We start from the raw sequence: 42,489 nt of genomic DNA, 5'->3' as shown, positions 1-42,489 counted from the left end.
TGCATCAAGACGATACCTCTTTCATTAATTGTGTAGGAACTTTAATGATAACAGGTCGTATCGACTTGGTGTTTTTTATTTTGTCTGAGTGCTAACGATAGTGGCTAACTTGATTGTAAAACGCGGGACTTTCTTGAGCCCTTTGACATCGATCCATTTGACCGTACCATTAGGCAAGGTGACCTTGGCATAGGTGCCTTGTGAGGTCACCGCAGTCGCTTTGACCTGCACACCGCGTCCGGCATATGCCAACGCATTCGTATTTGGAAAAATGCTATCTGCGTCACTATTATAAGGATGATCATATAAGCCATCACTGCGCCCAGTTTGCACGATCTGAGCCGTATAGTCGACGGTCTTTTGATCCTTGACGGTTTCAAGTTGCTTCAACTTAATCCCGCGAGCATCGATCCACAGTTCACGGCCATTCTTCAACTTAATTTCGTAAAAATGATTGCCGCTGGTCGCACTGCGATCAGTTGTGGCTTCTTTAATGACTTGGACGGTTTGGCCCGCGTAACTCTTCGCATTATGATTTTCCGTGATCGTCAGCACATCGGTATTCCAAGGCGCTGAATACAAGCCATCTTGGCGACCTGATTGATCGATCGTGCCAGCCAAATCTAGTGTTTTTGTGCTGGTGATTGTGTTGAGGGCAACGCGGCTAACGCCTCGGGCATCGATCCAACTCGTGGTTCCATCATTAAAGCGAATTTCATAAAAAAGATTGCCTAAGGATGCTGCCCGTTGCGTCGTGGCCTGCTCAATCACCGTAACGGCTTGCCCATTGTGTTGCTTGGCGTTTGAGTTTTGAACGGATGAAGCAAAGCTAGTATTGTATGGCGCTGAATACAAGCCGTCTGAGCGCCCAGCTTGATTGATCCTTGCGACAAACGATAAACTCTTGGTTTCGGTAATGTGATCATAAATATCATCGTTGAGCCCTTTTTTATCGATCCATTCATAGGCCCCATTACTCAACTTAATTTGACAATATGTCCCTGTCGGCGTCGTCACCTCAGCGCTGACTGGTACAATTTGCTTATTATAGTTACGGGCATTGGAATTTTGAAAAATATTAGTGATCGAGGTTTTGTAAGGTCCATCTGGATACAGGCCATCATTGCGATTGGTTTGATCGATTCGGGCCTTATAGTTAACTGAGTGTTTGTTGCTTTGTGAGTAAAAGCTCCCCAGTTTTACCGCGCGTTGATCCGTCCAGTAGGTTTTACCATTCACAAATCGAATCTTATAAAAGGTATTGCCAGCACTGGCACTACGAGACGTTGTCGCCTGTTCTAACACTTGAACGGTTTGGCCGTTGAAGGCCTTGCCATTGGAATTAGACTTGGCTGTCGCTGCGTTTGTGTTATACGGGGCGGAATAAAAACCATCAGCACGATTGGTCTGGTTGATCGTGCCAGGTAAGTTGATGTTCTTCGTACTGGTGATGGTATCGTAAGTGGTTTTGACACTACCGCTTAACAAGCCATCGTAATCATGTGAGGCATCGATCGCGTTACCTTGATAACCAGAAAGATAGGCTGTCGATGAAAATTGCCAGGCGCCGTAACCAGTGTTCCACAAATCATTCTTAGATGGTGTGTAAGGATACTGGGCGTACCAGGTTTTTGAAGCACCAACCGTACCTGATGTATTTGCCGCATAAGTACTTCCAAATAAGCCCCCCGTATAAACACCATGATTGGTATAGCCACCAGCATTCATGGCTGTCCAATAGGCATTTAAATTCGTTGATACAGTGCTGGTATTGGTAGAGTTGTCTTCCATATCAGCAAATACCAAAGTTGATGTGGGTAGACCTAATGTTTTCAAGGTACTGATTGTTTGCTTAGCTTCAGCTGCAGCAGAGCTAGTATCGCTAAACGTGGCAAAATGATAAATGGCGACGTTTAATCCAGCAGCTTTGGCATATTTGATTTGCGTCGCCGCATATGGATTGGAATAATCAGTTCCTTGCGAAATTTTAACGATCACGGTTTTAACGCCAGCGACTTTTAGCTGATTGTAATTTGCCTGCGTCATCCAGCTTTGATAGGAAGCCACATCGACGGCGTCTACACTTGGAACCGAGGTATCTTGGCCAATTGCAAACGATTTGACCGTTGGTGCCGTGTCAGAAACCATGATGATCTGCTGACTGCGCCCGGTTTTAGCTTGATCTGCTGCGGCAAGTTGTTTGGCAATCGTCAGCCATTTTGCTGAAGTTGCTTCATCTAAACCTGCTGGCGCCCGTAAAATATGTTTGGTACTGGTCGAGCCAGTTTCATTGGTTAATGCCGCTAACGCCTGGGTATTGATAATCGCGCCCATTGAACGATTTCCCGCTGACTCAGCACTGGAATTGTCGTGTTGATTGGTTAACTGAAAAGCGGCTTCTGCAATCGTCCCTGCAGCTTGTGCCTGCGTCGTCACATTAGTCGTCGGTGTGCTCGACTTCAACGTGACGCTTGATTGCGTATTGCTCGATGCTTGGGCATCTGCTTGCGTGGACGCACTGCTTTGATTGGTATCGGCATGCACTTGCTCGGTTAATGCGTGATTCGCTAAAATTAAAACCGAAAATAGTCCCACGATGCCCAGCACTGGCCGCTGTGCTGAAATTTTTGTCATCTGATTCACCCCATTGAATGTTGACTGGTCAATGTCATTTTTCAAAAATAACGTAAAATTTATTTAAGATAGTGTTAAGTATAGGATAAATCTTGCCAGGACTAAAGAATTTTGGCCAACTGTTGTTGAACGGTAACATTTCATACTTGTCAAAGTCATTTATCGTAAATTGCCTGTCACTCAAAATTAAGCCACAAAAATACGCCCACCATCCCTAGCAGGCGCATCTCTTGATTATTTGGCATACTCCACCGTCCGCTTTTCGCGAATGACGGTGACTTTGATATGCCCTGGATATTCCAGTTCTTTTTCGATTTGGTTGCGAATGTCGCGCGCCAATACCACGGATTGCTCGTCTGACAATTTGTCAGGTTGCACGATCACGCGGACTTCGCGGCCGGCTTGGATCGCAAAGGAGTGATCGACACCTGGATAGGAGTTGGCGATCGCTTCCAGCTTTTCAAGGCGGTGTAAGTAGTTCTCCAGCGATTCGCTACGCGCGCCTGGACGCGCCGCAGAAATCGCGTCAGCTGCAGCCACTAACACGGAGATCACACTAGTTGCCGGGACGTCCCCGTGGTGTGAGGCGATCGCGTTGATGACCGTCGCTGGTTCTTTGTACTTCGTCGCCAGCTCCACGCCAATTTCAACGTGCGAGCCGTCGACTTCATGATCTAGTGCTTTGCCGATATCATGCAATAATCCGGCGCGTTTCGCCATGGTGACATCAACACCGAGCTCGGCTGCCATTACCCCGGCAAGTTTTGCCACTTGAATGGAGTGATCGAGCACATTTTGGCCATAAGAAGTCCTGAAGTGTAAGCGGCCCAAGACTTTGATCAAGTCTGGGTGCATGTTGTGGATCCCGATATCAAAAATGGCTTGCTCACCAAATTCACGGATACGATCATCCATTTCTTTGCGAGCTTTATCCACCATTTCTTCAATGCGAGCCGGATGGATCCGGCCATCTTGGATCAACTTTTCCAAAGCCATGCGCGCAATTTCACGGCGGATCGGATCAAAACCAGACAACACCACAGCTTCTGGTGTGTCGTCGATGATCAAATCGATCCCTGTGAGCGTTTCCAACGTGCGAATGTTACGGCCTTCACGCCCGATGATGCGACCTTTCATGTCATCGTTTGGTAAGTTCACCACGGTGACAGTGGATTCGGCCACCACATCAGAAGCCGAACGCTGGATCGCTTGGGCGATCAGCATTTTGGCTTGTTTGTCGGCTGTGTCTTTGGCTTCGGTTTCACTTTCTTTGATCAGCTTCGCTCGCTCATGGGCAAGTTCAGCTTTGGTATCAGTCAGGATACGGTCGCGGGCTTGGCTTTTGGTCAATTCCGCGACTTGTTCTAAGGTCTTTTGTTGTTCGGCAATGATGGCAGCAATACTAGCTTCACGTTCATCTAGTTGTTGCTGCTTGGCATTTAGATTGGCATCTCGATCAGACAGGCTTTGTTCTTTACGATCCAGCGTGTCGTCGCGATGATCCAGCGTCGCTTCCCGGGAAACGTTACGGTTCTCCGCTTTTTGCACTTCATTGCGGCGATCTTGTAACTCTTGCTCCACTTGGCTGCGATACGTGTGGGCTTGATCTTTGGCTTCGATCAAGGTCTCTTTTTTAAGCGTGGATGCTTCTTTTTTAGCGGCCTCAATTATCCCTTGTGCGCTGTCATGCGCCAGATCTAAGCTTTGTTGATGCTTGCGATTCTGGATAATGGTCCCAATCCAAACCCCGATCGCTAAGGCGATGATCGCGACGAGGATAATTGCGGCCCAAATTCCTGAGCTCATCTGTTCACCTCCGCATCATCATAGCGATGGTTCTAATAGAACGTTCACTGATGCTATTTTATAGAATTAGTTAATACTATTCGATTGTAGCGAACCCACGCCTGCAAGTCAATCACGGCTTCAAGCGCGACAAGCGGCAACGCTTGCATCAAAACGCTTAACCGCCGCATTTTCTCCGCCAAAAAGCTTGATTTGTCGCTGTTCTCCAGCAAAAAAAGCCCGCATTTGCTGCGCGCTTTTGACGCAATGGTTCAAATTACTTGCTTAAGGCTTGATAGATCGCAAATAAGCCGGCTTTCACTGCGCGGCCGCGTACATCGGCGCGTGCGCCAGGAAAATGATACAGCGTGGCGGTCGTCTTCTTGCCAGCTTGCGCTAAGCCGATCCACACCGTGCCAGCTTCTTGGCCTGCATCTGGGCCTGGGCCAGCCACGCCAGTAAAGGCGATCGCCAAGTCAGCTTCAGCCTTGGCGCGCGCGCCATCGGCCATCGCGATCGCCGTGGCTTCACTCACCGCGCCGTCAGCGTTGATCTTGGCTTCATCCAAACCTAAAAACTGGGCTTTGGTGTGATTGCTGTAAGTGACGAATCCGCCTTTGAACCACTCAGAAACGCCAGGCACGTCACCTAACGCGGATTGAAAAGCCCCAGCAGTCAAGCTTTCTGCAGCAGTCACCGTCAAATGATGCGCCGCTAACGCCTGCACGGCTACTTTTGCCAAGGAGTTGTCATCGCCGAAACCATAGAAATACTGCCCGACACGATCCAGCACGGCTTGTTGCATCGGCGCGATCAGCGCTTGGGCAGCTTCAGTGGTTTTGGCTTTGGCAGTGATCCGCAACGTCACTTCCCAATCTTTGATGTAAGGGGCAATGGTGGGATTGGTTTGATTGGCGATCAGATCTTGGAGTTCTGTGACCAGTGCTGACTCCCCGATCCCAAAAAAGCGCAAGACTTTGCTTTGAAGCACTGAGTCGCCGCCTAGCACCTTGAGCAAATATGGCACCAGTTGATCTAATACCATCGGCTTGAATTCTTTTGGCGGGCCAGGGAGCAAAATGTAGCGATGCGTTGGTGCTTCATACACTGCCCCAACCGCTAACCCCACGTGATTGGCTAACACATGCGCGCCAGCAGGATACTGGGCTTGTACCCAGTTGTTAGCCGTCATGGTGTGACGTTGTTGCTCAGCGTAATGGGCTAGCTTGTCATGCGCTGGTTGGTCGGTAGCCAGTTCAACGCCTAAGTGCTTGGCCAACACTTGTTTGGACAAATCGTCTTTCGTCGGGCCCAAGCCCCCTAGTAACACCACAACGTCTGCGCGCGAATCCGCCAGTTGCAATGCCGCTTCCATGCGCTGCGGGTTGTCGCCAACGACTTGTTGATTCAAGCTATCGATGCCCAGATCGGCGAATTGCTTGGCCAAAAAACTCGCATTGGAATTGACGATTTGGCCTAATAGAATTTCGGTACCAACTGCAATGATCTCTGCTTGCATGTGCTTACCACCTTTTTAAATTTGAAAATGTGTTGGGCAAATTTCTTTAAGTGGCACAAACGCCTTGAAACCGCGATTCAAAAAACGAATCGTGACCCCAAGGCGTCAGTGCTGTCAGCTGTTACCACGAATGGCTCAGCTTAGCGTTGATTTTAGAATGAATCGGCAAAGACGCCGCGATTTTTGTAGAAGTATTCTGTGCCAGAGTAAATGGTGAAGAATACCGCCAAGTAAAACAAGATCAAGTCGATGCGCAAACCTAAGCCGAAGTTATTGAACATCAAGAAAATGATCGCAAACATTTGGGCGTTGGTTTTGATCTTGCCAGGCCAAGCCGCAGCTAAGACTTCACCGCTGCCGGCGAGCAATAAGCGCAAGCCAGTGACTGCTAGTTCGCGCCATAAGATGATCGCCACACCCCAAGCTGGCACTGAACCGCGCACAGCCAAGAAAATAAAGGCGGTCATGACCAACAACTTGTCAGCCAAAGGATCGGCGAACTTACCGAAGTTGGTCACCAAGTGGTTGCGCCGCGCGATCTGTCCATCAGCAAAGTCCGTCAAGCATGCCACGATGAAAATGATCACGCCGACAAACCAGCTGGTGGCCACAGGTTCGCCAAAAACGGAAACCGACCCTGCCGGCCAATTCAGCACTAACAACAACGTGAAGATCGGGATCAAAATCATCCGCATCAAGGTCAACTTATTTGGTAAATTCACGCCTACTTACCTGCGCTTTCTGTGGTGAAATTAATGGTCCGCACAAAACTAGTCCCACTGGAGATATCCACATTGGTTTTATTCAACTTGATCGTGGTGACTGTGGCATTGCCTGACTTCACGGCAAAGCTAGTGGTACCTGCTGGCAAAGCAACGGTGTGGTTACTCCCAGCCGCTAATGTGCCTTGCCAAGAAGCGGCACCGTTGATCAACACTTCGACCCATGCGGCACTTTTACTTGCGCCAACGGTGATGTTGTTGGTCGTGGCTGGCCAGTTTTTAACGGTGACAGCTTGCGCAGCGTTGGCTTCAGGAGCCACAGCGACGCTTAACTTGTCAGTCGCCTTTTTGCTGGAACTAGACGACTTGGCTTTCTTTGAGCTAGACGACTTGTCAACACTTGAAGACTTGCTGGAAGCTTTAGAGGAACTTTTGGCTTTCGAGGAGCTTTTCTTTTTGCTGGATACAGTCACGGAGCTGGCCGTGTCCGGAATCGCTTGCTTGTTGGCTTGCGATGAGCGATACGTCACCACATAAGCGACCGCAATGATCACCACGGCGATCACGGCGATCACGATCTGAGGCAAATAGCGCCGGAATTTATTCTTCGGGCTAGCGGCCACAGCGCGCGTTTTGCGTGATTGGCTTTCAACGGATTGTTCCACATATTCTTGCGGTTGAGTGTCCGGAATGTCTTGTTGAAATTGCGTCAACAAGGCATCAGAGTCGATGCCCACCGTGTCGGCATATTGTTTGATAAACGCACGCACATAAAAGTCACCTGGCAGCGCATCGAAATTACCTTCTTCAATGGCGATCAAGTAACGTTTTTGAATCTTGGTGATCTGTTGCAAGTCATCAAGTGTGTAGCCCTTTTCAATTCGGGCGGTGCGCAGTTTTTGCCCAATTTCATCCATTTGTTTTCTTCACCCGCTAAGTTTTTAATGTCTGTTTTCATTATACCATGAAACAACATAGGCATGAATTAAGAAATTGTTGAGAAGTCGTTAGCGCAACCAGCCGCCGGTGACATATAACGTTTGCCCGGTCAAATAAGCGGCTTCTGGCTTTAACAACGTCGCCACATAAAAGCTGATATCTTGCGGCTGGGCTAAGCGGGCAGCTGGGATCTCCGAGACGACGTCATGTAACACTTCTGGGTCAAACATGTGGTTCATTTTGGTCGCCACTGCCCCAGGTGCCACCACATTGACGGTGATGCCTAAGCTGGCCACTTCTTGCGCATAAGCTTTCACAAAAGCGGACTGGCCGCCTTTCACCGTGGAATAAGCCACTTCCATCGCCGACCCGGCGCCGCCATATACTGACCCGATGAAAACGACCCGCCCGTGGCCGCTTTGCGCAAGCTTTTTTTCAAGCTTGGTCAATAAAGCCATTGGCGTCAGCAGATGTACCCGCATCAAGGCGGTCAACTCCGCGACAGTCGTGTCTTTAAACAAGTGATAATACGTTTGTCCGGCGGCAAAAACTACCGCATCCAAAGAAAACAGCTGGCTGACGACTGCATCCAAGTGGTCTGGATCGGTCAGATCATACGCCAACGGGATAAAATCTTGCTTCGGGTATTTAGCCGCCAACCGCGCGACCAAAGCGTCGACCGGATGGGTGTGATAATGCAAATACAGCGAATACCCTTGAGCCGCCAGCTTTTCGGCAATGGCAGTGCCAATATCGCCAGAAGCGCCAATAATCAAAGCTGCACGCATATTACGCCTCCTGATCGCTTGGGTAGATCACCAAGCTGGCCACTGCGGCTGGATCAAATAATTGTTTGGCCGCGAGTTTGACGTCGTTGAAGGTCACCGCTTGCAGCACGCGTTGGTAATCAAACAAGTTCACGTCACCAAAGCTTTGGCTGCTGACGCCATTGGCAATACTGGACATGGAATTCAGCGACATCGCATATTTACCCAATGCTGCTGATTTCAACCGCTCAAAGCGCTCAAGGGTCAATTCCGGCTGATCAGCGCCTTGCGCAATGCGCGTCTGTAGCGCTTGAATCAACGCTGTCGGGTCGTCAACATCCCCGCCGATGGTGGCAAAATTAAACGTCCGTTGGGCTTCAAAGCCGTAATCAAACGAATCATCCACCAAGCCGGCGTCATACCATTGCTGATAAAGTGGCGATGAATCGCCAAATAACGCCTCAAGCAATAAGCGCGTGGCGATCTGCACTTTCAAGCCCGCTTCGTCATCCAAGACTTTGGTTTGGCCTTTGATCCCCAGCATCACTTTCGGCCGTACCACTGGCAACGCCAATTCGCGATGGGCGATCACGGTGTGTTTATCCAGATCCCAATTGACGCCGCGCACGATCGGTTGCGCGGCTGGAAAAGTTTTAGCGGCTTGATTGGCGGCGACTAAATCGATCACATGTTGCGGATCCACTGGCCCCACCACTGTCAACGTCATGTTTGTGGGGTGATAAAAGCGCGCATGGGCTTGATACAACATTTCTGGGGTGATGGTGGCGATCGACTCGATCGTGCCGGTCACGTCAACGCTTGCTGGGTGGTTAGGGTAAAGCGAGCCCAGCATCCCCAAATATAAGCGCCAGCCAGGGTCATCTTGATACATTTGGATCTCTTGGCCAATGATGCCTTTTTCTTTGTTGACGGTTTTGTCGGTGAAATACGGATCTTGGACAAAATCCAACAGCGTGTTGAGATTTTCATCAACGGCGCGGCTGGCTGAAAACAAATAAGCCGTGCGCGTGGTGGAGGTGTAAGCATTGGCGTTGGCGCCAGTTTTGCCAAACAAGTCAAACGCGTCATGGTCGGCTTTTTCAAACATTTTGTGTTCCAAAAAATGCGCGATCCCCGCCGGCTGTTGAACCATTTTGCTTTGGCCAAGCGGCACGAAGCTGGTGTCGATGGCGCCATAGTTAGTGGCAAACAACGCATAAGTTTCATGAAACTCAGGCTTAGCCACGACTAACACGCGCAAGCCATTGGGCAATGTCTGCGTATACAGCGTTTCGCCTAACACTTGATACTCTTGTTTTTCCATCAGCCCACCTCTTTTTGTAAACAATACACGGCTTGTAGCGCAAAGCCTTTAGCCGCTTGCATCACTTGTTTTCGGGTGACGGCTTGCACCCCATCGAGATACGCTTGCAAGGTATGCGGTTGGCTTGGCCATAAACTTTCCAGCAACCCGATGCGCGCTAGAAATCTCGGCGCATCATAAGCCGTTTCGCGATTGGCGATCAAGCCGTCTTTCATGGTTTGCAGTTGTTCGTCAGTGAAATCACCTTGTTGCACTTGTTTGAGCTGGTCGCCGATCAATGCCAACACCACGTCGCGTTGTTCGGCGTCGATGCCAGTTTGTACTGTGACCATATGCCGCGCTTGATCAAAGGAGCTAGACGCATAATACGCCAAGCTGGCTTTTTCGCGCACATTGGTAAACAACTTAGACAGCGCTGAACCGCCAAAAAGTTCATTGGCCACGATCGCTGCATAGGCTTTTGGACCAAAATAATCCGTGTCCACATGATAACCCAGGTTCAACTTTGCCTGGATCACTGGCGCTGTGACGGTTTGCGTCGCCAAGTCATGTAGCGGCAAGTCACTATCAAGCGCATCATCGTCAATCGCACGCGGTGCAAAATCAAACGCTTCGGCTAACGTTTGGACTTGCGAAGCTTCGACATTGCCTAACACCACGATCTCAATGCGATCACTGGCCAACATTTGGTGATAGACACTGACCAAATGTTTGGCCGAAACTTGCGCTAAGCCTGCCGGCGTGCCAAAAGATGGCGTCGCTTGGCTGGGGTCACTTTGAAAATATAACGCTTGAAGTCCCAGGCTGGCTTGAGTTTGGCGGTCTTCTTCCAAACTTTCCAAGTACTGAGTCAAGTTGTGCTTTTCGCGCGCGAAGATCGGCTCATCAAAGCGCCCTTTGACCATCAATGGTCGCAGTAACACTTGCTTCAAAAACGCCATGCCTTGCGCCAACAAATCACTTTGCGCAAGTTGATCACTCAACAAGTTCATCGTCGCCGACACCCGGTGCAAGCGTCCTTCTTTGCCGACGCCGATGCCAAAACTGGCGCCAAACAAGCCTTCTAGATATGCAGATAACTGCGATTGGGTCGGATGATCTTGGCTGGCGGTTTCTAAAACACTGGTCAACAGCGTCCGTGCTGCCACATCCGCATGGTTCAATGGCGCCAAAAAGTGGATCGCGATCCTAGTGGTTTTAAATTGCGTCGTGGGGATCACGGTCAACCCCACGCCTTTAGCTAATTTTGCTCGCATTATTTCTCCTGTTGTTCTGTTGGTGTGATCAACACTTTACGTGGCTTGGACCCATCTGGTGGCGTGATGATGCCTTGTTGCTGCAAGTCATCGATCAAGCGGGCCGCGCGGTTATACCCAATGCGAAACCGCCGCTGCAACAAACTGGTCGACGCGTTTTGTTGCTGGATCACAAAGGCTTTGGCATCATCATACAATTCATCATCTGAAGCGCCTTGGTCACTGGCTTCTGGCCCATCAGTAGGTGCCATATCATCAAGATATTCGGGTTGCACTTGATCAGTGATTGCCGAAACCACCGCTTCCACATCCGCTGAAGGAATGAACGCGCCTTGGATCCGCATCGGGCTAGAAGCATCGATGGGTTTATACAGCATATCGCCGCGACCAAGCAGTTTTTCAGCGCCATTGGCATCTAAAATGGTCCGAGAATCCACCCCACTGGAAACAGCAAACGCGATCCGCGATGGAATGTTGGCTTTGATCAAGCCGGTAATGACATCCACTGATGGCCGCTGGGTGGCAATAATGATATGGATCCCAGCTGCCCGCGCCATTTGCGCCAAGCGCACAATGGCAGTTTCAACTTCATTGCCGGCAACCATCATCAAGTCAGACAATTCATCGACGATCACCACAATGTAAGGCATTTTGGTCATCGCCGGGTCGTTTGATTCCGCAACTTTTTGATTGTATTCGCCCATATTGCGCACACCAGCTGCAGCGAAGCGCTCATAGCGGTGTTCCATTTCTTTAAGGACTTTATTCAACGCACTTGGCGCCAGCTTCGCTTCAGTGACTACTGGCGTTAACAAATGCGGCACGCCGTTATACACGGACAATTCGACTTTTTTCGGATCGATCAACATCATCCGCACTTGATCAGGTTTAGCGCTCATTAAAATGCTGGTGATGATCACGTTGATCATGACGGATTTCCCAGAACCGGTAGCCCCGGCAATCAACAAATGCGGCATTTTGGACAAGTCCATGGTTTGCACATGGCCGTTGACGTCTTTGCCTAACGGGATCACCAGCGGCTTGCCAGGATGCGTTGGCGTTTGTTCCAACACATCGCGGTAGCCGACGGTGGCGATTTGCTTGTTAGGGACTTCAATGCCGATCAGCGATTTGCCAGGGATCGGCGCTTCGATACGAATATCCTTAGCCGCTAACGCTAACGCCAAGTCATCAGCTAAGTTGACGATCTTAGACACTTTGACGCCAGTGGCTGGTTGGATCTCATATTGGGTGATCGACGGGCCTAAGGTCGCCGATTTCACCGACACATCCACGCCAAACGAATCCATAGTGTCTTTGAGTTTGACGCGGTTTTGTTTGATCAAATTAACTTCTTTGGATTGATCCACTGCCGGCACCGGCGTCAACAAACTGATCGGCGGCATGATGTAATCTGCCCCAGCATTGCCAGTATCTAACTCGCCTTCGTCATCTGGCTGTGCAGCTGGCTTTGGCTCAGGTTTAGGTTGAGGTTGAGGCGCCGGTTGCGGCGTTGGTTGTGGCGTTGGTTGTGGCGCATTTATGGTGAAATCATCTGCTTGCGCCCGAGGTTTAGGCAAGTCTTTATCTTCAGGCGCTGGATCAGCTTTTTGAACTTTGGGTTTTGCTTGGCGCTTGGGCTTTGACTCAACATGGTCTTGCATGTTCATGATGCCGGTTTTAAGCCCGGAGACCATGCGCCCACAGCCGCGGCCGATGGCATGAAACACGTTGAAAACTTGTTCTGGCGTCACCCCAGCGATGATCAAGATCCCCACTAGCGTTAATACCCCAAACAAGATCTCAGTGCCGATCATGGAGATCAACGGCGCAAATAAGCCAAAGATCAAGCCGCCTAACAATCCGCCGCCAGCGTCACTGGTGGTGGTCACTAAGGCAAAATCATTTTGCAACGTGCGCCAAATGGCCAATTCGAAGTGACTGTGGATGTTCAATTGCGTCATTGACAAGCCGGTGACCAGCACCAAAATACTGACATACGCCAATAAGCCGCCCCACAACCAGCGCGGTTTAATGTGCGGCAAGCTGGCAGTAGCTGTCAACCAAGCGCCAAACGTGGTAAACAACACCGTCAAAAAGATGAACGTGTTGCCGCCAAGCAAGCGGAAGCAATTGGCGAATACAGCACCGATCAGCCCCAAACGAAACATCGCCAATAAGCCGACCACCACAAACACGACCCCGACCCAATTTAAGGTGTGGTCTTTGGTTGCGGTGCGGCGGGCTGGTTTGCGTTTACGTGTGGTCGGTTTGCGTCTGGTTGCCATGGTTGCCTCCTCAAAACTCTTAACTCACCTATTATACACGACGCCACGCCGTAATGAAAAAAGCCTTCCGACCGATATTTGCCAATGAAAACATCTTTTGACTTTCATTCGCCTCGCAGTCGAAAATCTGCAGGTTCCGACAAAAAGCACTCCGGCGAGCTGGTCATGGAACGCTATGGCGCTCGTCGGAGCTAACTTTGCATTCGCTACGCTCATGAACGCAAAGTGGATCTCCTTCTCGCTGGGGTCTAAGCGGTAAACCGCTAAGACCCCCACGGCTGATGACCAGCCCGCCTCCGCACTTTTTGTCTCCGCCTGCAGATTTTCTCAGTTAGCGCTAGGAAGCAATTGATCAATAACTGTGCTTACACTTAGTTGATCCGTTGATCGTAAGGATGTCACTTTAATCCGGTGTAACAAACTTTTCGTCGTAAGTCGCAACCACAAATTTTCGTGCCACGAGGCAAACCCACATAAAAAGCCCGACCACAACGGCCAGGCTTACAAGTTAATCTTGATTCTTCATGGCCGCTTTTAGCGCCAAAGCCAGCGGACTTTCTGCTTCGGGCTCAGCGTCTTTGCTGTATTGCTTCATCAAACGTTGGGTCTCGCGCTTATTCACGCGGCCACGCTTGCCTTTAGCAGCAGACATTTGCTCAGTGTTGCCGCAATTTTGGCACTTGAAGTAGTCACCATTGTTGCCGGTCAAGATCACCATTTTCTTGTGGCAATTTGAGCAGCGGTGGTTAGACAACTTCGGATCACGGAAGCGGCTGTAGTGGCATTCCGGATTGGAACACACCAGCTTCACGCCCATTTTAGTCGACTTTTCACGCAAGCGTGAGCCGCATTCTGGGCACTTTTTCATGGTCAAATTCGGGTCGTCATATTGGACGGTGCTTTGCTTGACTTCTAATACCAAGCGCTTGGTGGCGGCTTTGATGTCCGTCATAAAGGCTTTGCGGGTGACTTGGCCTTTTTCAATGGCTTGCAGTTGCGCTTCCCAGCGCGCCGTTAAATCCGGCGACACCAGATCTGGATTGACCAGCTTCAATAACGCGTGGCCTTTGGTGGTGACGATCAATTCGCGGCCGCGCTTTTCCATGGAGCCGGCAGCTTGCAACTTGTCGATGATATCCGCGCGCGTGGCCGGCGTGCCTAAGCCAAAATGATCCATTTTCCCCAGCAACGTCGCTTCATTCAACCGCGCAGGAGGCGTCGTTTGATGCGCCTTGACCAAGAATTTGCCGGCAAGCTTGGCGCCCACTGGCAAGGTTTCGGCAGTGGATTTTTCCACATCTTTAAAGCCTGGTTCAATGACGCTGGTGGTTTTGACGGTCAAGGTTTGATCGCCGGCTTTTAGCGTGTAAGTCAACACGTCCGCTTGATACGCCGGTTTGAACAAATCGATAAAACGCATGGCGATCAAGCGATAGATCTTCAGCTCGTCTGGTTCCAAACGGCTAGGCTCGACCATTTCTTCGGTGGGGATCAACCCATAGTGGTCGCCGACTTTGGCATCGTTGTACACATAATCTGGTGCTTGACCACGTTTAGCCAGCTGCGCGGCAGTTTTGGAAAAACGCCCCATCGCCGCCAACCGCGTGCCCATGGTGGCTTTAAGATCTGAAGTCAAATACCGCGAATCTGTCCGCGGATAAGTGACTAATTTCTCGCGTTCATACAAACGTTGCAAGGTATTGAGCGTTTGCTTAGGCGAAAAGCCGTATTGTTGGTTGGCGACTTGTTGCAATTCATTCAAGTCAAAAGGCAATGGCGGCTGCACGGTTTCGTGTTTGGTTTTCACGGCTGTCACTGTCAGTTGTTGGCGGCTCAACTTGTCTGCTTCGGCTTGCGCCTGGCTTTGATCGTTGAATTGTTGCGCCAAGCTCGCATTGCCAAGGGGCGTTTTGACGCTGAGTTGGTAATACGTTTGCGGTTTGAATTGGTTGATCTTGGCTTCTTGCGCCGCCACAAATGCCAGCGTTGGGGTTTGCACCCGCCCAGCAGATAAGGAATCGTGATACTTCACCGTCAAGGCGCGTGACACATTCAACCCCACCAACCAATCAGCTTCCGCGCGCGCCAAGGCGGCTTGATGCAAGTTTTCAAACTCGGAAGCTGGACGCAAATGGGCAAAACCGGCTTTGATCGCCGCGTCAGTTTGCGACGAGATCCATAAGCGCTTCAGCGGCTTTTTGAATTGGAGGTAATCAAAAATGTAGCGCGCCACCAACTCGCCTTCGCGCCCAGCATCAGTGGCGATGACGCCTTGCGTGATGTCTTGGCGCTTGGCTAAGCTTTTGACCACAGCGAGTTGTTTGCGAGTTTCTTTTAACGGCGTGATCTCCAGCTTGTCTGGGATCATTGGCAAGGTATTGAAGGTCCATTCGGCCCATTCTTTATGGTATTGCTCAGGCATTTTCAGCGTGAGCAAATGGCCTAATGACCAAGTAACGATATAGCCATTGCCTTCAAAATAGCCGGCGTGTTTGTGATCGGCGTTTAAAACGCGCGCAAGTTCAGCGCCAACGCTTGGTTTTTCTGCAAGAACCAGTTGCATGAGGATCCTTTCTACTTGAGCTTGTCGTGTTCGTAAGTGTGCGTGCGTTCAAGCCCAGCGAAGTTTTGTTGGCGCAAGGCTTCAAAAATCACCAACGCGGCACAGTTGGACAAGTTCAACGCGCGAACATTTTCCGTCATGGGGATACGGACAGCTTTTTCCGGGTTGGCCCGCATGAATGGTTCTGGCAAGCCAGTGGTTTCTTTGCCGAACATGTAGTAGTGATCCACGGAAGTATCTGAGTAATCCACATCCGAGTAGGTTTTGTCGGCAAACTTGGACACCAAATACAAATAACGCGTGTCTGGCACTGTGGCCATGAAGTCGTCTAAGGAATCATGATAAACGATCTTGACGCTGTTCCAATAATCCAAGCCGGCGCGCTTTAAATGCTTATCGTCGGTTTCAAAGCCCAGCGGTTTGATCAAATGTAAATACGAATCCGTCGCCGCGGCGGTGCGGGCGATGTTGCCAGTGTTTGCTGGGATCAGCGGTTCAAACAAAACGATGTGATTAGCCATAATGACCTCCAAAATTTGTGTGTCTTCATTTTAACACAAAAAAATACCGCCTCGGTGTCTAGCACGGCGAGACGGTACCTTAATCAAGTTTCCTATCGCTAACTTTAATCAATTTCCCAAAAGCAAGCCCTGATTAAAGCCAGAAATAAAAATGCTTAAGAGTAATTTAACACCCACAGATGCAATTTGCAACACTATGCATGAGATTTCATCACCTGTAACAATTTGACCGCGACTTGAATGCTTGCTGGCGGATCCGCTAACAAAGCCGCGCGCTTATCTGCTGGGGCTTGCCAACTTAATGGCGTCATCGCCACAATATCTTCAAACTGTCGTGCATCGACAGGAAAGTCATACGTCAGATCCTGCACTTGCGCGTCAGGATAAGTCGCCAAAAAACGGGCCAGCACCGGCGCATTGGAATATGTGCCTTTAGGCGTGCCGGCATACAAGCCTTGGCGCAACTCGCGCAAGTAATCCGCTTCTGGGATCACTTTGAACAAGCGCCCGCCTGGTTTCAACACCCGATCAAACTCCGCATAAGCACCTGGCGAAAACAGATCCACCAACACATCAAACGACTGATCGACAAAAGGCAACCGCGCCAGATCTGCCACACAATAAAAGGCATCAGTGGCTAACGCGCCAGCCAGCTGGATCGCAGGGGCTGAAATATCAAAACCGATCGCTTTGGCGCCAGTTTTGGCCAACTCCGCAGTCGGCGTCCCTTCCCCACAGCCAATATCCAGCAGTTGTTCGCTACCAGTCAATTGCGCGGCGATTTTGTCCACGAATGGCGAAAACAGCCCGGCTTGTAACACCCGCCGGCGCGCCGCCAACATCTCAGCAGTATATTCGGTTTTCAGCGGCGCGTTTAAGAAGTTCACTGTGCCTTTTTTAGCCAAGTCATAACGATGCGCATTTGGGCACACCAGCGAATGATTTTCGACAAACAACGGCTCGTGGCACACCGGGCAAGCAAACAGCGGCCCCAGCGTAGCCGCCCATTGTGCTTTTTGATCGATTTTTTTCAATTAATTTCCTCCCGGCGTGTCAGCCTGCCTATTTTCGCGTAGAATGTTAGCTATAGAAACCACGGAGGGTCCAACGATGCTGGCAATCTACAAGTTTGATGATACAAAAGCAAAGCTCACGACGCAAACCAAAATCACCCCAGGCGTTTGGATCAATGCGGTCGATCCTCACGAATCTGAGCGCCAACAGCTGCTTGAAAAAGCCCATGTACCAGAAGACTTTCTGTTATATGGCTTAGATCCTGATGAAGGTGCGCGGTATGAATACGAACCAGACGACGATGCGCATTTGTTGATTTTTGATATGCCGATCGCCGGCCTTGACAAGAAAAAACGCATCACCTATAAAACCGTGCCCCTGGCGATCATTTTAACTAAAACCGCGATCATCACCATCGACCAACAATCCCAACCACTTTTGGCCATGTTTGCCGAAAACCGCATTGCCGGCTTCAACCCGGCCAAACGCAACCAAGCGAGCTTGTTGATGTTGTATCAAGTGACTGTCGCTTACTTGGCTTATTTGCGCGACATCAACAAAGCCCGCGAAGCCTTAGAAAACAAACTACAAAATAATTTGAAAAACGAAGAACTGTATGCGTTAATGGGCATCCAACGCGGCTTGGTGTACTTCATGATGAGTATCAAAACCGACCGCAATGTCTTAGACCAACTCAAGCGCACCAATCCGCTGAATTTAGACGAAGACGACCAAGATCTATTGGATGACATCATCATTGAAAATCAACAAGGCTCGGAAATGGCGGCGATTTCCAATTCTATCTTAAACGAAACCAGCGATACCTACTCGTCGATCATTAACAACAACATGAACGGCGTCATGAAATTTCTCACGTCTTATTCGATCATTTTGACGATCCCGACTTTGGTGTTTTCGTTTTACGGCATGAACGTCGAATTGCCTTGGGCCAACATGCATGCCAGCTGGATCATCACCATCGCAATTTCTGTGGCAATCGGTGTTGGTGTCGGGTTTGAGTTCTGGCGCAAGAAGTACTTCTGATCTAGTTTCTACTCGCCTAATGGCACGAAAAGCTGTGGGCTCCGGCGAATCGGCATCACTCCAGAAACCTGGCCAAGTTGCCGTTCGGCCGGCTACAGAAATCGGCAAAGCCCGCCGATGTTCTTTCGCCTAGATCCTGAACCAGCAAAACCCGCTGTTTCAGGATCTGCCGGTGAAATCTGCGCATGCCGCCAAAACTCGGCGTCATGTTTGATTTCACTGTCACAGGCAATTGGCCAGTTTTCTTCCATGATACCAATTCACTTCCGCTCACAGCTTTTCTGGGTTCAGGTCACACTTACGACAGCTCGACCACTCACTACCAAATCACACTAATGCCATCATTTGCTTGCCGACCTTCTTGATCAGCGCAATGATGGTATTTTTGAACTCATTTTGACTAAGTCGCTCAAAATCAGCTTGTCATCAAGGTTGCAAAGTCACCAACACTTCACGGATGAAGCTGGTGATTCAGTAACAAGAACGCATACACAAAGGTCGGTTGAATTTGGGACGGAGGGCTGGTCGGGACCCGAAAATCTGCAGGCGGAGGCAAAAAGCGCGAAGGCCGGCTGATCATCAGCCGTGGGGGGCTTAGCGGTTTACCGCTTAGACCCCAGTGAGAAGGAGATCCACTTTGCGCTTATGAGCGGTAGCGAATGCAAAGTTAGCTCCGACGAGCGCCATTGCGTTCCATGACCAGCCCGCCGGAGTGCTTTTTGTCGGAGCCTGCAGATTTTCGGGTCGCGACGACCAGCCGGAGTGGCAAATTCAACCGACCGGCCATATTATCCCACAATATTCGCGTTTACGTATGCTGTGTCAAGATTTTTTGTCGATTAAAATTCGGCTTTATCGAAATTACTATTCGGATATTAGACATGTAGTCGGTAAAACACGAACGATAATTATAAATTTGTTTTTAAGTTTGACTTTTCTCCGAACTTCGCCTATATTAGCTCGTGGTGCGAAAAGTGCCACAGAATTATTGGAGATTGTTCGTGTTTTCGAAAGGACGACAAGTATGCAAATTTTTGACTATGAAGATATTCAACTGATTCCCAACAAGTGCATCGTGCGCTCGCGCAAAGAAGTCGATACGACTGTCGTATTTGGCGGCCGGACCTTCAAGCTGCCTGTTGTTCCAGCAAACATGCAAACGATCATTGATGAACCGCTGGCCCAGTGGCTGGCTGAAAACGACTATTTTTATGTGATGCATCGCTTCAATCCAGAACGCCGCGCCGATTTTGTGGCGGACATGCATGCCAAAGGATTGTTCGCGTCGATCTCTGTTGGCGTCAAGCCTGAAGAGTTCGCCTTTATCAAGGAACTCGCCGGCCACAAACTCACCCCAGAATACATCACCATCGATATCGCCCATGGTCACTCGCAGATCGTCATTGACATGATCCAACACATCAAGAAATACCTTCCTGACACGTTTGTCATCGCTGGTAACGTTGGCACCCCAGAAGGCGTGCGGGAATTGGAAAATGCCGGCGCTGACGCTACCAAAGTCGGCATCGGCCCAGGTAAAGTTTGCATCACCAAACTTAAAACCGGCTTTGGTACCGGCGGCTGGCAGTTAGCCGCATTGCGCTGGTGCGCCAAAGCCGCCAGCAAGCCGATCATTACCGATGGCGGGATCCGCAACAACGGCGACATTGCCAAATCATTGCGGTTTGGCGCAACAATGTGCATGATCGGATCGCTGTTTGCTGGGCATTATGAAACCCCTGGCAAGAAAGTTGAAAAAGACGGCAAAATGTATCAAGAATATTATGGCTCCGCTTCTGAATATCAAAAAGGCGCCCACCATAATGTCGAAGGCAAAAAGATCTTGTTACCATTAAAGGGCCACATTGCCGATACTTTGACGGAAATGCAAGAAGATCTCCAATCGGCGGTTTCTTATGCCGGTGGTCGTAACTTGGCCGCTTTGCGCAAAGTCGATTACGTCATCGTCAAGAACTCCATTTTTAACGGCGATCAATACTAAACCCAACGCGCGTCACCTTAATGGTGGTGCGCGTTTTGATTTGGTCAACAAACGTCAAATTCTACTTGTAATTTCAAAGTGAACGTGTTAATCTAATGATGCTGTTACTAATGAGAAGTAAGTTAATCAATTCAATTCAAAGTGAGGAATTTCATGGCTAAAAAATCAAAAATCGCCAAAGCAAAAAAAATCGCCGCTACTGTCGATAAGTATGCCAGTGTGCGCGCAGAATATAAAGCAACTGGTAACTATGCGGCATTGCAGACCCTGCCGCGCAATGCCAGTCCAGTGCGGATGCACAATCGCGACCAACTCGATGGTCGCCCGCATGCTTACATGCGCAAGTTTGGGATCTCGCGGTTGAATTTCCGCGACCTTGCCCATCAAGGTCAAATTCCTGGGGTCCGCAAAGCTTCTTGGTAAGCGGACAATCAAAAACACCTCGCCGCGGCGAGGTGTTTTTGATTACTGCGTGATATAAGTGATGGTGCTACCAACTTGTAACTGAGGCTTGACTTGTGGCTTTAAGTATAAGGCGTTTTCCATCGGTTGATCAGGGATCCGGTCAAAGATCAAACTGACATGGCCGATGGTTTGAAGGTTTTGATTGGCTAACTCGCCGACGCGCTCGACAGTATACGCCACATCCCCAATGGCCACTTGATCGCCAACCGCAATGGTTAATGTGGCTTGCGCATTGGGATCGGCGAATTGCTGGATCACCGCCACATCACGCAACGCCGCGGTAGCACTTTCGCCAAATAAGATCACCAGCGGATCGGCGGGGTCTAATGCATGAGTCCCGATCGCCGTTACCGTTGAAGTTGTTTTTGTCATGCCTACCTCCTGCAAACCTTTTCTTCTATCATAACATGTTTGTTGCTGGAAGGTATCCGGTTTCACGCGTGTGTTATAATAGAAACAATTATTTTCCTGGAGGTTTTCATCTATGAAACAAACAGTGATCCTCGGCGGTTACACCAAAAAAACCGGCGCCGGCGTTTATTCCGCCAGCTTCGATTCCGCCAATGGTAGCATGTCCACCCCTGAGCCTTTTGTCACCGGTTTGAAAAATCCCACTTACTTGGCCATTTCTAAAGCCAACTTTGCTTATGCTTGTGCGGCAGGTGACGGCGAAGGCGGCGTGGCGACTATCGATTTGAACCAAACCCCGGCTAAGATCATCGCAACCACCTTTTCCAAAGGCGGGTCCCCTGCGCATGTATCGATCGATGAAGCGCGGCAGCTAGTGTTTGCCAGCTTTTATCATGATGGTCGCGCGGTGGTTTACAAGATCCAGCCTGATCACACCTTAGTGGAAACCGATCGCGCCGTGCATGGCGGCTCTGGTCCGCGGCCTGAACAAGATGCCAGTCATGTGCATTATTCTGCTTTGGCGCCTGACGGCCGGTTGGTATTGGTCGATCTTGGCAATGATACCTTGTCGACTTATCCGCTGTCTGATGACGGCAAACTTGGCAAAGCGACGGTCTTGCATTTACCAGTAGGTTACGGGCCACGCCACATCGCCTTTTTGCCAGGTCATGACCATTTGGCTTACTTGGTGGGCGAATTATCCAGCCAGATCTCGGTGTTGCATTATGACCAAGGGGCCTTTACCATCGGTGACACCCGCGCCACCATCCCCGCCACTTGGACTGAACATAACGGCGCGGCGGCGATCCGCATTTCCGCTGACGGCAAGTTCGTCTATGTGTCCAACCGCGGTTATGATTCCATGGCGGTATTTGCACTCACTGACGGCGGACTGCATTTGGAATTGATCCAACAGATCCCCGTTCAAGGGTCATTCCCACGTGACTTCAACTTTGATCTCACCCAAAAATACCTGCTGGTGGTCAACCAAAACACCGACAACGCCACGCTTTATCGCCGCGATGAACAAACTGGCAAGTTGACTTGGCTACAAGCTGACATTCCTGCGCCAGAAGCGGTGAACGTCAACTTTTTGCCTGCTGAATAAACCCAAAGCACTTGATGAAAGACTTGATCTGCGGATCAGGTCTTTTTTATTTTTATCATTTGTGTAAATGTCGCCGGATGAGTGGCAATATTTTTCATGCACGGTATACTAAAAATGCTGGGTTTTCAAATGCATGCCGTCCCTAGCGGCTCATTCAATCAGGAGGGTTTTATGTTAGACATTTTCAAAGCCATTATCATCGGCATCGTCGAAGGGCTGACCGAGTTTCTGCCGGTCAGCTCTACCGGCCATATCGACTTGGTCAGCCAAGTCGTTAAGATCCAACAAAATGCCGATTTCATGGCCATGTTCGAATACGTGATCCAATTTGGCGCGATCTTAGCGGTGATCTTGCTGTACTTCAATAAGCTCAACCCTTTCGCCCCATCCAAATCCCATGCAGAAAAGTCTGCCACTTGGGTCTTGTGGGTCAAAGTGATCATCGCTTGCATTCCGTCGATCGTCATTGGTTTGCCGTTAAACGACTGGATGGATGCGCATTTGCACACCCCTCAAGTGGTGGCCACGACATTGATCTTGTATGGGATCTTATTTATCGTCATTGAAAACCTGTTTAAAAATCGCGCCCCAAAAGTCGCCACGTTAGCGGACTTGTCTTATCAAACAGCCTTATTCATTGGGTTATTCCAAGCGTTATCCATCGTGCCTGGGACGTCGCGTTCTGGCGCCACGATTTTAGGCGCGATCATCTTAGGCACTAGCCGTTATGTCGCTACGGAATTTTCCTTCTTCTTGGCGATCCCCACCATGGTTGGGGTGTCGCTGTTAAAAATCGGCAAATTCTTGGTCAACGGCAACGCCTTTACCGGCGAACAATGGGCGATCTTGTTAACTGGGACCGTCGTTTCGTTCATCGTTGCCTTTATTTCCATTAAGTGGTTGTTGAAATTCGTCCAAACTCACGACTTCAAGCCTTTCGGATGGTACCGCATCGCCTTGGGGATCGTGGTATTACTGGTCTTGTTTTTAGCCTAGGAGGATAGCCATGTTAAAAGAAGTGTGTGTTGAAAACTTCACATCTTTGCCCAAAGCCTTAGCCGCTGGTGCCCGGCGCATCGAACTTAACGACAACTTAGCCGTTGGCGGCACCACCGTTTCCAAAGGCGTGTTAGCCGAAGCGACGCGCTATATTCACGAACATGACGCGTCAGTGGTGGCAATGATCCGCCCGCGCGGTGGCAACTTTGTGTATAACGACTTGGAACTCAAGATCATGGAAGCGGACATTTTCGAAGCCCAAGCGCAAGGCGTGGACGCTGTGACCTTTGGGGCATTAACCGCAGATGGCTGGTTAGATGAAGACGCGATGGAAAACTTGATCGCCGCCAGCGCTGGGATGGATGTGGTGATGCACATGGCTTTTGACGCGATCCCTGAAGCGCGCCAAGCCGAAGCCATCGACTGGTTGGCCGAACATGAAGTGGATCGCATTTTGACCCATGGTGGTCCGCTAGATCAGCCGATCACAGCCACTTTGCCCCATTTGAAAACCTTGGTCCAAGCAGCTGATGGCAAGTTAACGATTTTGCCAGGTGGTGGGATCACCGCCGACAATGTCGATGAGATCGCCCGCCAATTAGGCGTCAGCGAAGCCCATGGCACCAAGATCTTGAAATTCTAAAAAAAATGCGAGCCGCTTAATTGCGACTCGCATTTTTCAATTGGAGATGCGCTGCTAACGTGGCCATATCTTCAGGTAACGGCGCCGTCAAGTGGATCATCGTTTGCGTCAACGGCTGCCAGAAATCAAGCTTGGCACAATGTAGCGCTTGGCGATCCAGTTCAGATACATGAGGGCCGCCGTACAAGTCATCACCATAAAGCGGATGTCCGATCGCCGAAAAATGCGCTCGGATCTGATGGGTGCGCCCAGTATGCAACCGCACTTGAACCAACTTAGCGTTTGGGGCGCTTTGTAGCACTTGGTATTCGGTGACGGAGATCTTGCCGTCAGCCACCACGCCTCGATGCATATAAAAGTCAGTCGTGCGCCCTAAGCGCAATACCAACCAGCCATGATCTGGCATCGCGGCTTTGCCGGATACCAGCGCCAAATAATGTTTTTGCATTTTGTCAGTGTGCAGTTGCGCATCGATCAAGCTATGCGCCAAGCTGTGTTTGGCAAATAAGATCAAGCCGCTGGTGTCGCGGTCTAGGCGCGTCACCACATGGATGGCAGAACTTTGGGCATGACTGGCGATCAAATAAGCTTTGACGCGGTTAGCCATGGTGTCTGGACTTTTGGCGACATCTGGGATCGAGGCGATGCCAGCAGGTTTGTTCACCACCAAATAGTCGCGGTCTTCATACACGATATCAAGTGGCGCCGGGTACGGGATCACTTGATCCGACACGGTATCTGGCGCTAACACCATCGCCACCATATCGCCTGGGTGTACCACAAAATTGGTGTGCACTGAGACGTCGTTGACAAAGAACTCGCCGCCGTGGAACTTGGCTTTTTTGATCTGCATGCGCGCCAAGCCCATTTGCCGCAAAAAGGTATACAACTTGATTGGCGCATCCCCATCATAGGTCCACGTTAATTTCACTGCTTGGCGCCAATAAAGGCATCTTCCACACGATCCCAAAAGTGCATGTGGCGATACCGGGCAAAATGGATCCGTTCGCTGGCGATTTTAAAGCGAATAGAAGTCACCAGCTGTGGCGTGATCGAAAACTGATCGATACTCATTAAGTAATCTTGAAACGGTTCTGGACGCAAAATCACCCATTCATCAGGCGCTAAGATCAACGGCGCAGCCAAAGTCCGAAACACGCGGTTGTTGATCGAAGCGATTTCTGTGACTTGCATTGCGTCTAAGCGCGGGTGGATCACTGCCCCGCCGTTAGACTTGGAATAAGCCGTCGAGCCAGTTGGCGTGGCCACGCATAACCCATCGCCACGAAAGCTTTCAAAAAAGTCTTCTTTGATGTAGACATCACAGCGCATGGTGCCAGATAAGCGCTTGAGCGTCGCTTCATTTAACGCCAAATAATGCGACGTGGTCCCATCTTCATAATCGGCCAACACGTCAAGCAATGGGTAAGACACACTTTGGCCGGAATCATTCAACAACGCTTGCACCAATTGGTCGATTTCAAAGTCGCGCCAATCGGTATAAAAGCCTAAATGGCCGGTATGTACGCCGATAAAGCGGACATGATCGAGTTGTTGGGCATAGCGGTGAAACGCGCCTAACAGCGTGCCATCCCCGCCGACAGTGATCACCACATCAGGGGTCACTTGATCCAGCTCAAAACCCGCGGCAGTGAGCTTTTCTTCCAGCTGCTTGGCCGCGGTTTTTGATTGACTGTTTGAATTTTTGATGATGGCGATACGCATACTAGTCATCCTTTTTGTCTGCTTTTGGCATCGGTACATTTTGCCCTTTGCCATAAGAAAACAGCTGCTGGGCTTCTTGAATCTCTTCTCGGATCTCAGACATTTCTTCGTCAAGCATGAAGCTGGCTTCAGCGGCGCGCTTCAAGCGAGCTTTGAGATCATCAGGAAATTCGCCTTGGTATTTATAATTTAGTGAGTGTTCGATCGTGGCCCAAAAGTTCATCGCCATGGTGCGGATCTGCACTTCAGCCAACAGCTTTTTTTCACCATGGATCAATTGGACGGGGTATTCGATCACCACATGATATGAACGATACCCGCTAGGCTTGACGTTGGTGACGTAATCACGTTCTTCAACGATTTTCATGTCAGTGCGTTTGTGTAAGAGATCCACGACTTGGTAAATATCTTCCACAAACTGGCACATGATCCTCAGCCCGGCGATATCTTGCATGTCTTGTTCCAACAGCTGATCGGAAATATAACGCCGCGACTGTTTTTCGATGATGGAGTCGACGGGTTTGACCCGGCCGGTCACAAATTCGATCGGGGTATGTTCGTTGGCTTGTTGGAATTGCTTGCGCATCCCCCGAAATTTAATTTTGAGTTCATCAACCGCTTGATAATACGGCATTAAAAAGCTATCCCAATCACGTTGCATCGCCATGCCTCCACATCCATAATGTTTCCTGTCCTAGTTTACCATATAATGAAGGCAATAATAGTTGACGACTGCACGGAAAGGACCACAAAAATGTCAAAAGAACTTGAACAAGAATTCAAAACCTTGCTTGATGCCGCTACCGCCCAAAAGTTGCGCCAACAGATCGCGTTTCAGCCGCCATTCACCCAAACCAACCGCTACTTTGATACTGCCGATCACCAACTACAAGCCCACCACTGGGGGTTGCGCACGCGGCAATTTGCCGATTACAGCGAACAAACGTTGAAAGTACCAGTCGGTCCTGACCGCAAGTTGATGGAATATACCGACGCGATCACCGGCAACGAGCTGGTGGCAGGCGGAACCGTCGCGACCCAACTTGATGCCATTGGGATCGACTTTAACGCGCTACATGCCTTCGCCCAAGCCACCACCACGCGTTACTTGGCCCCTCAAGCTGCTGGGTTATTGACGCTTGATCACACCACTTATCTCAATGGTACAAGCGATTGGGAATTGGAAATGGAATACACCGATGCCGCTATTGCCAAAGCCTTTTGGGCGCAGTTGGCGCGAGATTTTGACCTCACCTTATTGCCGCCAGAAAACAAGATCCAACGCGCCGTTGAGAATGTGAAAAAGTCACAAGCTTAATAATTGTGTTCTGGCGATTTTCTGGTAAAGTTAGGCTATCAAAATTATTTGGAGGTATTACGTGTTAGAAATCTTTCTGTTCGTGAATCCGCTAGGCACTGACTGTCGCCAAGCGGAAGCTGCGGTGCGCCGCTTGCAACACGAATCACTGGAAAAAGTCGACTTGCATGTGGCGATGTTGTTAAATTTCCAAGTGGTCACGGCAAGCTTAGTGGCCACTCATCGCGATCCCAAAGACTTAGCATTACGCAACCAACTCACCAAAGCCGCCTATGAAGTCGCCTTAGACTTTAAAGCGGCCCAACTGCAAGGCAACCACAAAGCCCGCCAATTACTGTTAGGCGAGCAAGAAATGTTTACCGACGGGGACTTCACTTATGATCCAGCTTTTGCCATGGCGTTAGTGTCAGGCTACGGGTTAAACCAAGCAGCGTTTATTGACGACCGCAAGCGCTTGGCCCAAACGCCTTGCATTGACGCTGATCAACAACTGGCATCACAAATGGGCGTCACCCAAGCGCCTGATGTGGTGGTATTTGACACCACCAACCAAAACCCTGGCGTCAGACTTGGCAACACCCGCAATTACCAGCGGCTCAAAGCAGTATGTGAGAAGCTGCAACTGACCCCACCGTCAATGCTCCATGTGCTTTGACCCAGCATAAAAGACCACGACTATTGCAGTCGTGGCCTTTTTTGTTAACGTAAAGCCGCTAATTTATGCGCACTATCCACAAACCAATCCAGTGGCTGCACCCACTGCCAACCATTCGCGCCTGCTTGCAAATACCCAGCGTCACTCAGCGTGTGTAGCCACACTGTCGCCACCGTATTCACCAAAGCGGCATGATCGACCAGTGGCGTCAGCATTGGTGCCACTTGCGCTTGCCAGAATTTCTGATTCATTTCCCAGGAAATATCACCATCTTCAAAGGTCAACAGCCATTTGGCGCGCATTTGCCACTCTGGCGTCTTTAAGCCTAACAGCTGAGTCAAGTGCTCATGCACCAGCCAAGGCAAGCCGGCTAAGTGTTTGCCTTTGGCATAAGCCATGGCTTGTAGCGCCATGATCTTCGGATCGCGAAAATGCAATTGATTGTCGATCAAGCGCACGATCTGCTGGCGTGAGCGCGCCACTTGCACTTGGCGCAGGTGTTGGCCACTGCGATCAAACCGCTGCACTTGAAAATACCCCATTTTTGCTTGCCACAATTCTAGAAAGTGGTTCCCATCGCTATACCACAAATGATACCCATGAATTTGATCAAAGCGTAAGAACTTCGCCTGCATGCCAGCAGGGCGTTGGCTATAATAGCGCGGTCCTAAGATCCAGATCACTTCTAACCCTAAGCTGGCATACCCTTTGGTGCGGGCTTTAAGGCGTTTAGGATCCAGCGGACTGCATTGAAACTCTAAAACCAACGTCCGCTGAGCTTTGACCCACACCACATCAGCGCGCTGGCGGATCTGCGGATAATACACTTCCAGGCTCACCGCATAGCCTAGCTGCTCCCCCAACTGCAACAACCACTGCTTGCCTTGCAAATGAATGGTGCTTTCGCCTTCGCTGTCCACATCACAAGCCGGCCCGATATGCGCAAAATGTGCCGGCATCACTTGACCGTTTTTGATGCGCACTGGCTTGCGGCAAGCCGGACAATAAAAGGTGCCGCCGCGCAAGTTTTCGGCTTGTTGATGATCGACTAATGTGATGCGTTTGGCATCAGGCGTTATGGCCACAAACATGTCAACACCCCCTTACTAATAGATTACGCAAAATCGAGGCGTTTCATCTTTGCAGGCATAAAAATAGTCCCAACCATCGGGATGGTTGAGACTGCTAAGCTCAGTTTTTGAAACTGTGGATCGGCGCGGGAATGTGGCCACCACGATTGATAAACACTGACGCATCGCCAGTGTTGACTGCCATGATCGGCGCGGATCCAAACAAGCCACCAAATTCGATGCTGTCGCCAACTTTTTTGCCTGGTACTGGGATCACGCGCACCGCAGTGGTTTTGTTGTTGATCATGCCGATCGCCGCTTCATCAGCAATCATCCCAGAAATCGTCGTGGCCGGCGTATCACCAGGCACCGCGATCATATCCAAACCGACAGAACAAACTGCCGTCATCGCTTCAAGTTTTTCCAAGGTAATGTGACCAGCTTGAGCGGCTTTGATCATGTTGGCATCTTCTGAAACTGGAATAAAGGCCCCAGATAACCCACCGACGCGTTCGGCAGCCATCACGCCACCTTTTTTCACAGCGTCATTCAACAATGCCAATGCGGCGGTGGTGCCAGGGGTGCCGACATGGCTCAAGCCCATGGTTTCCAGAATTTCCGCCACAGAATCGCCTTGGGCCGGTGTTGGCGCCAAAGACAAGTCCACAATGTTGAACGGCACACCTAACCGCTCGGCAGCGACTTTGCCAACGAATTGGCCCATGCGCGAAACTTTAAAGGCGGTTTTTTTGATGGTTTCGCAAATCACTTCAAAATCAGCGTCTGGTTGGTCGGCAATCGCTCGTTGCACCACGCCAGGACCCGAAACGCCAGTATTGATCGCCACATCGCCTTCTGATACACCCCAAAAAGCGCCAGCCATAAAGGGATTGTCTTCTACCGCGTTACAAAATACGACCAGCTTCATGGCCAGCTTCGGGTCGATGTCAGCGATGGCTTTGACACATTCGCCCATCAACTTCACCGCATCCATGTTCAACCCAGAACGCGAAGCGCCGATGTTGACGCTTGAACAAACCCGATCTGTTGCCGCTAGCGCCGCAGGGATCTGCGCGATCAGCGCTTCGTCAGCTGGGGTGCAGCCATTTTGCACCGTAGCGGAAAAGCCACCGATCAAATCGACTTTCACGGCTTTGGCGGCGTCATCCATGGCTTTGGCGATCGGCAAAAAATCCGGCTTAGGATCTGCGCCGGCTAACATCGCCACTGGGGTCACGGAAATGCGCTTGTTGACGATCGGGATTCCGAATTCGCTGGAGATCGCGTTGGCCACAGGCACCAAGTTCTTGGCTTTGGCGACGATTTTGGCGTAAACGCGTTGCGCGGTGGTTTTGGTATCGCCGGTGATACAATCCAACAGCGAGATGCCCATGGTGACGGTGCGAATGTCGAGGTTTTCTTCGGCGATCATTTGGATCGTTTCTTTGATCTGGTTGCTTTCCATGATGACCTCCTAGAGTTTGTGCATCGCGTCAAAAATTTCTTGACGGGCGATTTTAACTTCCACGCCAATTTCGGCGCCAAGGTCTTGCAATTCGGCCTTGATGGCGCCAAAATCGCCATCGTCAGGCAACTTGGCCAATAGCATCATGGTAAAGGCCCCTTGCATGATAGTTTGTGACACATCCAAAATGTTGACATTCAATTCGGCTAACTTCGTGGTCACTTGCGCGATGATCCCGACTTTATCCGTTCCGATCACAGTAACGATGACTTGCATAGTTTGATCCTGCCTTTTTGATTGATAAATTCAGTTTACCATAAGTCCCATTATTTTCCCGTATCAATCTGCTATTGTTCGGTTATTTTGCGATTTTGTTGGCAAAATCCATACAAAAAATAGCTGCTTATCGGAATTTACTGTGTTGAAGGTTTCACTGATCCGCAAGGTTATCCACAACATCTTGTGGATACTGTGGATTACTTTTGGGACATTTCTGCCATATATTGTGGTAGCTGGGCGATCACTTGGGTCGGCAATGCGACATAATTTGTTCGGGCAATCAAATCGGCCACCGCACTATGGGTATACACTGCGGCACAAATGCTGGCATCTGAGTACCCAAACTGCCCCACAAACGCCGCTAAGATCCCCGTCAACGTATCGCCAGAGCCGCCTGTCGCCATCGCCGGGGACCCGACCGGATTCAAATAACTGTCTTGCATCCCAAAGATCTCAGTGGCTTCAGATTTGACGATCACCACGCCAGGTAATTGCGCCGCAGCTTGCGCATTGGTCGTGGGATCTTGATCGGCCAATGGCACCTTTGATAACCGCTGCCACTCCATTTGATGTGGCGTCCAGATCACTTGGGCCTTGGGGATCGCTAAGCGCTCACAGGCGATCAAGGTGATCGCTGAACCGTCGATGATCAGCGTTTGATCAGGTTTGACCGTAGCAAACACGCGTTTTAATAGCGTCAAGGCTGGCGCATCATCCCCTAAACCTGGACCGATCACCAAGACATTTTGCGTATTTAATAAGGCTTCCAGTTTTTCCGCTGTCCAATCCAGCACCATCGCTTCAGGCAAGCGCGCATGCAGTGCCGAGCGATTCACGCTGTCTGTGGCGACACTGACCAACCCGGCACCGGCATATACCGCAGCGCTGGCTGACATGATCGCTGCGCCGCCATATTGGGCGTTGCCGCCAATGATGGTCACGCGACCAAAACGCCCCTTGTAACTTTTCTTGGGGCGCGGTTTGACCACTTGGCGCACGCATTGTTGTGAAAGAGTTTGCATTGCTATCACCTCAAGCATATTGTACCGCAAGTTTTTTGGCTTGGGGGTGGACAGGGTCAACAAAGCTTGATATACTAGTTTTCGTTGTTAAGTTTACAACCTATGCCGCAATGGCGGAATTGGCAGACGCGCAGTGTTCAGGTCGCTGTAGGGTTTTCCCTGTGCAGGTTCGACTCCTGTTTGCGGCACTACTTGATCTCAACTGAGAAGTTGAGGTCTTTTTTTGTGCGCCATCAAAAAAGCCGGATCGCCATGATCCGGCTTTTTAGGCTTGGCGCAACGTTTGCATTTCTGCGTCAGTCAACGCGCGATATTGCCCTGGTAATAGATCATCAGGTAACCGCAAGCCCCCCATAGACAAGCGCTTCAGGCTCACCACTTCCACGCCGACAGCATGAAACATGCGCTTCACTTGATGGAACTTGCCTTCATGGATCGTGATCTCAGCGGTACGTTCGCCGACTGAAACCACCTGCGCTGGCGCTGAAGTAAACGCTTTAAACACGATTCCAGCTTCTAGTTGCGCCACCATTTCGGTGGTTAGCGGTCCATCCAACGTCGCCAAGTAGGTTTTATCAACATGGTGCTTGGGGGCCAGTAATGAATGGCCTAACGCGCCGTCGGTAGTCAATAACAACAAACCAGTGGTGTCTTTATCCAAGCGCCCCACTGGGAAAAGTCCTGGCCGGCGATCTTTTGGCGCGATCAGATCTAACACCGTGCGCTCATGGTGATCTTCAGTGGCGGTGATCACGCCGGCTGGCTTGTTCATCAGATACGTCACTGCCAGATTGCCGGTCACCAGCTCGCCAGACACAGCGACTTGGGCAGATTCAGCCACGGTAAAACCAGGATCGCGGATCACGTCGCCATTAACTGTCACCAATTTTTGCTTGATCAGCTGTTTGACTTGGGCGCGACTGCCGACTTGTAAGTGCGCCAAATATTTATCTAATCGCATGATCTACCTCATATGCAAACGCCGACGGATCCCAGCCACACGCTGACCGACGATCATATCCGCCAGGCGCGTTTTCAACACGGCGTAGCCATATACCAAGATGCCTAATGGCACTGCCACCAAAATCGTCAACATCGCTGGCAAGGCGCGTTGCGTGCCTAACAACATCCCCATCAGCATGGCTGAACCGCGCACCACCACAAACATCAGCGCGGAAAAACCGCAAATACCCACTAAGCAATGCATCGTTTGGCGGGCTTTGTAGTGATAATCCACCCGCAGCGTATGTAACATCAACCAGCTGGTGACGATCATGCCGATCATCGAGCTAATGGTCGGTCCGTATACGTTAAACGCGTAGATCATCAGCCACTGCATCAACAACTTCACGGCAAAACCCACGGCCATTTCGGCAATGGCCAAGCGATTGCGAAACATCCCTTGAAGCAATGTCGCTAAGATCGTGAACAACCCGAGCAAAATCGCCAAGAAACTGGACAGTTCCAGCATATGGATTCCCAGTTCGTCGTAGCCGTAAAACAAGACATATAACGGCTTGGCGATGCCAACCATCCCTACGGCGGCAGGGATCATGACCAAATAAAACAATTGCAAGGTGTTGGTGATCTGCGCCGCCACTTCGCGCTTGTCGCCGCGCGTCGCCGCCGCGGCCAATAGCGGCAAAGCGGTCACCGCCATGGCTACGGCTAAAGACACCACGATCATGATCAACTTGTTGGCGTTACCAGCAAATAACGCATAGATCTCATCTAAGCGGTGTTCGGAAACCACATAGCGCAAATGCATCATCGGATTAAACGTGTATTGATCCACGATGTAATACAAGTTGATCGCCGAATCCAAAATAATAAACGGCACCGCTTGTTTGACGATATCCAACAAAATTTCTGGAATCGAGATCTGCAAGTTGTCATCGCTTGTTGCCGCCAAATCGACAAAGCGCTGGCGCTGAAACAAAAAGTACACCACCAGTAGTCCAAGACCAAACACGGCCCCGACAAACGCCGCAAAAGTCGATTGCGACACAGCGTCCACATAATTGTGACTGCCTAAGCGCATGATGATAAACGTCATCAACAACATGTAAATGATCCGCGCCACTTGCTCGATGAATTGGCTGATGGCACTTGGCGCCATTTCGTTATAGCCTTGGAAAAACCCGCGCATGATCGATAAAATCGGGATCAATAACAATGGCCAAGCCAATGAGCGAAAGATCTGCGTCAACGCCGGATCATGCATCGCCAACAGCGGCGCCAAAAACCACAGCGCGCCACATGACAGGACGCCCATCCCAGCCATCAGCAGCAACCCATTGAAAAACAGCCGCAAGCCGGTTTTATATTCATTCATGGCGTTATAATGCGCCACTTGTTTGGAGATCGCACTGGGAATGCCTGCCGTGCCGATGATCAAAAACACACTATAGATCTGGTAACCTTTAGTGAACAAGGCGTTAGCGGTTAAAAACGCCGCCCCCATCCAAATGCGCCAAGGCACGATATAAATGGCGCCTAAGATCCGCGAGAAAATACTGCCGGCGGTCATCCATGCCGAACCGCGTAGCATTTGTTCTTGGGCAGAACGCTTGGGACGTTTTGCCGATGTTTGTTTTTCCATTTGCTGCGCTGCTCCTATCAATGCACTATCCTTTACAGTTTAATTGAAATGCGCAGCCGATTCAACGGATGCCAAGGATTCGTCATGTGTTTTCGCGCAAAAAAAGTTGAGCCATCGCTGACTCAACGAGAATTTTATTCAACTGGTGTGGTTGACGTCTTATTGACGGCTGGTTGACCATTCACATTGCCACGCGGTGAGATCGTGCCTTGCACGTAATCACCTTGGGTGGCATCACTGGCTGGTGTCGTTGGCGCGACCCAGCCGATGTGCTTGAGCTTACCTGACACATTTTGCCAAGCGAGATCAAAGTAATAATAAGTTGGCGTCTTCGTGTTGACTTGCACTGTCGTGTCGGCCAAAACTGGTACGGCGCTAGTGGCACATAAGCCAATGAAACAAGCAATTGCAATTAAAGTTTTTTTCACAATGAAGCCTCCTCATTCCTATGGTAACGCAGAATCAAGATTTGTTAAGGGTACGGCAAACACTGGCATCGTTTTCATTGGCGAGCTGGCAAGAACTGCCGGCGATTGCGATTTTTCGCCGCAACAAAAAAGCCCAGGTCGAAACCTGGGCTTCTACAAAACCTTTATTTCACAACGATGTTAACGATCTTCTTAGGTACCACGATTTCTTTAACGATCGTTTTACCTTTGATAAATTTCGCCACGTTTTCGATTTCTTTGGCTTTCGCCTTGGCGGTTTCGTTGTCGATGTCAGCGTCAACGGTGATGTGCCCGCGCAACTTGCCATTGACTTGAACCATCAAGGTGTATTGCTTGGTGACTAACTTGGATTCATCTACCGTTGGCCATGCCGCGTAAGTCAAGCTGTGATCATGACCAAGCTTTTGCCAGATCTCTTCCATCAAGTGTGGCGCGATCGGCGCCAGCATTTTGACTAAGCCTTCGACATATTCATAAGGCAAGTCATCCACTTTTTGGGCTTCATTGATGAACACCATCATTTGAGAAATGGCGGTATTGAAGTGCAAGTCTTCGAAATCTTCAGTCACTTTCTTGACGGTTTCGTTGTAGACTTTGTCCAATTTGCCATCATTGATGGTGGTGATGTGATCACGCATTTTACCGTTATCATCAATAAATGTGCGGTAGACACGATCCAAGAACTTGCGCGCCCCAGCTAAACCTGTAGTGCTCCAAGCGATCCCAGCATCCAATGGGCCCATGAACATTTCATACAAGCGCAAAGTGTCGGCACCGTATTGTTCGACCACATCATCAGGGTTGACCACGTTGCCTTTGGACTTGGACATTTTTTCGTGGTTGTCGCCTAAAATCATGCCTTGGTTGTACAACTTCTGGAAAGGTTCTTTGTTCGGGATCGCCCCGATATCATATAAGAACAAGTTCCAAAAACGCGCATACAACAAGTGCAATACCGCGTGTTCCGCCCCGCCGATATACAAGTTGACTGGCAGCCATTCTTTGAGCTTGTCGTAATCAGCTAAAGCTTCTTTGTTATGCGGATCAACAAAGCGCAAGAAGTACCAAGAAGACCCTGCCCATTGCGGCATGGTGTTGGTTTCGCGCTTGCCTTTGCGGCCATTTTCGTCGACCACGTTGACCCAATCTTCCAAGTTGGCCAATGGGGATTCACCAGTACCAGAAGGCTTGATATCTGCTTCTTCAGGCAACATCAATGGCAATTGATCTTCTGGGACCAACGTGGTTTCGCCGTCTTCCCAATGGATCACTGGGATCGGTTCGCCCCAATAACGTTGACGCGAAAAGACCCAGTCGCGCAACTTGTAGTTGACGTGCTTTTCGCCGACACCTTTGTCTTCCAACCATGCGATGGCTTTGTCGATGGCGTCTGCTTTATTCAACCCATCCAAAAAGCCAGAGTTGATATGCACACCGTCTCCAGTATAAGCTGCGTCATCAATGTCGCCGCCTTCAATCACTGGCACGATCTTTAAGCCAAACTTTTTGGCAAACGCATAGTCACGATCATCATGCGCCGGAACGGCCATGATCGCCCCAGTGCCATAAGTGGCTAAAACATAATCAGAGATCCAGATCGGCAACTTTTCGCCATTGATCGGGTTGATCGCGTAAGCACCAGTGAAGACCCCGGTTTTGTCTTTGTTTAAGTCAGTACGTTCTAAGTCAGACTTATGTTCAATGGCCGCTTTATACGCATCAACGGCGGCTTTTTGCTCAGGAGTCGTGATCTGGTCAACCAGTTCATGTTCTGGCGCCATCACGCTGTAAGTGGCGCCAAACAAGGTATCTGGGCGGGTGGTGAACACGTCAAAGGACTTGTCGCTACCAGCGATCTTAAAGGTCACTTGGGCACCAACCGACCGGCCGATCCAGTTGCGCTGCATTTGTTTGATGTTTTCCGGCCAGTCCAGATCATCGAGGTCAGCCAACAACTTGTCAGCATAAGCAGTGATCTTCAGCATCCATTGGCGCATCGGTTTGCGGACGACTGGAAAGCCCCCACGTTCGGTTTTGCCGTCGATGACTTCTTCATTGGCCACCACTGTGCCCAGATCTGGGCTCCAGTTGACTGGGATCTCAGCTTCATAGGCCAAGCCGCGCTTATACAATTGTTCAAAGATCCATTGGGTCCACTTGTAGTAGTTAGGATCAGTGGTAGACAACTCGCGGTTCCAATCATAAGAAAAGCCTAGCGAGTTGATCTGGCGCTTGAAGTTTTCAATATTTTTCTTGGTGAATTCGCGAGGATTATGGCCGGTGTTCAAGGCGTATTGTTCAGCTGGCAAGCCAAACGCATCCCAACCCATAGGATGCAACACGTTGAAACCTTGCATCCGCTTCATGCGGGCGGTAATATCCGTGGCCGTATAGCCTTCTGGATGCCCCACATGCAAGCCTTGGCCTGACGGATATGGGAACATGTCCAACGCATAAAAATTCTTTTTATCGGGGTCAGTGGTGGTGTTGAACTCGTTATGTTCAGCCCAATACTTTTGCCACTTTTTCTCGATCGCCTTGTGATCGTATACCATCAATATTGCCTCCTAGAATTAACCAAACTGAGCAAAGAATACAAAAAGCCGCCCTAAAAAGTTAGGACGGCTTTCACCGCGGTACCACCTAAGTTCTGCTTACGCAGCGCTCAATGGGATAACGGGCCTGCCGGTCGTTGCTACAGGGTTCACAACGACAACGCAAAAGGTGAGTTCGTCTACTACTTCGCCAAGCTCACATTACCCGCTTGTTTCCTGTTGACCCGTAGTCGGATTACTAGTCCCTTGTTCGTTTGATATTGGGTCAATGATAGCAAAAACTCACTGTTTTGACAACCCTCGCGCACAATCTATGCTAGGATATTGATATGACGAATCAAATGACTAAGCTGTCGTTACGACAGCGTAAATTATTCATCCCCATCGCCTTGATCGCGTTGGCGTTGGCCTTGCCGCTGATCATTGGCGTGTACCAACATGTCAGCTGGCTTACCGTGATCGATGCGCCGATCGTGAAGCTGGTTTGTAGCACCCGACCACACTGGTTGACCACTGTTTTACTGGTGATCACTACCTTAGGTGATCCGCTAAGTGTGACGCTGATCGCTGCGGCAGTCGCTTTGCTATTGTGGTGGCAACGCCGCCGCGAGCAAGCTTTATTTGTGTTAAGCAACGTATTGGTGATGTCTGGCGTCAATCACTTGCTTAAACAATGGTTGCAGCGGCCGCGACCGTTTATCGCCGATCCAAGCATCCACCCACTGACTGCTGCTGGCGGCTTTTCATTTCCCAGTGGGCATTCTGCTGGGGCGATGTTGTTATATGGCAGCTTGATCTTATTGACCTACTTTTGGCCTTTGACCAAAAAGTGGGCGTGGGGCTTGCGCTTTGGGTTTGGCGCGATGATCTTTTTGACCGGTTATTCGCGTATTTATGTGCAAGTCCATTACCCCACTGATGTCGCCGCCGGCTGGCTGCTGGCATTATGTGGGATCTGCTTGTTGGCGTATTGGTGGTGGCCGATCCTAGTGCAAACCGCCCAGCAACCAGCACCAAAACCGTAAAAGCCCTTTGCCACGTCGATCGCATGAGGATCGCCAAGGCAAAGGGCTTTTTTTCGATTATGCTGCAGTCAATTGGCCATCATGATCAAAATAATTGGCGATCAGCGCCAACAATACCGTGACTACCGTGCACCAATACAACCCGTGAATGCCAGTATACAAAATGTGTCGCAAACTCGGCAACACGCTGGCCGATAATTCAGCGGCTTTATTCGGGTCGATCAAGGCATTGAACATATCGGCATTCAACTTGTGGTTACCAGCTACGCCTTGCGCCAAGCGCAAATTCAATACGACGCCATACACCGATACCATAATGGTTTGACCTAGCGTGCGGCTTAAAGTGTTGAAACTCGTGGCGACCCCGACCATGTCTTTGGGCACCACGGCTTGAGCGCGCACTGTGGTAGTGGTGATCACATTCCCGAACCCAAAGCCAGTCAAGCACGCGATCAACAAAAAGCCCCAATAAGGAAAACTTTGTGGCACCAATGCCAACAAGGCACTGCCAACTAACAACACCAACAGTGACATGGTCATGATCTTTTTAGGTGTGGAGATCACCAACAAACGTCCGGCAACAAATGAGCCGACGATCCACATCAACGAACTTGGCGTGATGGCAAACCCACCAAACGTTGCACTCATGCCTAAAATGCCTTGTACCCACATCGGCATGTAAGTTTCATACCCGATCACGAACCCTGAGATCAACGCGGCAATCAAGTTGGTGATCACAAAGGCACGTTGGTGAAACAGCGTTAAGTCGATGATCGGATCGACGGCACGGTGTTCGGCGCGAACAAAAAATCCCAAGCACACCAAAGCAGCGATCAAAAAGCCCACCAGCTTCATCACGCCGAAACTAGAAGCCAAGCTTTGAAAGCCTAGCAACAACAATACCAAGCTGGCCACCAACCAAACGGTCCCGACATAATCGATCGCGTCTTTGGTCGCTTGGCGGGATTCAAACAAGAACCCGGCAACTAATACCATGCACAACAAGCCGATCGGCACATTGATGAAGTAGATCCAATGCCACGACAACTTTTCGACGATAAACCCGCCTAACAGCGGTGCGACTAAAGCGGCGATCCCCCAAGCTGAGCCGTTGAAGCCTAAGACTTTGGCGCGTTTTTCAAAGGGATAAATGTCCGCAATAATGGTGAACGTCACTGGCATGATCGCCCCAGCGCCAACACCTTGGATCGCCCGCATGATGATCAACATCGGCATCGACGTGGATAATCCGGATAAAAACGAGCCGGTGATAAAGATCCCCAGTCCCACTAAAAATACCGGTTTGCGACCGATGCGATCAGCTAATTTGCCAAAAATCGGCGTGGCCATCGCGTTGGTCAATAAGTAAATGGAAATGATCCAATTCATCATCGCCACGCCATGTAGCTCCCCAACGATCGTCGGTAAAGCGGTCGCGACGATGGTTCCTTCCACTGCCGTCATAAAGGTTGCGATAAAAATCGCCGCTGTCACCACAACGACATTGGTTTGTTTCTTTTGCATACGACCTCCAAAATAATTTCACTGCATCTGGCTGTGTGCGGGTTGTCCACCAGCATTCAGCCCATAAAAAAACATCCACCACCGCTAGGGTGATGGACGCCTCTTTTACTCGTTTAATCTAAGTACTTGGCCAACGCCTCGACTTTATCAAGGTGTTCCCAAGGCAGATCAACATCTGTACGTCCGAAATGACCATACGCGGCCGTTTGTTTGTAGATCGGGCGGCGTAAGTTCAACATTTTAATGATACCTGCAGGGCGCAGGTCGAAGTTGTCGCGGATCGCTTGTTGGATCTTGTCTTCAGCGATCTTGTTGGTGCCAAAGCAGTTCACCGAAACCGAAACCGGTTGGGCGACGCCGATTGCGTAAGCCAATTGCACTTCCAACTTATCGGCTAACCCAGCAGCGACCGCATTTTTGGCAATGTAGCGCGCCGCATAAGAAGCCGAGCGGTCAACTTTGGTGGCATCTTTACCAGAGAAGCAGCCGCCGCCATGACGGGCAAACCCACCGTAAGTATCCACGATGATCTTGCGGCCAGTCAAGCCCGAATCCGCTTGTGGACCGCCTAAGACAAAACGGCCAGTAGGATTGACGTAGATCTTGGTTTGGTCATCCAGCAAGTTGGCTGGGATCACTGCGCGGATCACTTGTTCTTCAACGTCTTTGCGGATCTGAGCCAACGTGGCGTCTGGATCATGTTGGGTCGAAACGACGACTGTATCCACGCGTACCGGCTTTTCGTTATCGTCATATTCGACGGTGACTTGGGCTTTGGCATCAGGACGCAAGTAAGTGATCGTGCCTTCTTTGCGCAACTTGGCGATTTTTTGCATCAGTTGATGTGACAACAAGATCGGCAATGGCATGAATTCTTTGGTTTCATTGATCGCATAGCCAAACATCATGCCTTGATCACCGGCACCGATCTTGTCTAACGGATCGTTGTTACCTTCTTTGGCTTCATAGGAATCGTCGACCCCCATGGCAATATCTGGTGATTGCTCGTCTAAAGCCGTCAAAACGCCAACAGAATCTGGATCAAAGCCTGATTCTTTGGTATAGCCGATTTCGCGGATCGTGTCGCGCACGATTTTTTGAATGTCGACATAAGCGGTGGTCGAGATCTCCCCGACGACCAATACTAACCCTGTCGTCACAGTGGTTTCACACGCAACATGGGCTTGTGGATCTTGAGTCAAGATCGCATCTAAGATCGCATCACTGATTTGATCAGCAATTTTGTCGGGATGGCCTTCTGAAACAGACTCCGACGTAAATAAGTGACGTTCCTGCATTTATGTTTCCCCCTAAAATTTTTCGGTTACAAGGCATGTCCAGCTTGTGGACCCCATCGGGAAGTCGATTGCAACGATACCAGCATAACACTTCAAAGCCAACAAATCACCCGTGTAAGCGCGACAAGATGAAAATGCCGCCGATCACGACTGATGCCAGCGTTTGCACGGTGGTATTTAACTTCAACACCCGCGTGGAAGTGGCCGCAGTGATGATCACCAGTGCCCCAGCTGCGATCAACGGCACTTGTCCGCTGAGATACCCGCTTACCGCCAAGGCCGCCAACAGTACCAATCCCAGCCAAATCGGCAACCGATCCGCCCATACCGCAATGATCTGAGGCAATAGCAAAATGGCCAACAACACCAACAATTGCCACGTCATACTTTGCATCAGCTGATACAACAGCACCATTTGCCCAAAATACACATTGATCGTCCACAACGTGATCGCCAGCGGTGGCGTCAGTTTTTGGCTGTTGATCAACCCGCTATACGCCACTTGCGCCAAGATCACTGGCAACAGTAACCATTGGGAACTAGCAGCGATGATTCCAAACACGCCAGCTGCCACCAACCACCACCCCAGTTTTACTTGACTGCGCGCCCCTGCTAAGGTGAAAGCAAACAATAACGTGGCCACTAACGCCACTGACCACTGAATGCCGGCAGACCACAGATAAAGCAACGGCCACAAAATGATCTGCAGCCAGCTGAGTGCCACCAGGACTGGTTTCGAATTTCGCATCGCAAAAGTCCTCCTTGTTGATGTAAACAAAAAGCGCCCACCATCATAGTGAGCGCAGCCGGTACGGTTCCAACGAGACTCGAACTCGTGATCTCCTGCGTGACAGGCAGGCGTCCTAACCAACTAGACCATGGAACCGTAAGAATAAAAAAATGGAGGATACAGGGCTCGAACCTGTGACCCTCTGCTTGTAAGGCAGACGCTCTCCCAACTGAGCTAATCCTCCATATATAAGTGACCCGTACGAGATTTGAACTCATGTTACCGCCGTGAAAGGGCGGTGTCTTAACCACTTGACCAACGGGCCATTTGCAACAACGGAGAGTAAGGGATTCGAACCCTTGATAGAGGTAAAGCCCCTATACATGGTTTCCAACCATGCTCCTTCGGCCACTCGGACAACTCTCCATGCAACTCCGGATGTCAGGCTCGAACTGACGACACCCTGATTAACAGTCAGGTGCTCTACCACTGAGCTAATCCGGAATAAATATAACAGCGTGGCGGCTTCCTACCCTCGCAGGCAGTTACCCACCAACTACTCTCGGCGTAGAGAAGCTTAACTTCTGTGTTCGGCATGGGAACAGGTGTATCCTTCTCGCCATCGCCACCACACTGTTTTTTTGAAAGTTTGCACTTTCAAAACTGGACATCATTGTATTTAGTTGCCTTGAACCGTATTTGTGCTAACCACCTGCTGGCAATTACGACCAACAGGGTTTTTGGTTAAGTCCTCGACCGATTAGTACT

At 50.1% G+C, this 42,489-nt stretch carries 36 protein-coding genes, 6 tRNA genes, 1 rRNA gene and 1 riboswitch; of the genes, 10 read left to right on the top strand and 33 right to left on the bottom strand.

Features of this window, described 5'->3' with window-relative positions; all coding sequences use genetic code 11:
- Nucleotides 1–75: 75 nt before the first annotated feature.
- The 12 genes from ACKTSG_RS07155 to ACKTSG_RS07100 form a co-directional block, all read right to left on the bottom strand.
- Nucleotides 76–2,634, bottom strand: a complete 2,559-nt coding sequence (locus ACKTSG_RS07155) for a GW dipeptide domain-containing protein (protein ID WP_407893342.1) — start codon at nucleotides 2,632–2,634, stop codon at nucleotides 76–78.
- A gap of 234 nt (nucleotides 2,635–2,868) precedes the next feature.
- The gene (rny, locus tag ACKTSG_RS07150) at nucleotides 2,869–4,440 is read right to left on the bottom strand and encodes a ribonuclease Y (protein ID WP_407893340.1); all 1,572 of its coding nucleotides are present in this window, start codon (nucleotides 4,438–4,440) and stop codon (nucleotides 2,869–2,871) included.
- 256 nt (nucleotides 4,441–4,696) lie between these two features.
- Nucleotides 4,697–5,938: a competence/damage-inducible protein A gene (locus ACKTSG_RS07145; RefSeq protein WP_407893338.1), complete on the bottom strand. Its 1,242-nt coding sequence runs from the start codon at nucleotides 5,936–5,938 to the stop codon at nucleotides 4,697–4,699.
- A gap of 152 nt (nucleotides 5,939–6,090) precedes the next feature.
- Complete coding sequence (gene pgsA / locus ACKTSG_RS07140) at nucleotides 6,091–6,660, bottom strand: CDP-diacylglycerol--glycerol-3-phosphate 3-phosphatidyltransferase (RefSeq protein ID WP_407893336.1); 570 nt, start codon at nucleotides 6,658–6,660, stop codon at nucleotides 6,091–6,093.
- Nucleotides 6,661–6,662: 2 nt separating this feature from the next.
- Nucleotides 6,663–7,577, bottom strand: a complete 915-nt coding sequence (locus ACKTSG_RS07135; protein ID WP_407893334.1) for a helix-turn-helix domain-containing protein — start codon at nucleotides 7,575–7,577, stop codon at nucleotides 6,663–6,665.
- 90 nt (nucleotides 7,578–7,667) lie between these two features.
- Nucleotides 7,668–8,387: an elongation factor P 5-aminopentanone reductase gene (gene ymfI / locus ACKTSG_RS07130; protein ID WP_407893332.1), complete on the bottom strand. Its 720-nt coding sequence runs from the start codon at nucleotides 8,385–8,387 to the stop codon at nucleotides 7,668–7,670.
- Between the two features lies 1 nt (nucleotide 8,388).
- A complete protein-coding gene (gene yfmH / locus ACKTSG_RS07125; protein ID WP_407893330.1) occupies nucleotides 8,389–9,690 on the bottom strand; it encodes an EF-P 5-aminopentanol modification-associated protein YfmH in 1,302 nt (433 codons plus the stop codon).
- Entirely contained in the window at nucleotides 9,690–10,946 is a 1,257-nt protein-coding gene (gene yfmF, locus ACKTSG_RS07120) for an EF-P 5-aminopentanol modification-associated protein YfmF (RefSeq protein ID WP_407893328.1), read from the bottom strand. The genes yfmH and yfmF overlap by 1 nt, the downstream gene beginning before the upstream one ends.
- Nucleotides 10,946–13,234, bottom strand: a complete 2,289-nt coding sequence (locus ACKTSG_RS07115; protein ID WP_407893326.1) for a DNA translocase FtsK — start codon at nucleotides 13,232–13,234, stop codon at nucleotides 10,946–10,948. The genes yfmF and ACKTSG_RS07115 overlap by 1 nt, the downstream gene beginning before the upstream one ends.
- A gap of 508 nt (nucleotides 13,235–13,742) precedes the next feature.
- Nucleotides 13,743–15,797 carry a DNA topoisomerase 3 gene (locus ACKTSG_RS07110; protein WP_407893324.1) on the bottom strand — a complete coding sequence of 685 codons (2,055 nt, stop codon included), beginning with the start codon at nucleotides 15,795–15,797 and terminating at the stop codon, nucleotides 13,743–13,745.
- A gap of 11 nt (nucleotides 15,798–15,808) precedes the next feature.
- A complete protein-coding gene (gene trmL, locus ACKTSG_RS07105; RefSeq protein WP_407893322.1) occupies nucleotides 15,809–16,318 on the bottom strand; it encodes a tRNA (uridine(34)/cytosine(34)/5-carboxymethylaminomethyluridine(34)-2'-O)-methyltransferase TrmL in 510 nt (169 codons plus the stop codon).
- Between the two features lie 194 nt (nucleotides 16,319–16,512).
- On the bottom strand, nucleotides 16,513–17,352 hold the full coding sequence (locus ACKTSG_RS07100) for a methyltransferase domain-containing protein (protein WP_407893320.1): 840 nt from the start codon (nucleotides 17,350–17,352) through the stop codon (nucleotides 16,513–16,515).
- 76 nt (nucleotides 17,353–17,428) lie between these two features.
- On the opposite strand from ACKTSG_RS07100, the gene ACKTSG_RS07095 reads away from it, so the two are divergent.
- From ACKTSG_RS07095 to rpsN, 3 genes are all read left to right on the top strand, one after another.
- Nucleotides 17,429–18,376 carry a magnesium transporter CorA family protein gene (locus ACKTSG_RS07095; protein WP_407893319.1) on the top strand — a complete coding sequence of 316 codons (948 nt, stop codon included), beginning with the start codon at nucleotides 17,429–17,431 and terminating at the stop codon, nucleotides 18,374–18,376.
- A 1,024-nt stretch (nucleotides 18,377–19,400) separates the two neighbouring features.
- Entirely contained in the window at nucleotides 19,401–20,378 is a 978-nt protein-coding gene (locus ACKTSG_RS07090; protein ID WP_407893318.1) for a GMP reductase, read from the top strand.
- 153 nt (nucleotides 20,379–20,531) lie between these two features.
- On the top strand, nucleotides 20,532–20,801 hold the full coding sequence (gene rpsN / locus ACKTSG_RS07085) for a 30S ribosomal protein S14 (RefSeq protein ID WP_407893316.1): 270 nt from the start codon (nucleotides 20,532–20,534) through the stop codon (nucleotides 20,799–20,801).
- A 42-nt stretch (nucleotides 20,802–20,843) separates the two neighbouring features.
- Here rpsN and ACKTSG_RS07080 read toward each other — a convergent pair whose 3' ends face one another.
- Nucleotides 20,844–21,215 carry a PTS glucitol/sorbitol transporter subunit IIA gene (locus ACKTSG_RS07080; RefSeq protein ID WP_407893314.1) on the bottom strand — a complete coding sequence of 124 codons (372 nt, stop codon included), beginning with the start codon at nucleotides 21,213–21,215 and terminating at the stop codon, nucleotides 20,844–20,846.
- A 112-nt stretch (nucleotides 21,216–21,327) separates the two neighbouring features.
- Here ACKTSG_RS07080 and ACKTSG_RS07075 point away from each other — a divergent pair, with 112 nt between their 5' ends.
- From ACKTSG_RS07075 to ACKTSG_RS07065, 3 genes are all read left to right on the top strand, one after another.
- Nucleotides 21,328–22,362: a lactonase family protein gene (locus tag ACKTSG_RS07075; protein ID WP_407893312.1), complete on the top strand. Its 1,035-nt coding sequence runs from the start codon at nucleotides 21,328–21,330 to the stop codon at nucleotides 22,360–22,362.
- 171 nt (nucleotides 22,363–22,533) lie between these two features.
- Nucleotides 22,534–23,358, top strand: coding sequence for an undecaprenyl-diphosphate phosphatase (locus ACKTSG_RS07070; RefSeq protein WP_407893310.1), 825 nt, complete (start codon nucleotides 22,534–22,536; stop codon nucleotides 23,356–23,358).
- 10 nt (nucleotides 23,359–23,368) lie between these two features.
- On the top strand, nucleotides 23,369–24,004 hold the full coding sequence (locus tag ACKTSG_RS07065; RefSeq protein ID WP_407893308.1) for a copper homeostasis protein CutC: 636 nt from the start codon (nucleotides 23,369–23,371) through the stop codon (nucleotides 24,002–24,004).
- A 16-nt stretch (nucleotides 24,005–24,020) separates the two neighbouring features.
- On the opposite strand, the gene ACKTSG_RS07060 is transcribed toward ACKTSG_RS07065, so the two are convergent.
- From ACKTSG_RS07060 to yjbM, 3 genes are read right to left on the bottom strand one after another with little or no spacing between them, the layout of a single operon-like run.
- Entirely contained in the window at nucleotides 24,021–24,935 is a 915-nt protein-coding gene (locus tag ACKTSG_RS07060; protein ID WP_407893306.1) for an RluA family pseudouridine synthase, read from the bottom strand.
- The gene (locus tag ACKTSG_RS07055; RefSeq protein WP_407893304.1) at nucleotides 24,932–25,729 is read right to left on the bottom strand and encodes an NAD kinase; all 798 of its coding nucleotides are present in this window, start codon (nucleotides 25,727–25,729) and stop codon (nucleotides 24,932–24,934) included. Before ACKTSG_RS07055 ends, ACKTSG_RS07060 begins: the two co-directional genes overlap by 4 nt.
- A gap of 1 nt (nucleotide 25,730) precedes the next feature.
- Complete coding sequence (yjbM, locus tag ACKTSG_RS07050; RefSeq protein WP_407893302.1) at nucleotides 25,731–26,390, bottom strand: GTP diphosphokinase; 660 nt, start codon at nucleotides 26,388–26,390, stop codon at nucleotides 25,731–25,733.
- A gap of 93 nt (nucleotides 26,391–26,483) precedes the next feature.
- Between yjbM and ACKTSG_RS07045 the strand changes: the two genes are divergently transcribed.
- Together ACKTSG_RS07045 and ACKTSG_RS07040 are read left to right on the top strand one after the other, a co-directional pair.
- The gene (locus ACKTSG_RS07045) at nucleotides 26,484–27,047 is read left to right on the top strand and encodes a CYTH domain-containing protein (RefSeq protein ID WP_407893300.1); all 564 of its coding nucleotides are present in this window, start codon (nucleotides 26,484–26,486) and stop codon (nucleotides 27,045–27,047) included.
- A gap of 61 nt (nucleotides 27,048–27,108) precedes the next feature.
- Nucleotides 27,109–27,702, top strand: a complete 594-nt coding sequence (locus ACKTSG_RS07040; protein ID WP_407893298.1) for a DsbA family protein — start codon at nucleotides 27,109–27,111, stop codon at nucleotides 27,700–27,702.
- A 44-nt stretch (nucleotides 27,703–27,746) separates the two neighbouring features.
- Here the strand turns inward: ACKTSG_RS07040 and ACKTSG_RS07035 are convergent, their stop codons facing one another.
- The 4 genes from ACKTSG_RS07035 to ACKTSG_RS07020 form a co-directional block, all read right to left on the bottom strand.
- Nucleotides 27,747–28,793 (bottom strand): competence protein CoiA, encoded by a 1,047-nt coding sequence (locus ACKTSG_RS07035; RefSeq protein WP_407893296.1) that lies wholly within the window; start codon nucleotides 28,791–28,793, stop codon nucleotides 27,747–27,749.
- Between the two features lie 100 nt (nucleotides 28,794–28,893).
- The gene (locus ACKTSG_RS07030; protein WP_407893294.1) at nucleotides 28,894–30,237 is read right to left on the bottom strand and encodes a PFL family protein; all 1,344 of its coding nucleotides are present in this window, start codon (nucleotides 30,235–30,237) and stop codon (nucleotides 28,894–28,896) included.
- Nucleotides 30,238–30,246: 9 nt separating this feature from the next.
- Entirely contained in the window at nucleotides 30,247–30,513 is a 267-nt protein-coding gene (locus ACKTSG_RS07025; RefSeq protein ID WP_407893292.1) for an ACT domain-containing protein, read from the bottom strand.
- A gap of 200 nt (nucleotides 30,514–30,713) precedes the next feature.
- Nucleotides 30,714–31,538 carry an NAD(P)H-hydrate dehydratase gene (locus ACKTSG_RS07020; protein WP_407893290.1) on the bottom strand — a complete coding sequence of 275 codons (825 nt, stop codon included), beginning with the start codon at nucleotides 31,536–31,538 and terminating at the stop codon, nucleotides 30,714–30,716.
- Nucleotides 31,539–31,642: 104 nt separating this feature from the next.
- Here ACKTSG_RS07020 and ACKTSG_RS07015 point away from each other — a divergent pair.
- A tRNA-Leu gene (locus ACKTSG_RS07015) sits at nucleotides 31,643–31,726 on the top strand.
- A 77-nt stretch (nucleotides 31,727–31,803) separates the two neighbouring features.
- Here the strand turns inward: ACKTSG_RS07015 and ACKTSG_RS07010 are convergent.
- The 4 genes from ACKTSG_RS07010 to leuS all read right to left on the bottom strand — a co-directional run bounded on the left by ACKTSG_RS07010 (nucleotide 31,804) and on the right by leuS (nucleotide 37,144).
- Nucleotides 31,804–32,499, bottom strand: coding sequence for a pseudouridine synthase (locus tag ACKTSG_RS07010; protein ID WP_407893288.1), 696 nt, complete (start codon nucleotides 32,497–32,499; stop codon nucleotides 31,804–31,806).
- A 3-nt stretch (nucleotides 32,500–32,502) separates the two neighbouring features.
- On the bottom strand, nucleotides 32,503–34,140 hold the full coding sequence (locus ACKTSG_RS07005) for a putative polysaccharide biosynthesis protein (protein ID WP_407893286.1): 1,638 nt from the start codon (nucleotides 34,138–34,140) through the stop codon (nucleotides 32,503–32,505).
- A gap of 134 nt (nucleotides 34,141–34,274) precedes the next feature.
- Nucleotides 34,275–34,568, bottom strand: a complete 294-nt coding sequence (locus tag ACKTSG_RS07000; RefSeq protein ID WP_407893284.1) for a hypothetical protein — start codon at nucleotides 34,566–34,568, stop codon at nucleotides 34,275–34,277.
- 164 nt (nucleotides 34,569–34,732) lie between these two features.
- A complete protein-coding gene (gene leuS / locus ACKTSG_RS06995) occupies nucleotides 34,733–37,144 on the bottom strand; it encodes a leucine--tRNA ligase (protein WP_407893282.1) in 2,412 nt (803 codons plus the stop codon).
- Nucleotides 37,145–37,473: 329 nt separating this feature from the next.
- Between leuS and ACKTSG_RS06990 the strand changes: the two genes are divergently transcribed.
- Nucleotides 37,474–38,169, top strand: a complete 696-nt coding sequence (locus tag ACKTSG_RS06990) for a phosphatase PAP2 family protein (RefSeq protein ID WP_407893280.1) — start codon at nucleotides 37,474–37,476, stop codon at nucleotides 38,167–38,169.
- A gap of 57 nt (nucleotides 38,170–38,226) precedes the next feature.
- On the opposite strand, the gene ACKTSG_RS06985 is transcribed toward ACKTSG_RS06990, so the two are convergent.
- From ACKTSG_RS06985 to rrf, 9 genes are all read right to left on the bottom strand, one after another.
- The gene (locus ACKTSG_RS06985) at nucleotides 38,227–39,693 is read right to left on the bottom strand and encodes an MDR family MFS transporter (protein WP_407893278.1); all 1,467 of its coding nucleotides are present in this window, start codon (nucleotides 39,691–39,693) and stop codon (nucleotides 38,227–38,229) included.
- A gap of 113 nt (nucleotides 39,694–39,806) precedes the next feature.
- Nucleotides 39,807–40,991, bottom strand: coding sequence for a methionine adenosyltransferase (gene metK, locus ACKTSG_RS06980; protein WP_407893276.1), 1,185 nt, complete (start codon nucleotides 40,989–40,991; stop codon nucleotides 39,807–39,809).
- Nucleotides 40,989–41,070: riboswitch (SMK box riboswitch) on the bottom strand. Its footprint overlaps the gene before it by 3 nt.
- A gap of 27 nt (nucleotides 41,071–41,097) precedes the next feature.
- Nucleotides 41,098–41,739 (bottom strand): hypothetical protein, encoded by a 642-nt coding sequence (locus ACKTSG_RS06975; RefSeq protein ID WP_407893274.1) that lies wholly within the window; start codon nucleotides 41,737–41,739, stop codon nucleotides 41,098–41,100.
- A 64-nt stretch (nucleotides 41,740–41,803) separates the two neighbouring features.
- Nucleotides 41,804–41,877: transfer RNA gene (locus ACKTSG_RS06970), tRNA-Asp, on the bottom strand.
- A gap of 15 nt (nucleotides 41,878–41,892) precedes the next feature.
- A tRNA-Val gene (locus tag ACKTSG_RS06965) sits at nucleotides 41,893–41,965 on the bottom strand.
- A gap of 9 nt (nucleotides 41,966–41,974) precedes the next feature.
- A tRNA-Glu gene (locus tag ACKTSG_RS06960) sits at nucleotides 41,975–42,046 on the bottom strand.
- Between the two features lie 11 nt (nucleotides 42,047–42,057).
- Nucleotides 42,058–42,147: transfer RNA gene (locus ACKTSG_RS06955), tRNA-Ser, on the bottom strand.
- Nucleotides 42,148–42,153: 6 nt separating this feature from the next.
- A tRNA-Asn gene (locus ACKTSG_RS06950) sits at nucleotides 42,154–42,225 on the bottom strand.
- A 12-nt stretch (nucleotides 42,226–42,237) separates the two neighbouring features.
- Nucleotides 42,238–42,354: ribosomal RNA gene (gene rrf, locus ACKTSG_RS06945) — 5S ribosomal RNA — on the bottom strand.
- Between the last annotated feature and the right edge of the window lie 135 nt (nucleotides 42,355–42,489).

This window comes from Lacticaseibacillus salsurae, assembly GCF_045862175.1.
Lineage (GTDB): Bacteria > Bacillota > Bacilli > Lactobacillales > Lactobacillaceae > Lacticaseibacillus > Lacticaseibacillus salsurae.
The sequence above is the reverse complement of the archived record's forward strand: the minus strand, read 5'-3'. Positions and strand labels throughout refer to the sequence as shown.

Bases quoted from the DNA above. Each gene is read 5' to 3' on its own strand.
- ACKTSG_RS07155 (WP_407893342.1), bottom strand. From the start codon at position 2,634: ATGACAAAAATTTCAGCACAGCGGCCAGTGCTGGGCATCGTGGGACTA.
- rny (WP_407893340.1), bottom strand. From the start codon at position 4,440: ATGAGCTCAGGAATTTGGGCCGCAATTATCCTCGTCGCGATCATCGCC.
- ACKTSG_RS07145 (WP_407893338.1), bottom strand. From the start codon at position 5,938: ATGCAAGCAGAGATCATTGCAGTTGGTACCGAAATTCTATTAGGCCAA.
- ACKTSG_RS07135 (WP_407893334.1), bottom strand. From the start codon at position 7,577: ATGGATGAAATTGGGCAAAAACTGCGCACCGCCCGAATTGAAAAGGGC.
- ymfI (WP_407893332.1), bottom strand. From the start codon at position 8,387: ATGCGTGCAGCTTTGATTATTGGCGCTTCTGGCGATATTGGCACTGCC.
- yfmH (WP_407893330.1), bottom strand. From the start codon at position 9,690: ATGGAAAAACAAGAGTATCAAGTGTTAGGCGAAACGCTGTATACGCAG.
- yfmF (WP_407893328.1), bottom strand. From the start codon at position 10,946: ATGCGAGCAAAATTAGCTAAAGGCGTGGGGTTGACCGTGATCCCCACG.
- ACKTSG_RS07115 (WP_407893326.1), bottom strand. From the start codon at position 13,234: ATGGCAACCAGACGCAAACCGACCACACGTAAACGCAAACCAGCCCGC.
- ACKTSG_RS07110 (WP_407893324.1), bottom strand. From the start codon at position 15,797: ATGCAACTGGTTCTTGCAGAAAAACCAAGCGTTGGCGCTGAACTTGCG.
- trmL (WP_407893322.1), bottom strand. From the start codon at position 16,318: ATGGCTAATCACATCGTTTTGTTTGAACCGCTGATCCCAGCAAACACT.
- ACKTSG_RS07095 (WP_407893319.1), top strand. From the start codon at position 17,429: ATGCTGGCAATCTACAAGTTTGATGATACAAAAGCAAAGCTCACGACG.
- ACKTSG_RS07090 (WP_407893318.1), top strand. From the start codon at position 19,401: ATGCAAATTTTTGACTATGAAGATATTCAACTGATTCCCAACAAGTGC.
- rpsN (WP_407893316.1), top strand. From the start codon at position 20,532: ATGGCTAAAAAATCAAAAATCGCCAAAGCAAAAAAAATCGCCGCTACT.
- ACKTSG_RS07080 (WP_407893314.1), bottom strand. From the start codon at position 21,215: ATGACAAAAACAACTTCAACGGTAACGGCGATCGGGACTCATGCATTA.
- ACKTSG_RS07075 (WP_407893312.1), top strand. From the start codon at position 21,328: ATGAAACAAACAGTGATCCTCGGCGGTTACACCAAAAAAACCGGCGCC.
- ACKTSG_RS07070 (WP_407893310.1), top strand. From the start codon at position 22,534: ATGTTAGACATTTTCAAAGCCATTATCATCGGCATCGTCGAAGGGCTG.
- ACKTSG_RS07065 (WP_407893308.1), top strand. From the start codon at position 23,369: ATGTTAAAAGAAGTGTGTGTTGAAAACTTCACATCTTTGCCCAAAGCC.
- ACKTSG_RS07055 (WP_407893304.1), bottom strand. From the start codon at position 25,729: ATGCGTATCGCCATCATCAAAAATTCAAACAGTCAATCAAAAACCGCG.
- yjbM (WP_407893302.1), bottom strand. From the start codon at position 26,390: ATGCAACGTGATTGGGATAGCTTTTTAATGCCGTATTATCAAGCGGTT.
- ACKTSG_RS07045 (WP_407893300.1), top strand. From the start codon at position 26,484: ATGTCAAAAGAACTTGAACAAGAATTCAAAACCTTGCTTGATGCCGCT.
- ACKTSG_RS07035 (WP_407893296.1), bottom strand. From the start codon at position 28,793: ATGTTTGTGGCCATAACGCCTGATGCCAAACGCATCACATTAGTCGAT.
- ACKTSG_RS07030 (WP_407893294.1), bottom strand. From the start codon at position 30,237: ATGGAAAGCAACCAGATCAAAGAAACGATCCAAATGATCGCCGAAGAA.
- ACKTSG_RS07025 (WP_407893292.1), bottom strand. From the start codon at position 30,513: ATGCAAGTCATCGTTACTGTGATCGGAACGGATAAAGTCGGGATCATC.
- ACKTSG_RS07020 (WP_407893290.1), bottom strand. From the start codon at position 31,538: ATGCAAACTCTTTCACAACAATGCGTGCGCCAAGTGGTCAAACCGCGC.
- ACKTSG_RS07010 (WP_407893288.1), bottom strand. From the start codon at position 32,499: ATGCGATTAGATAAATATTTGGCGCACTTACAAGTCGGCAGTCGCGCC.
- ACKTSG_RS07005 (WP_407893286.1), bottom strand. From the start codon at position 34,140: ATGGAAAAACAAACATCGGCAAAACGTCCCAAGCGTTCTGCCCAAGAA.
- leuS (WP_407893282.1), bottom strand. From the start codon at position 37,144: ATGGTATACGATCACAAGGCGATCGAGAAAAAGTGGCAAAAGTATTGG.
- ACKTSG_RS06990 (WP_407893280.1), top strand. From the start codon at position 37,474: ATGACGAATCAAATGACTAAGCTGTCGTTACGACAGCGTAAATTATTC.
- ACKTSG_RS06985 (WP_407893278.1), bottom strand. From the start codon at position 39,693: ATGCAAAAGAAACAAACCAATGTCGTTGTGGTGACAGCGGCGATTTTT.
- metK (WP_407893276.1), bottom strand. From the start codon at position 40,991: ATGCAGGAACGTCACTTATTTACGTCGGAGTCTGTTTCAGAAGGCCAT.
- ACKTSG_RS06975 (WP_407893274.1), bottom strand. From the start codon at position 41,739: ATGCGAAATTCGAAACCAGTCCTGGTGGCACTCAGCTGGCTGCAGATC.